Below are 57,671 nucleotides of genomic sequence, written 5' to 3' on the forward strand. Positions count from 1 at the left end.
GACTATGGCACGAAGGTTCCACCTCTTCCCATTCCGAACAGAGAAGTTAAGCTTCGTCACGCCGATGGTACTGCGTAAAAGTGGGAGAGTAGGTAGTCGCCGTCTTATCAAGGCCCCGAGGTCAGTCCGACTTCGGGGCTTTTTTTATGCCCGATATTCTGGGAAATCCGATGGGATTGTTAACTTTGCAATAGACATTAATTTATTTTTTATGGTCAAGATCCGCTGTGTGGTTGAACGTGTCACTTACCAGAATCCGGAAAACGGGTATTCTGTTCTGAAAGTCAACGTAAAGGGATATAAAGATTTGGTTACGTTGGTCGGGAATCTTCTGGATATACCGGTAGGAAGTGTGCTGCTTTGCGAAGGTAACTGGAAGGTCGACAAGAAATACGGTAGTCAGTTTGTTGCCGAGGCCTGGGAAGAAGTGCTTCCTGCTACCCTTTACGGAATTGAAAAGTATTTGGGTAGCGGGCTGGTGAAAGGGATCGGACCGGCTTATGCGAAGCTGATAGTCGGCAAGTTCGGCTTGGATACGGTTGATGTCATTGAAACCGATATAGAAAGGCTGTATGAGGTACCCGGGATAGGGAAAAAACGGGTAGAAAAGATACGTGAAAGCTGGGAGAAACAGAAAGAAATAAAGAATGTCATGTTGTTTCTGCAGGGATATGGAATAAGTACTGCCTTTGCTGCAAAGATTTTCCGTCAATATGGTAAGGATAGTATTGATAAAGTCAAGGAGAATCCATTTCGTCTGGCCGATGATATCTGGGGAATCGGATTCAAGACAGCCGATACCATAGCCGGTAAGATGGGATATGAAAAGAATGATATCCGTCGATGCCGGAGCGGGATTCTTTATACGTTGAACCGGCTTGCCGATGAAGGGCATGTCTATGCTGTGAGAGAGCAGTTGGTGCAGACTGCAGGTGAATTGTTGGGGGCCGATGAAGAATACATCTGCCGGGCTTTGGACGATATGATTGGGGGTAAGGATGTCATTCTGGATGAAGATGCCATTTATCTGCCTCCTTTCTATTATTCCGAATGTGGCACGGCAGCCCGTCTGCTTGCTTTATCGGATACGTCTGGAAATACATTGTTCCAGATCCGTACCGATCTTTCTGAAATTTCACGGAAAACAGGGGTAGAATATGATGATATACAGGCCGCTGCCATCAAAAAGGCCGCAACCTCGAAAGTAATGGTGCTTACAGGTGGTCCGGGTACAGGAAAGACTACTACAACGCAAGGGATCATTGCAGCCTTGCAGACAGCGGGCCTGCGTATCTTGCTTGCTGCTCCTACCGGTAGGGCGGCCAAACGGATGAGTGAGGCTACCGGGATGGAAGCGAAGACGATACATCGGTTGCTTGAGTTTAATCCGTCCGACGGTTATAAGCGTAATGAAGAGAATCCTCTGGATGGCGATGTGTTGATAATAGACGAATGTTCCATGATTGATATCATTTTGATGTATAACCTGCTTAAGGCGGTCCCCGACCGTATGCGTCTGGTATTGGTGGGGGATGTAGACCAGCTTCCGAGTGTGGGAGCCGGGAATGTGTTACGTGATATCATTGAATCGGAAAGGATTCCGGTTGTGAAGCTTACGCGGATTTTCCGTCAGGCGCAGTCCAGCCGTATTGTCATGAGTGCACATGCCGTCAATCGGGGACTCTATCCCGATACCAGTAACGGAAAAGGCACAGACTTTTTTTTCATGAAGCAAGAAGATCCTGTGATGGTGGCAGACACTATCGTTGACCTGGTCAGAAACCGGCTGCCGAAAGCTTATCGGATAGATGCGGGGAAAATTCAGGTACTTACACCTATGCAACGGGGAGTTGTAGGGGCTACCGGTCTTAATATCGCTTTGCAGGATGCCGTGAATCCGGGTAAGGCCGGACTGAACAGAGGTGGTTTCTTTTTCCGCGAGGGCGACCGGGTTATGCAGATCCGGAATAATTATGACAAGGATGTGTTTAACGGAGATCTGGGTTATGTTAGCAAGGTAGACCTGGAAGACCGTATGTTACTGGCCGATTTTGACGGGAAGTCAGTGGAATATGATGTGTCTGAACTCGATGAGTTGTCGCTTGCATATGCTACAACTATTCATAAGTCGCAGGGGTCGGAATATCCGGTTGTAATCATACCTGTACTGATGACCCATTATGTGATGCTCCAGCGCAACCTTATTTATACAGGAATTACACGTGCCAAGAAGATCTGTATCCTTATCGGTTCTCCGAAAGCGTTGGCTTATGCCATCCGTAACATGACGGTACTGAAGCGGAATACTCGTCTGAAGGAACGTCTGAATATAAATTGAATACTATGTTAGCATACACTTACATTGAGAAAGGAAATTTCCGTTTGGTAGAAAAACCGGAACCGGGACTGCTGGATTCCCGCGACGCCATTGTGCGGGTTACACTTGGAAGTATCTGTACCAGTGACCTGCATATCAAGCATGGGAGTGTACCTCGTGCTGTTCCAGGCATTACAGTCGGACATGAAATGGTGGGAATCGTGGAGCAGGTAGGTACAGAAGTCAGAAATGTAAAACCGGGCGACCGGGTTACAGTGAATGTAGAGACCTTTTGTGGAGAATGTTTTTTCTGCCGTCACGGTTATGTCAACAATTGTACGGACAAGAATGGCGGATGGGCCTTGGGTTGTCGTATTGACGGTGGTCAGGCCGAGTATGTACGGGTGCCGTATGCTGACTGCGGGCTGAATCCTATCCCAGACAATGTAACCGACGAACAGGCGCTGTTTGTAGGAGATATTCTGGCTACGGGTTTCTGGGCAGCGCGTATTTCGGAAATCACTCCCGATGATACAGTATTGATTATCGGTGCGGGGCCTACCGGTATCTGTACGCTGCTTTGTGTTATGTTGAAGCATCCGAAGCAGATTATCGTATGCGAGAAATCGGTGGAACGACGGAATTTCGTACATGAACATTACCCCGACGTTTACGTGACAGAACCGGAGAACTGTAAAAGGACAGTTCTGGAGTACAGTGAACATGGTGGGGCCGATGTTGTGCTTGAGGTGGCCGGTACGGAAGAGACATTCCGTATGGCATGGGACTGTGCCCGTCCGAATGCAGTAGTTACCATAGTGGCTCTGTACGACCGTCCTCAGATTCTTCCTCTACCCGATATGTACGGTAAGAATCTGACTTTCAAGACAGGGGGAGTGGACGGATGTGACTGCGCGGAAATTCTACGTCTGATATCTGAAGGTAAGATCGATACTACCCCGCTGATTACTCATCGTTTCCCTTTGGATGAGATAGAAGAGGCGTACCGTATTTTCGAGAACCGTATGGATGGAGTGATCAAGATTGCCATCGAAGGGAAAAAATGAAGTTCATCATGTTAAATAAAGACATCACTAAATAAAAACAGAAGAATATGAGAAAAAATTTTGGAGTCAAGACCTGGTTATATCCGATGCCGGTATTTATTGTTGCTGCTTATGATGAAAACGGAAATCCTAATGTCATGAATGCAGCCTGGGGAGGTGTATACACCGACGATATGGTAGGAATTTGTCTGGCTGAGGGACATAAAACTACCCGGAATATCCTTGCAACCGGGGCGTTTACAGTAAGCATGGGTACGGCTGATACTGTTGTAGCCTGTGATTATGTAGGTATAGTATCTGGCAATAAGGAAGCGGACAAATTCTCGAAAGCCGGATTTCATGCTGTCAGATCGGAGTTTGTCAATGCTCCGGTGATTGAAGAACTTCCTATGACCCTTGAATGTGAACTTGTTTCATATGATAAGGAGACTAACCATATGGTAGGACGTATAGTCAATGTTTCTGCGTCTGAAGACATTCTGGATGAAGACGGAAAAATCTGTCCTTCCAAACTCAGACCCATTACGTTTGATCCGGTAAATCACGAATACCTGGTTGTAGGGGAGAAGGTGGGCAATGCGTTTTCGGACGGTAAGGTATTGAAATGATCTTATCTTATCGGCAGGGAAAGACATACCTGAATTTTCAAGACTGAATTTCAGGTATGTCTTTGTTTTTTATCTCCTCAAAATATGTTATTGGATATATTTTGAATAAAATTTCAGTCTGAAAGTTGGATATTATCGGAAACGTTTTTACATTTGCCCCTGTCGAATATGACAAAAATGGTTTTATGAGTTCAAATTGGAGAACAGACGTAATGAAATGTATGATGTGATGTATCCTGGCGTATAGGGTATGTTGCATGCATTTGTACGTGTGTTCTTTGTTTGTTGGACACCCGTCCGGCGGTTCATCATAACGTGTGTGTGGTGAATTGATGGGGCCGGAGTATAATAGCTTGGCAAGTTCTTGTCGGGCTAGTTTTGTTTTTTCAATTTTTATTTTGTCTGATATTAAAACTCATGAAACTATGAAAAATGATTATGAAAATTTACTGGGTGATTGGATAGAATCATCCTTATCTGATAATTCTGGAAATGTTCGGGGAGAAGTTACCGGATCCCTGAAATTCAGAGAATATGCCTCGAACGGTATTGTCTATCATGTACCTGTGGGTGTCCGTAACCCTCAATATTATTTTATTTCATTAAAGCTTTCTTATAACTGGAATGAGATTGAATCTGATTCGGAAGGGAATGTATTGGTTGAACCGGAATCGGCCGACTGCTATACCCTTGAACTGGAATTTGACAGTCTTTATCAGAAAAATCCGCATCGGAAGAACCGGAAGGTAGTGACGGCGCTTTACAGGGAAGGATGCAAAGAACCGGTCTCGGTCGTTACAATGGATTGTGACACGTGCCGGTGCGTTCTGTGGAATGACGGGTATCTGCCCTTGGATCCGGGGAACTATTTTCTTCTGATATCGAATGCCGAAGTGATTGATGAAGGGGATACCCGTTTCGATACCATCGGTAACTGCCACCGTTTCTTTTTCTGTATCCTACCTCATGGGAGCAGGCTGGAACATCCGGAGTTGAAGTCTGTATCCTTTTCATCCGACAGGCTGCTGACCGTACAGATGGACCGGCCGGTAAGTGCCGGGAGAGACTGTTTCGGAGTGTGTGTCTATAACGGGACAGGAAGGGTAATGGTTGCCCAGCGATGCGTTCCGTATGAATCCGACAGTCTGGATGAGATAAAGATGAGGATAGATTCAGGGGAATGGTGGCTGGACGGAAGCTATACTTTTGTGTTGTTACATAATGATGAGCCTTTCGCTTCGTTTGGTTTCGGGTGGAAGCACGGTGAAGTGACGGATGGCATTGCGTGTAAGGTATTGGAACGTAACACTCGTCTTTATATGATGGTCCAAAGGACCTTGTCGGATCCTTATTGGGACAAGCTGGCTGGAACAGGAGGATATTCGGCCATAGCAGCCGGCATATTGGATATGTTCTGTCGGAACAAACAGGAACGTTCACCTCATTGTGCAATCGGTACCGGATTGCCTTATCTGTATGAGCGGATATGGCCGGTTGTGTCTGTACTGACATCCGGAGCTCCTTTCGACAGTTGTCATTGCGGTACTTTGCTGTATGGCGTAGAAGAAGGGGACGGATATCTGGATTGCATTGAAGAGCAGACAGTCTGCCTGCATCATTTGTCGTTCCTTTTTACTCCTGAAGGAGCCGGTCTGCTTTCTGAAGTGGAAAGGAAGTTGCAGGAGGATTCCGGTTTCCGTCTGGTGTTATACGGAACTTCCGAGGAACTGGACCGGCTGTTCATGCAGTCGTCTGTACTGGCGGCCTACATACCGGTGGAAAACCGGTGGAAGATACAGCCTTACACCTGGCAGGAACAGGTGTATGAATTCAAGAGGCAGATAGAGGATGTAGATCTGGTATTTTCGGATCATGCACGGGAGACTTTACTTTCCTTACTTACCGGAAAAAGGGAAGAAATAAAGACCTGGGGAAATCTGGAAATCGCCGCTTGGATAGAAAACATTGTCATACCCGGTTTCCGCAGGCGGGTCTTGTATTCACGGTATTGGGCTGCAAGTCAGTCTTTCTTTACAACTTTAGAGGGAGAAGATATCCGGCTGGATATAACGGATCTTGATGCCGGTGCGTTCACTTCCAGCCTGACAGAGCTGAATGCCATGGTAGGACTCACAGAACTGAAGAAGAGCCTCGTCACTGTTTTTAACCGTACCCGTTTTGAGGAAAGGCGTAGGTTGCTGGGACTTCCGGTTCAGGAGAAGGGGGGATATCATATGATATTTACCGGTAATCCGGGAACAGGAAAGACTACGGTAGCCAAACTGATAGGACGTGTATTTCATTCTATGGGGCTGCTTTCCAAAGGGGAGGTGATAGAGGCCGAACGTTCCAGTATGATAGGGCGTTATATAGGTGATACCGAACTGAAAATGAAAGAATTGCTGGAGAGGGCAGAAGGGAATGTCCTTTTCATTGATGAAGCCTATAGTTTATGCGACAACAACGAAGGCGACCGTAAGGATTACGGATGCCGTGTGCTGGAGTGCCTGCTGACTGTGCTTACGAAGAAGAATCCGGATATGATTGTCATCATGGCAGGATATGAAAAGGAGATGGACCGGATGCTGGAATTGAATCCGGGTATGAAGGGACGTTTCCCGTATAGATTCCGTTTTGATGACTATAATGCGGATGAGTTATACCGTATTGCCTGTAGTCTGTTGGCACGTGCCGATTATGTGTTGTCGCCGGAGGCAGATGACTTACTGCGGTCTACCATACAGGATGCAGTGGTCCATAAGGATGAATTTTTTCATAATGCACGGTGGGTGGAGCAGTATGTACTGGATGGAGTAATCTCTGCCATGTCGGACCGTGTGATGTCTTTACCTTTCAGGGTAGAAAACCGGGAACTGTACCAGACTATTGAAGCGCAGGATGTAAGGGAATCTTACCTGAAAATGCGGCCACAGTCGGTCCCGGTCATGACTTCAAGGAAACGGATCGGGTTTGTAGCCTGAACATACGGATTTCTGTCCAGTACCAAGGAACCTGTTTTTCTGATAAATTAGGTTCCTTTTTCTTTTTTATGTGGCTTTTGATGCTATATTTGCGGAATATGAAGAACGAGAAGAATGAAACATTATTGGTTATTATTGTCGGTATCGGGCTTATGTGCCTGTACCGGAACAGGAAAGAAGAATCTGGCTGGAGATGTGCATAAAACAGACTCTGTACAATTGGAGCAGAAGATGCCGTTGCAGCCGGCCTTTGAGGGATTTGAGTGGACGGAACTTTCAGGATCGGGCCTCCGGCTCATGGCTCAACGGAGTGAGGAGATCCGGTTGTTGGTGGATCCTTCCTTACCGGGTATTGTTATGGTCAGGAAAGGAGATGCGGTACCGCATAGGGTAATACAGGTTTTCTCTTTGAAGAATCAGGATATTAATGATGTAATCGGTTTGCTCGAAGATTCCGGAGGATGGGATAAAAATCAGACCTGCAGGTTCAGGGAAGTAGAATCGGGACGTACCGGTGTGCGTCGGTACATGCTGGTTCCCGACGGCGAGTATGCTAAAAAGATTGATAGTCTGATGCGGAGGGGACCCGTATCGGAGACTTGTAACGGTTGGGGATCCGGTAATGTCGGAAGCAGGTATTTTGAAGTCTATGACAGTCATCCGGATAAGGCTGTCTTTGTAGAGATAGGTAAGGAATCTCCATTGTTTGATGCAGGGAGCATTACACTTACGGATAAATCGGATAACGGTACTCCCTTATCGTCCGACATACTTTACACGTTGCATGGCGTTTTACGTATCGGGCATGAATTCTTTTCTTTTGTGCCGGAAGGAAGTGATGAGGAGTTCTGGATTATAGACAAGACCGGATTGTTGGACAGTCAGTACGACAGACTTACCCGAGGTATGAAGAACGGTAAGCCGGTTGATGCAACTCTCCGAGTGGAATATAACGGTAAATGGGATGAAGGTTTTGCCGCAGAGTATGCCGGTGTCTATTTTGTGAGAGAGGTGCTTGGATTGGAAAGCTGTCATTGAGCCGATGGGTAGGTAGAAAATACAATAATTCTTTGTCGTTTTGCAATAAGAGTTGCTTTTATTTGCTGATTGTATACTTTGAATATAGTTAGGCTAAATAAAAGCAACTCTTTGATTTTCTTAGAAATAAACTTTACCACTACAGCAGGTACAGGTTCCGAAACAGACAATTCGGGTGTCATTACTAACTGTTTCCCGTTCTCTCTATTGTCGATCCGAAACTGATGGCAAGTGTACCATCCACCTTCACGGCGTATCAAGGTTTCGATGCCCTGTTCCATAGTACGGAAGGTTACATTGCTAAAGGTGCAAACCTGATGAGCGACATGTATGCCCTGACAGCTATCGAAAACCTGGCGGAATACCTGCCGCGTGCCGTGAAAGACGGTAAGGATATGGAAGCCCGCACCCATGTGGCCTGGGGAAATACTCTCTCTGGCGTAGTTATGTGTCTTACGCTCATTACCAGCGAACACGCCCTGGAACATGCGCTTTCCGCCTATCACCCGGCATTACCTCACGGGGCAGGTCTGATTATGATCAGTAAGGCATACTACAAATACTTCATTGATCACCATGCTTGTGACGACCGTTTCGTCCGCATGGCACAGGCAATGGGAATGCCCGAAGCTACGAAGCCTGAAGATTTTCTTAACGCCCTCACCCGTCTGCAGGAAGCTTGCGGTGTAGCCGATCTCAAGATGTCTGATTATGGTATTACTCCGAACGAGTTTGAGACACTGATGCGCAACACCCGAGAGGTGATGGGTGTGATGTTTACCAGTGACCGTGTACAGATGACGGATGCAGACATTGTGAACGTCTATAGGGAATCCTATAAATAGCAGGTTCTTTATCAGAAAATTTTAAGGACAGTATTTATCGGTTATGAGGGTACTGTCCTTTTTTGTAGGTTCATTTTCAGTGAATTTGGTATAAAAACAGGGAATATATCTACCCGGCATCGATTTGTATTGTTGTATTTTTACAACATTGAAAGAATCAATAAAAAGTAGAAAAGAATATGAAAAAGTTATTTTTAATTCCATTGATGCTGTTGACGGCACTTATAATGACAACAGCGTGCAGCGAAGAAGAACCATTGCCTGACGGACAGGAACAGACAACTCCTGAAGGAAACGGGAATGATGGAGAAGACGGAAATGAAGGAGAGATAGAAGGAGGTAATGTGGATGGAGCAAACGGCAACTACCTTATTCTCTACTGCTCTCGTACAGGCAATACGGAACGGATGGCACGGACTATTCAATCTATATTGGATTGCGATATGATAGCGGTAGAGCCAGAAACGCCTTACGAAGAAGACTACAATACGATGCTCGACCGTGCGCAGGCGGAATTGGATGCCATCGCACAAGGTAATTATCCGGCCATTACTACATCTGTAGAAAGTTTTGACGATTATGACATCGTATTTATCGGCTATCCGATATGGTTCGGACATATGGCTACCCCGATGCAGACATTCTTGCACAATCATTCCGATTTATTGGCCGGGAAACATATAGCTCTTTTTGCCAGTAGCGGAAGCAGTGGTATAGGTACTTCTGAGAGAGATGCTGCTTCGCTTGTTTCCGATATCATATTTGAAGAATCTTTGTTGCTTACATCCAGTTCTTTAGGGAGTATGGATACCCGCATATCGGCATGGTTGGAAGAGTTGGGATTAAATTAATAAAATAAGATTGATATGAATATGATGAAACTATCAATTGTAGTTGCTTTTATTTCCATGTCAGAGCACTCTGAAAGTACCCATGTGGTTTGGCTGGATAAAGTGAGCGATGAAGAATACAACCGTTGATATAAGAGATTTTTTGATACAAAATAATAATATGGAAGATATTTTCAAGAAAGACTTGTCGGGAGAAATGGTTTCTCCCAGCGAACCGGGATATGACAAATTAATCGATGCAATCTGGGATACCATGAAGTTGGCGAACGAGTTGAACACCGGCTGGCATACGCCCGAAGCAGTACGTGATTACCTCTCTCGAATTACAGGCCGTAAGATTGATCCGTCGGTCACGCTGTTACCTCCGTTTTATGTAGATTACGGAAAGAACATCCGCATAGGGAAAGGTTGCTGGATACAGCAGGGATGCACTTTCTTTGACCGGGGTGGCATCACGTTGGGTAATGATGTGTTCATCGCCCCGAAAGTGAATCTTATCACTATCAATCATGACCCCAATCCTGACAATCGCAGTGCAACTTACGGACGCCCCATTGTTATTGAAGACAAAGTATGGGTAGGCATCAATTCTACCATCCTGCCCGGTGTGACTATTGGTTATGGTGCCATTGTCGGGGCAAATAGTGTAGTGACACACGATGTCCCGCCTATGACGGTAGTAGGTGGCAATCCTGCGAAAGTAATCAAGGAAATAAAACGCTAAGAAGAAAGGATATGGAAGACAACAAACAAAGAAATATCAGTTGCAGGGGATTTCTGAAGGCGGTGACATTGATTGGGGCTGCCTTTTTGAGGTTTCGGTATTAGGCTTGGGGGTAATTCGACCGTAACTGAGAAAAATAGACAGATATGAATAAATTTCTTTTTACAGGAGTATTATGTGTGACATTTGCCACGGCATCTGCACAGACGGTGGATGTCCATACCCACATCATCATTCCTGAATACATGGAAGTACTGAAGGCTCATGGGGCGGAATTGGAAGAGACGTTTCCGCTGCCTGAGTGGAATGTACAGCGTCACATTGCTTTCATGGACAATGCCGGTATCCGTACTGCTGTGCTGACTATGCCTGCCCCACAACCGTATTATGACGATGTAGAGGAAAGTGCTGAATGTATCCGCAGAGTGAACGAGGTTTCTGCTGAAATAAAACAGCGATACCCGAAAAGGTTCAAGTTCTGTGCCGCATTGCCGTTGCCCGATGTGGATGCCGCCATACGGGAAGCAGTGTATGCACTTGACACACTAGGAGCGGATGGCGTGAAACTGGCAACGAATAGTCGTGGACAGTATTTGGGAGATGAAGCATTAGATCCGCTGATGGAGGTCCTGAACGAACGTCACGCTGTCATTATCATCCATCCGCACCGCCCTACACCTTATCCGGAGAAAATCATAACCACTGTACCGCTGGCGATGTACGAATATCCGGCGGAGACTACCCGTGCCGTGGTGAATATGTTGGCGCGAAATGTATTGGTGCGTTATCCAAATCTGAAAGTGGTCGTACCTCATTGCGGGGCGTTCCTTCCGTTGGCTTTACCTCGCATGAAATCCATTCTCCCGGCCATGGTCGGTCAGGGTTATATGCAGCCGATAGATTGGGATGGTAACCTCTCACACCTCTACTTCGATCTGGCGGGTAGTCCGACCATAGAAGTCTTGCGTTCGTTGCTCACTATTACCACGCCTGATCACATTTTTTACGGTTCAGACTATCCTTATCTGCCAGACGCCGTACTCAAAGCCAACCTGCAAAGGCTGAAACAGACACTCGCTTCGGACGATGAACTTGCCGGATATGCCGACCTGATTCTGTGGAAGAATGCAGAAAGCCTGTTTGTCAAGAATGTAGTTTCTGGCAGTATTCCGACGGAGTAATACCCTCCTGTTTCTTGAACATGCGGCTGAAGTGTTGAGGATATTCAAAGCCGAGCCTGTCAGATACCTGTGATACGTTTTCTCCGGTAGCCAGCCCGTTTTTGGCAAGCTGGATGACGAACCGACGGATGTGATTGCTGGCCGTGTCGCCAGTGGTCTTCTTGATGACATCGCCGAAATAATTGGGTGACAGGCACAACTTGTCAGCACAATATTGTACGGTAGGTAGGCCGAGAGTAAGCTGTAGCTTGTCTTCAAAATAATCATGAAGCAGATGGTTGAAGCGGACGAGAATGTCAGAGTTCTCAATCTTACGGGTCAAGAACTGACGATTGTAAAACCGTTGGCAGAAGTTGAGCATCAGTTCGATGTAACCTACAAGAATGGCATTCTGGAGTTCGTCCGTTTTCTTGCATAGTTCGTCTTGTATCTGGCACATGAGAGAGACAAGCATGTCATGCTCTTCATCCGTCATGTGCAGGGCTTCATTGACACGGTAGTCGAAAAAGGAATACTCTCTGATGCGTCTTTCAAGAGGAAAGCCGTGTAGCAGGTCTGGGTGGAAAAGTAAGGCCCAACCTGTAATTGATACACGTTCGCCGTTGTCTTCCTTGCCTCCTACCTGTCCGGGAGCTACGCACAGCAGCGTGCCCTTGTTGTAGTCATACTTACCACATCCATAATCCAAGTCTACATCCGCATCGTCTCTGAGAAATAGTCCGTATACGTTATAATTGTTCAGGCTGTGACGTATGGGGGACACCTTGGCGTAGTCTACTATGCAGACCAACGGATGTCTCACTTCGCATCCAAGATAACTTCCGTAGTCATTTACATTCTTTACTTTTAATATTTTGCTCATATTTTTCTCATTCATATCCGTACAAAAATAAATTGTTTAATTGATAATATTTTACTTAGATTGTAAATTCTGTAAAAATGGTACAGTTTACCAACTTATGGTTACAGAATCCTTGCATTATCCTATGTAATTTTGTATCAGATAAAAATAGAAATTAGGATGAAACAGCAGACAGATTTTTCTGAATTGTTGTGTGGGGATGAGGCCGTGTGTTTCATAGCAGAGCGTCATCATGTCACACCACAACAACTTTTACATAGTTTCCTTTTCGGCGAAGTTTCCGCCGAAGTTGATGTTCCGGCGGAAACGGCCATATCTTTAGAGCCAAATGAAATAGAAATCCTGAAAGGATTGTCCAAAGCAATTACTTGCAGTGGCCGTAGATACGGGAGTGAACAGAAAAGTAAATGGGCTGCTCGTAGCTCACGTAGAAATTATCGTGCACAATCAGATTATGCTGGAACGGGTCGATTATATGGGTCGCACAGGTGAAGCCGGAACACCTGTCATTGACGAAACCATCGGCAAATGTACCAGTTCCGGTAGAGAATACAGAAAGGAGGAGCTACAATGAAAACAAGAACATTAGGAAAAGGCGGACTGCAAGTATCTGCAGTAGGGTTGGGCTGTATGGGCTTTACGCAAAGCTATCCGCCCTATCCCGACCGTAAGGATGCGATAGAAACAATACGCAAGGCAGTGGATTTGGGCGTAACTTTTTTTGATACAGCTGAAGTGTATAGCTATGGTAAGAATGAGGACATTGTAGGGGAGGCATTGCAGCCCGTTCGCAACAAGGTCATCATCGCTACCAAGTTTGGTTATGACCTGTCCGAGACACCGGATTTGAATACATCTGCACGTCCCATTAGTCTGTCCAGTCGCCCCGAAACTATCCGCAAAGCTGTGGAAGGTTCTTTGCGCCGCTTGCGCACGGATCATATTGATCTTTATTACCAGCATCGGGTTGATCCGAATGTGCCTATCGAAACGGTAGCTGAAACTGTAGGTGAACTGATAAAAGAAGGTAAGGTTTTGTATTGGGGATTGTCGGAAGCCGCTTCCTCTACGGTACGCCGTGCCCATGCCGTCTGTCCGCTGACTGCCGTGCAGAGCGAGTATTCCCTATGGTATAGGAAACCTGAAGTGGAATTGTTGCCTACGTTGGAAGAACTTGGTATCGGTTTCGTACCGTTCAGTCCGCTGGGTAAAGCTATGCTGACCGGGCGTTTCAATAAGAATACTACGTTTGACAAGGCTGATTTCCGTTCCTCCATTCCTCGTTTTCAAGATGAGAATCTGAAACATAACATGGAATTGGTGGAATATATGGAAGATTTGGCGAAAATGAAAGAAACGACTCTTGCACGTATCGCCATTGGCTGGTTGTTGGCGCAGAAGCCATGGATAGTTCCTATTCCTGGAACGAAACGTATTGAACGTATACAGGAAAACATCGGTGGGGCAGAAATAGAGTTTACACCTGAAGAATTGGCAGACATCCGTCGGCATTTGGACAGCATAGAGATTGTCGGTGAACGTTATCCTGAAGATCAGGAGAAGATGACCGGACTTTAATCCTTAGTATGTACGGAACGGCGTGAATTTTTGAAGAAATACATCTGTTTCGACTGTGCTTTCAAGCAGGTAGAGCCGTGCCGAGCCTGCAATAGTTGTGGCATGAACGGACCTTGCATCTTTAACGATGACTTTCAGGAACTCCGGCCTCGCCTGATTGAGGCGGATATGGTGTATTTGCTACGCCGACACCTCCAAGAAAGAAGCAGAACCGATGTTGGTGCATTACCATATGCTGATGGATTATTTCGGATGGACAAGCGTGGGTGAAGTGGTGGCATCGGGAGTCTGGACGGCAGGCAGTGTCCAGCATACAGTCTATCCTCAGCAAGCCTATCAGTTAGGCAAGAGTCTATAACCTTTTGATTATTGAAATATGAGAAAAGTAATAAGTATAATTGCCCTCGTGTTGGCAGGTAGCCTGTCCATGATGGCACAGACAGTAAACAACAGTATGAATAGGGTAGAAGTATGCAAGCAGAATTATCACACGTTATTTGGCGGTGAAGCCTTGACCGGGCATGGTACTGATCCGGAAATGATGGACATTCTGCAGAAGTTTATCTTCGGTGAAGTGTTCCAAACGGGTAACCTTACCTTGAAACAACGCGAGATGATTACCTGTATCACCCTTGCTACCATGCAGACGCTCCCTCAGCTGAAGGCTCATGCGGGAGCGGCACTCAATGTGGGAGTAACCTCTGAAGAGCTGCGTGAAGTGATGTATCTCACTGCACCTTTCATAGGTTTTCCTAAAATGTTGAATGCCGTGGCCACGGTGAATGAAGTGTTTAAAGAGCGGGGTATCTCCCTGCCGTTGGAAAAGCAAGGTACGGTGACGGAGGAAACACGTCATGCAACAGGCAAAGCCATTCAGGACAAGCTTTATCCCGGTGGTATCGCTTCGGTGATGGAAGGATTGCCCAATGAAATGGGACGGAATGTGGCACAATTCCTTACGGATTATTTCTTTGGTGAGATATATAGCCGAGGCGCAATCGATTTACAGACACGAGAATTGCTTGGATACTGTGTGTTAGCTACCTTGGAAGCTGAAAGCCAGCTCCGTTCGCACTATCACGGAAATATCAATGTGGGCAATACGCCTGAAACATTGACTGCTGCTGTCATCCAGTGCTTACCTTATATCGGTTTTCCGGCTGCCATCAAAGCATTGCGCATTATTAAGGAAGAATATACCAAGCCGGTTTCTGCCGAAAATAACCTGGTGCGCCTGTCAAAGATTACCGTTGATCCGACCCGGTTGGATGCCTACAATGCTTTCCTGAAAGAGGAGATTGAAGCCTCGATGCGGTCGGAGTCGGGTGTATTGACACTCTATGCCACTGCTGAGAAGGAGATGCCCTATAAAATAACTATCCTTGAAATCTATGCCGACCGTGCTGCCTACGAGAGTCATCTGAAAACACCGCATTTCCAGAAGTATAAACAGGGTACACTTTCAATGGTGAAGGAATTGGAACTTGTGGACGTGAAGCCACTGATACCGGGATTGAAAATCAAATGACATGATTAGAATAATATATTTATGAACAAAATTATTATGACATTAGCGGCAGTAATGACCATGAGTCTTGCTGCCTGCGCACAAAACAAAGGAGAAAATCGTATGCAAAACGAACATAAATCATTGGTTGTATATTTTTCTGCTACCGGTACAACAGCCCGGGTAGCCAGGATGATAGCGGATGTTACTGACGGTGCCTTGTATGAAATTGTGCCACAGCAACCCTATACGTCCGATGACCTGGATTGGAACGACAGACAGTCGCGGAGTTCGGTGGAAATGAACAATCCTCAGGTACGTCCGGAAGTAAAGGAAACAAATATAGATGTCGGTGATTATGATGTGGTTTTCATTGGCTATCCTATCTGGTGGGATCGGGCTCCGCGAATAGTCAATACATTCATTGAGAGCCATGACCTGAAAAATAAAATGCTCATCCCTTTTGCTACATCTGGAGGAAGCGGAATAAATAATAGCGTAAAAGAATTAAAGAATACATATCCGAACTTGAAATGGCAGGACGGTAAATTGTTGAACGGTAGTAGCCGGAATAGTATCCAGAATTGGACTAACGACGTAATGGTAAGCATACTATTTCCCGCCACGACAATTTTATCGGCTGTTTTTCAGCCGATAAAATAAAAATGTCCGCGAGAAAATATTTTTGTTTTAACATTCCGGTTTATAAAAACATGGCAGAAGAGTCTTCTTGTCGCAGACCTTACCATGAAGAATACATTCAAACAAGTGCTTCAGGTAATCTTGAGGGTCTATATCGTTCAACTTACAGCTTTCTATCAGCGAGAAGATGAATGCCGAGTTTTCTGCCGCATCCTCACTGCCGATATTCATACAGTTTTTGAGCAGCAGCTTTACAGGTTTCATCCTTTGCTCACAGAGGTTGTTCGATATTTCCGCTGCACCGTCCTTGAGGATATTTTTCAGGGATTTCCACTGGTTTAACGTATAGTTCACAGCCTTTCTCATCAGTTCGTTTGCCATGAGTTTGGTATCCTGCATCATCATGACCACCTTATGATGGATACGTTCAAGAATCGGTCCTGTAAGTTTAAGTCTTTTTTCCTTAATCTGCTCACCGCTGAGTTTCATTGTGCGGAACAAGTCTTCATTTCTGAACATATCACCGATAGGGTCTATTATATCCATCGCAGTTCTGTCTGAAGGCAAGGCATCAACCCACAACCTCCTGCAGTGCGTCCAGCATCCTATGTGAAGCACCTTTGAGGCTTCTCCGTCAAACATCCTGTAAACCGTATATCCGTCAGTGGATATGGTTCCCATAAAATATTCCAGGAACGACTTTGCCGTATCGGAAGACCTGCTGCCGTTGTTATAGTGATAATAGACCATCTTTATATGCTTTGCAAAGAAAGCCCATAAGTACTTTCTCCTGTAAGCCTTACCTTCCGGTGTTTCAACTCCAACGAGTTCGGTAGTCTCATCAACCATAAGGTATTTTGCCCTCTGTACAAACTCCTTGAATGCATCTCCGATAAATTCCTTTAGTTTGGCGATTCCGTTATGGATATAGCTGTTCAGCGTGGTGTTGCTTATATGGATACCTTCTCTTGCAAGCAGCCTTATCTGTCTATTTTCAGGCATGCTGAAGTCATATTTCAGACAAAGCAGACGGGCAAGCAAATCAGGGGAGAAGATTCCTCCAAGGTTTTTCAAGGGATGCTCCATGGTGCTTGTGAAAGTGCCGTCTGCAAGCTTTACCCTTGCCACCTTGTACACATGCTCCACGTTATGAGCCCTTACATGTTCTACAACCCTGTATTCCCACACATCAGGCATACCGTTGCGGTTCATAAACCTTGCACCTTCAGGAAGCTGATAATAGTCTTCTATTTCATGAACAACTACCTTATCCACCTTCAGCCTGGTCTTTTCTGCACGGGGAGCTGTTTCCTTTTTCCTTGAAGGCCTGCAGTTCTGTGCAGGTACGTTACCGGAAGAGGTATTGCTGCCAGTACCGTTACCATCTGCCTTATTATTATCATCTTTCTTATCAGAGCCGTCATACTCGGACTTCTCCATCGCAGACTTGTCAATGTTACGGTTGTTCAGCAGCCTTCTTTGCTCGGAGGTACGGCCGAAACGATGTTTCCTGCTATCCTCAAGCTGAAGCCTGAGATTGGATATCTCATTTGCCAGCATCATGTTCACCTCGTCTTTTGCCTCAAGCTGCTTTCTCATAAGTTCTATTTCTTTCCTGTAATGTTCAACCGTGGTTGATTGCTTTTCGAGGGAATCTTTGAGATCATTGATTGTATCAATCAGAGCCTTTGAGTTCTCCCTGTTGGATTTTTCAATAGACTCAAGCCTCGCAATCAGTTCTTTATTCTGTTTGCGGAGCCCTGCCTTTTCTTCATTCGCCAGACCCAGCTGGCAGCAAAGTAACTCGTATGCTCTTTCATCAATCATGATATAAAGGTACGAAAAATCAAGCAGTTACGCAAACTTTTTATCAATTATTTTTGCATTATTTTATTGATAATCAATGCATTAATATTACTCTTTAGGACTGACATACATCTTGTCGACTACAATACTCTCCGTAAGATAGGCCATGTCCGACCATTGTATCCGGTAGCATTTGGAGACCTCATCAAACACCGGTTTCTTGAATCTCCCCATGATAGGACGTTTCTCGTAAAGCACATAAAAACCACGTTCGTAATGAAGTATCTTCACGACCTTGCGGTTACGGGACATGAACATATATACATTGGATGCATCACTCGGGTCAAGTGACATATCTTCCCTTATACTCTCACACAGACGGAAGATTCCTTTCCGCAAATCCACATTACCGTTGAACAGGTAATAGTTCAGGTTAGCACTCAGTCCAAGCATATCATCCTATCATTTTATTAAGCAACAGACTCAAATCAAGAACTGTGGTGTTTCTCAGAAACAGTGTCGCTCCGGATGTCAATTGCAGTTTTACCCACTTAATCGGAGATTCACCTTCAGGCTGTTTCACTTCCAACTTTACAGTTGGACTGTTGCAAGGCTTGCCGGTTATCTGGACTTTGGCAACCTTAGGTTGTTCTACATGAACAGTCTTGCCTAACTTCTCGCTCCACAGTTGATGACGCTGCCAGTTCATGAACTTGTCGTAGTTTACTCCATAATCAGCACAGAACTCCCGAAGATCCTTGGTCTCGCTGCATAACTGATAGAGGTCATATACCTCCTGATAGTTTACTTTTTCTTTCGCCATAATCATTGTTGTTATTTGGTTATGGCGCAAAGGTAGGTTTGTGAATAATGTGCGTCAAGGCGGAAAATAGTATGGTTACGACGTAATGAAGCAATTATAAAATATAAGAATGACGTTTGGAATAGGGACTCAAGAGATAATCTTTATTGTATTGATTGTCTTGCTGCTTTTCAGTGGCAGGGTACTGTTCTTGGGGCATTGCTCGGTTCATTATAAACGGGAGCATTGTTCGGCCGTTGAAATGAGACGATTCAGTTCCAATAGTTTTTCTATCAGCGGTGCGTAATATTTCTGAACTTCCTCTGCCGTGGGTGTATGACCTCCGGGAAAATGGAAGGCATGTGTGTAGTGTTCCAGAAAAAGAGGCTCGTAATGGGCCAGATGGTCGTTCTCTCCAAAGATCCCCCATATCAGCTCACGACACTCAGGTCGGCAATATTCCCATTGACGCTTCTGTATTTCGGTGAATTCGTCAATCAGAGCTTGGTCTATGACAAGAGTCTGGTTCCCATCGGCCCTAAGCGACTTATATTCGTGGGTACCGACGCGTTCGTTTAGGAATCGGGTCATTTCGAAATATGGGTTTCCCAACAGGGCCGGCAGCCTGTTTTGGCATGCTATCATCTGTGCCAGAAAAGAGCCGTTACTGTTGCCTACCAGTATATCCGGCTTTTCCTGTTTGCATAGCGTATCGATAAATGCCAGTGCTTCATGCGGATGTAATGGCAGGTCTGGGGTAAGGACATGTGCTTTACCTTCGAAATATTTTTTCAATGCCTGGGCGGGAATACAGGCGCCCGAAGCAAAGAAACCATGGAGGAAGAGAATTTTCGGTGTCATGTTTGAGAACTTAAGGAATCAGCAGCCGCTTCCGTCAATGTTACATGTACTGCCTTCAGAAAGAGGTCGTGAACGTAATCCGGCATCTTCGGGTGTAAGTGTTACTGTACCGTCTTCCAGTACGAAACAGGGGATGCCTATTGCTCCGTATTTTTTTGCTTCATCAAAGACTGGGTTGCGGTCACGAAGTTTCAGGAAGGTCTTGAGATTTCTTACATGCTGTCCGATATCAATGATTTCATAACGGCTGTTTCCTTTTACCTGATCTTCGACGTAAGTACAGTCGGGGCAGGTATTCATTCCATAAATCTTAATCATACTCTTTTTGTGGTTGGTTAATATGCGAAGTTACTAAAAAATATACTAAAAACAGAAATTGTGGTAGATAGAAAAAATGATAGCATTTCCATTAATCACTCAATCTGTCGGTACGTACGTATACGCTATATGATTCGTCTGTGATGGCAAATAAGGGTCTCAGTTGATAGGTCGTACCGTAATCGTCGAGTGAAAAGACAAGATTTTGTACATCGGTTACTTTCAGGCCTGAGGCTATATCGGAAGATGAACTTTTCAGCCAGATTTCGTCGGGCGACTGGAATGCTAGCAGCATGGGGCCGTAGAAAATGGCTATTGTCTGTTCGTCATCGGGCATATGTTCGATACGGAAGCTGAAGTCAAAACAGATTTCAATGCGGTCGCTGTCATTCCATTGACGGTTGAGGGTGAAAAATGAGCCACCTTCACCTGTTCCTACCTGTTTGCCGTTGATAAAAATGCCTGCCTGTTTGCTCCAGGAAGGGATGAACAGATGGACTGGTAGTGTATGGGGTGTCTGCATGGATAGCGTGATACCTATATGGTGGTCACGGACCAGATCTCCGGTTTGTGTCAATGTGATATGCCGGTCTTTCCAGTCAAGCACGGTCGGTATATATTGGTTGATCCAGAGTTCATTTCCTTGGTGAAAGTAAATATTGTTGTTCAGTAATGAGAAGGCTTCGATGCTGGATCCGTTGCAGCATTTGAAATCGGTCTGCCCGTCAAGGTATTTTTTTTGTCGTGGAGAGCCTAAAGGCAAATGGTAGACACAGTCTCCGGTTTCATGGTTCTGGAGAGCCATTACGGCATTATAGAAAGTATTCATGTAGACGTCGGCATATTTGGGAGCACAGGTCCAGGTAAACAGATGTGCTGTCAGTTTCTGGGTGTTGTGTGAGACACAGCTTTCGGCTATTTCACGAGTGAGTGTATTGCCCAAATGCCCCGGAATACTCCAATGTTCGGATGTAAGTGAGGTTGGAGTGGTGGCATTGGGCCGGGGGCCGCTACTTGAGCCGTTTACATAAGTGTGGGCAGACTGAAGCATGTTCCAGAAATTGGATACAGCATCATAGTACAACGGGTTACCAGTTTGGTCATAACCTTCTGCAAAACCGTTTACCAGTACGAGGTGAGTATTGGAGTGCAGACCGGAGAGGATATCTTTATTGGCTGCGAGAGGCTGGAGAAACCAGTTACGGTCAAAAATCCGGGCGAGTTGCAGATGTTTCTTGTCGTGTGAAATGCCATATAGTTCGTAGAGAACTTCGTTCATGGCTCCCGCTTCGTTGGCCGGATTGGCCTGAGGGGTATATAGCATTTTTGAAATGGTGGATTCGTCGAGCCGGCTCATACGCCGGGCTACATAATCGGCCATCCCAAGCAATATGTTGTAGGCTTTCCGGTTTCCTGTATTGCGGTAGACGTCAAGCAATCCCTGCATGATCTTGTGATAAGTGTAATAAGGAGCCCAGACACCGCCAAAGACAGATTCGAGTGTATCGAAGTCAGTTTCGGGGAAAGCGGACAAGTATCCGTTACCTAATACCGACTGGCATTTGCCCAGTTCGTCTATCATATAATTGAGTCGCTTGGCTAAGACCGGGTCTCCATATTTCTTTACAATAGAAGAAGCAGCCGACAGATAGTGCCCGACAAAATGTCCGCGCAGTCCGATACCCGGTGACTCCCAACCGGTAAGTGGCGTAGCCGATGAAGGTAGTCCGGCATTGACCTTGAAATTGTGAAGCAGCCGGTCAGCATCAAGTGACTTCAGCCAATTGATGTTCAATGATTCACGTTGTTTCACCCAAGAAGGTTGTAAGACTACATCTTCAATAGGAAAAGGAACGGCATGGATCTTGCCGTCCTCTTCACTTTTTGCACTGTTGCCTGCTAACAGCCCTATTAGCAACAATGACAGAATTTTCTTATTTGGTCTCATTTCATATTCATACCGGGTTTGACACTAACTCCTTCGGTTGTCAGTCTAATAGGCTTTATGGTACCGTCAGGATTGAAGTAAAGATATTCTACACATACGTGACGGCGGCAATCACCACCAGGTGTACCGTCCAGCGGATAGGAACCGTCATGGTAGAAGAAATACCATTGTCCCTTGAATTCAACTACAGAAGGGTGGATGGTAAATCCATGATTGGCTGCTCCCGTTATGTATCCGCGGAAAGTCCAGGGACCTTCGGCATAGTTCCGGAAAGGAACTTTTTTGACAGGTCCGTCGAGTTCAATCATATTCTTTTTCAGTTTTACCATATAGCAGTCGCCATTACCCCATGCCATCCAGGGAGTTCCGTCATTATCAATGAATACTGTTGGGTCAATATCAGCGTTCGGACGGTGTGAATCGGGTGTCATGGCATCGGTAATTAAAGGAGTCCCGTCTTTTCGGGCTGGCTTGAATGGCCCTGTAGGTGAATCGCTTACAGCTACTGAAATCATGTGCTCACCATTGTCTTTCCGGTCTAGGGTAACGTAATAATAATATTTACCGTCCTTTTCAACCACTTGTGCGGCCCATGCTCCATAAGGACTTGCACCGGGAAAATCGGCTGCACGCAGCACTGTTCCGTGTGCTGTCCAGTTTTTCATGTCGGATGAAGAGTAACAAAGCCATTCGGGCATATTGAACCACCCGCCCACACCGGCTCTGTCGGCTCCTACGTAAGCATAGGCTTTATCGCCGATAACAGTAATTGCCGGATCGCCAGTAAACGAATCGCGGAACAAAGGATTTTGTCCAGGTTTGTAAGGTTTCTCTTCTCCACGGATGGAAACTTCATCGATGGCGCCGTCCAGGACAGCCAGGCTGTTAGGGAAACCACCCGGATAACCACGGCCGATGATCCACATACCGGCATTATGCCTTACAGCCAGTCCTTTGTATGTGAGGGCAGAGATATCGTACTTTTGTTCTCCCGAAGGTCGGACGCCAAATTCCAATATAGTTTCATTCTTTTCTTCATTGTACCGGGCACGTGCATAGGCATCGTACCAACGTCCGCCTTCTATCTTATTGCCTGTAGCGAGGCGTTGGGGAGTACCGTTGACATCGGCTACCTGGACAAAAAAACGTTGTTCCATCGGATCAAAACCGATGGATATGTCGGCGTAAATGGATCCTTTAACTCCTTCTTTGCATAAAAAGACCTGTTCGGTTCCCAAGTGATTGCACTTCATACTGAGACTGATTTCCCATGCCTGCTGTATGTCGTAGAATGGCAATGGGCGGTTGAACGGTACTACATATTCGTGCCTTTTCAGTAGCAGCGAGCGAGTGTTGGGATGTCCGTTTACAGAAGCTGCCGGTACGTCATCAGAAAAAAGATTGGTTGAAGGTGTGTAGTCATTACATTGGATCAAGTTTCCGTTTCCGCTTTCATCGTAGACATATGGCTGAGGTTCGGCCGGCTTCCCTTTATCCGATGTAAGCGGCTGTCCGATGATGGAAGCCGAAATTGAATCACCCGACAGATGTTGTATTTTCTCAAAACTCCAATAGGCCAATAGCTTGGTTGTATCTGTGGTGCCGGCATTTACAGACCCGGCAAAGAGGAATAACAATGAAATGTTACTTGCTAAAAATAATTTTCTGTTCATTACAGAGAGATTTTAAAGGAAAAAGGTGTTATAATGTTAATGAAAAATTCAGGTTGACTATTGCTGGGAGATCAGGAATGTGGTGTATACTATGTAACATAGTATCATTAATATACCTTCTATGCGTGTGATAGTCCGTTTTTTGAAGAACCATCCTACAAGCCAGAACAATACAGAAGATCCTATCAGTACAGCCATATCGATGTTATTTATATTTCCCATAGGAAGGGGTGAAATACTGGCACTGCATCCCAATACAAAGAAGATGTTGAACAGGTTACTGCCAATGACATTTCCGATGGCTATTCCGGGATTCCTTTTTAAGGCGGCGGTTACGGAAGTTGCCAGTTCCGGTAAGGAAGTTCCTCCGGCTACTAAAGTAAGTCCGATGACCGATTCACTTACTCCCAGGGAACGTGCAATGCCACTGGCTCCGTCTACAAAGAGCTGGCCGCCGAAAATAAGACCAGCAAGTCCGCCAATGATGTATAGTGATGATTTCCATATTGGTAATACTTTGACCTTTTCCCCCTCGCCTCCATTTTCATTTCCATTGTGTGCAATAGCAAACGTATAGCGCATGAAGATCAGGAAGAAACATAGTAATACAAGTCCGTCAATACGGCTGATGACATTTATATTCTCCCCGTCCAGAAAGCGGTCGTTGGCAAAAAATGTAAGTGTCAGTGCCGATAGGATAACTAAAGGGATTTCCTTACTCATGGTACCTTGTCCTACTTGTATGGGGCGTACAAGGGCTGTGCATCCTATAATCATCAGTACGTTGAAGATATTACTTCCCACTACATTTCCGATAGCCATTTCTGCACTGCCCTGAATAGCCGAAAGAACACTGATAACCAGTTCTGGAGCAGAGGTTCCGAATGCGACAATGGTCAGTCCGATAACCAGATCGGATATATGGAAACGTTTGGCTACCGAAGCAGCTCCATCTGTCAGTCCGCTGGCTCCCAATAGGATCAGGACCAGCCCACCAATTAAAATGAATATATCAGTCCACATAAAATGAGCGGTTTTAATTATGTTAATGCAATGCTTTTAACCTAATATAGAAACAAAGTTAAAACTTTTGTTCAGGAAAGAAAATAGAATAAGTGAAAAAGTACTACTCTTGTTATATTTAATTTATATTTTTGTTGCCATTAGTGTCCACTAAAAAATCATAGAAGTTCCTTGAAATTATTGAAATTCAATTTGTTATAGGGGATTTTGGAGAGAACGGATTTGAATTTACTTTTGTGGTAATTTTCAGACCGTTATGCATAAAGACCCATATATTTTTGCCCAATTAGTTAAGTTCCTTGACCGAAGTAAATTCAATCGTATCGTTACAAAGTATGAAGGCGATAAATATATCAAAAGCTATACCTGTTGGAATCAACTACTTACGATGATGTTCGGTCAGCTATCTAATCGAGAGAGTCTCAGAGATTTGATTGTGGCTATGGAAGCTCATGCTGGAAAACTTTACCATCTAGGAATCGGGAAGTCTGTAACTCGGAGCAATCTTAGTAAGGCTAATGAGCAACGTAACTACCGCATCTTCGAAGAGTACGCAACATTCATGATTGCCGAGGCTCGCAAGCGTAGAATCAATAAAATATTCGAACTTGACGGTCATGTTTATGCATTTGACTCTACAACGATTGATCTGTGCCTGTCAGTGTTTGAGTGGGCTAAATTTCGCAAACATAAAGGCGGAATAAAGTTGCATACGCTCTACGATATTGAAGCGGAAGTACCTGCATTTGTGCATATTACATCTGCCAATATTCACGATTCAAAGGCTATGTCTGAGATTCCATACGAATCAGGAGCGCATTACATATTCGACCGAGGGTATAACGATTTCAGCAACCTTAATACAATAAATCGTATAGGCGCTTTCTTCGTTGTACGAGCCAAAACAAATGTACGGATCAAGCCTAAAACCTGGAAACGAAGATTGCCGGAAGGTGTAGTTTCGGATGTAATCGGCTGCTTTACGGTTTATAAAAGTTCTAAGGATTACCCCGAAGAACTTAGAAAACTCATCGTTGAGAATCCTGAAGACGGTACACGATACATCTTTCTGACGAATAATCTTAATGCATCTGCGGAGTTAATATCATCGCTTTATCGAAACAGATGGAGTGTTGAACTGTTCTTCAAATGGATAAAACAACACCTCAGAATTAAGAAGTTTTGGGGAACATCGGAAAACGCTGTACGCATACAAATCTATTGTGCGATAATCACTTACTGCCTAGTAGCAATAGTCCAACACGATATGAAATTAGAACGCAGCATCTATGAAGTTCTCCAAATTCTCGGAATTTCTCTAACTGACAAAACACATCTCAGTGACTTGTTTGACAAATCGAATTTCAAAAATGTCAAAGACCGATATGATTCAAGTGAATCGAATTTATTTAATTTTTAACCTTGTCCATTTTTAGTGGACAGTAGTGTTTTGTTGCCACAAATTTATTTATGATGCCATTTTCATTTGAATAGAAGAATCATGACAAGCAAATTGATGAAACTTGTGACAGGCCGTCCATACATTACTGTGGGAACCGTTTATTCCATATTGTTTACCATTGGTACATGCCATTTGTTGAATGATATGATTCAGTCGGTTATTCCGGCTCTTTATCCGTTACTGAAGGAAAAATACAGTTTTACTTTTGCGCAAATCGGTATCATAACGCTGATTTTCCAGATTACTTCGTCTGTACTTCAACCATTTGTAGGGCGATATGCCGACCGTCATCCTCAGCCCTATTCGTTGGCACTGGGTATGGGTTTTACTCTTGTAGGACTTATTTCGCTCGCTTTTTCATCTGGATTTTTATCTATTCTGTTATCCGTGGCTTTGATCGGTTGCGGTACCGCAGTATTTCATCCGGAAGCATCGCGGGTAGCTCAAATGGCATCCGGGGGTAAGAAAAGTCTGGCGCAGTCTATTTTCCAGGTAGGCGGTAATGGAGGAAGTGCTGTTGGTCCGTTATTGACTGCTTTGATAGTAATGCCTTTCGGACAGCATGCGGTAGGATGGTTTGCTTTGGCTGCACTGCTCGCTTCTTTACTGCTGATGCGCGTCGGGAGTTGGTATAGTTTCCTTTTGTCCGAAGTCAGGTCCCGGCATGGAAAAGTAGCGGCAACGGTATGTAACCTGCCAGGAAAGACGGTACGTATAGCTTTATGGATACTGGTATTGATGATATTCTCCAAATATTTTTTTAATGCTTGTATGACAAGCTATTTCACTTTTTACCTGATGGATAAATTCGGTGTAAGTATGCAGCAGTCGCAGTATTGTCTGTTTGCTTATCTGGCTGCTTTTGCTATAGGTACATTACTCGGCGGATTCATGGGAGACCGTTACGGACGCAAGTATGTCATCTTGTTTTCTATACTTGGAGCTGCTCCTTTCACACTTGCTATGCCGTATCTCAATCTAGGTTGGACTATTGTCATGGCCATTATGTCGGGACTGATCATTGCTTCGGCTTTCGCTGCTATAGTAGTTTATGCTACCGATCTGATGCCTGATAGAGTAGGAATGATTGCGGGTATCTTTTTCGGATTGATGTTCGGGTTAGGAGGAATAGGTTCGGCATTTTTCGGTTGGCTGGCCGATGTAACCAGCATAAATTATATATTCAAGGTAAGTACGTGGTTGCCTTTACTCGGTTTTATAGCCATATTTCTTCCGGATTTACGGAAAAAATAATCACTTTCCTTTGAGTAGAGAATCATATACCTGTTCAGAGGTGTCCGGCAGAATCTTACGGAACTTTCTGAGCATCCGTTCATATGATTCCTCCGGGGTACGTTTGGGGTGACAGGTTTCTCTACCGAAGAGTGTTTCTGGTGTGGTGAGCAGGGACCATCCCCATCCATATTCCCGTCCGTGGCGGTCGTGAGGATAAATGAAGTTTTCCGTTATGATATATCCGCCCATTTCCAGGCGGGTCAGATAAGAATCAAACCGACTGCGCATTTTGGGACCCGTAAAACCACATGCCGCACGCAGCTCACGGGTAATCAGGCTGCCTTCGCTTTTTAGGGTAGAGAGAATACTTTCTTCAATACTTCCTTCTTCCGGATATGGATAGATGCTTCGGCGGTAATTGCAGAATTCCGGCCACCATTCACGGCTGATGAATGTAGCCTTACTATTTAAGAACTTGCCGTAGGCACAACCGCTTTCCTGTAGAATGGAACCTTTCCATTCCCAAAGCGGCCATTCCCAACCTCCTTCTGGTAATTGGTTATATTGGCAATCTTCATCTACTGTTTCTTCTGCCGACCACCCCGGAATTCCTATGTGCAGCAAAGGGAGAAAGCCTATTTCATTGATATAGTCGATTAATTCGGGGCAGGAATGTAATACTTCTTTTTTCATGTTTCCAGTCTTTTATTCCTTTTTACAATAGAATATTTCTTAATTACTTTATCCCAAAATTATGAGTTTTATACTGACTCTTTATTATAGGGTAAAAATCAGTCCTCATCGTTTTGTCACGGTAATCATGAATGTTACGGCTATTATTGCAATGGAAATACCTGCTATGATGTTTGTTGTGAGCGGTTCTCCGAACACGAGTGTACCGACAAGGATTGCTGTTATCGGTTCGAATACACCGAGAACCGACGCTTTGGTTGCTCCGATATTCCGGGATGCGATGGCTAGGGTAGCAGTTGAAACGATGGTTGGCAACAAGGCCAGACCTACCAGGTTGATCCAGTTGGCAGGTTTTGAAATACAGGAGGTTATAGCTACGTCGGAAAAAATAGCTGATCCTAAAAATATGACTGATCCGACCACAAGGGTATAGCATGTCAGTAATGAATTGGATATGCTGGCAATTGTTTTACTGCGGTTAATGATGACAATGAAGAGGGCGTAAACCAATGCCGAACCTAATGACAGCATTACGCCTATCGGATCGATAGTCTGTGTTCCGTCATTTTGTGTCATGATCAGCACTCCTCCAAATGTTGCAGCGATGGCGAGCCATACCGGCCATGATGGAACAACCTTCAAGAATACCATTATGATGGCCACAAGGACAGGATATAGGAATACAAGGGTCGTTGCAAGTCCGGAGGCAATATAATTATATGCTTCAAAAAGAAACAGACTGCTTGCTGTATAAAGTAATCCGAGGACAAGCAGCACGCCTGCCTGTTTCCATGAAATCCTGAAACTTTGTTTGCGGAGTATCAGAAACAATCCCAATATCAGAACTGCAAAAAAGTAGCGGAAGAAAAGTATGGATTCAATTGCGGCGCCGTTTTTCATTAACGGTACAGCAAATAAAGGATTCAGACCGTAGGTTATGCCGGTGATAATTCCGGCCGGATAACCGATAATAGCATTCTTACTAAGTTTTTTCATATTTATTGTATAGGTTTACGGGGCACAAAATTAATCATTATCTGTCAATGATGGTCTTTCTTCCGGTAGATTCATCGGTTAAGCCACAGAAGTCTATACAGGAATTAAAAAAATATCCAACTGGTCTCAATTTCTTTGATGCAATTTACCCAAGAATACGTCAATACGTAAACTTGGGTAAAATTTGTGATTCTCAAGAATCTATAACGTTAAAAATATGGGGTCAGGCAAGCTGTTGCAGAATATCGTCTGCTATCTGTGAAGCTGTCAGATGGTTTTGTTTCAGGAATGTCTGTACGTCAAATCGGTCGACAAATTCTTTTCGGGCACCGAAATTGAGCACCTTCATCGGACTGCATCCGAAATAGCGGGCAATCTTTTCTCCGAACCCACCGTCAAGTACACCGTCTTCCAGAGTGACAACCAGTTCATGTCCGGCCTTCAGTTCTTCCATGAGGGTTTCATCAACACCTGTAATGTAGCGTGGGTTAATGAGGGTTACTTCCATGTCGTGTTGTTTCTTGAGTAAGGCTGCCGTTTCTTCGGCCAGTCCAAAGAAAGAACCTACTCCCAGAATGGCAACCCGACTTCCTTTCCTTATTGTCTGGTAGCGGTTTAATACGCTGTAATCCGTGTCGACGGGACGATGTCCGTAAGCCAATGGTATAGCTGGTACACGGATGGCCACCGGATATTCATTCTGCCGGATGCTCCATTCCAGCATAGCTATATACTCTTCCCGGCAGGTAGGAGCCAGGTAAACCAGGTTAGGAATATTACTAAGGAGTGGAATGTCAAAAAAGCAAAGGTGAGTCACGTCGTTCATGGCCGAAAGTGACCCCCAGAATACCAGCAGTACTGCCGGATTGCGGTTGATACACAAATCCTGCGAAAGCTGGTCGTATGCACGTTGGATAAATGTACTGTAGACTCCAAAAACCGGTTTCCCTCCATTTTTAGCTATACCGGAAGCTAAAGCTACGGCATGTTCTTCGGCTATACCTACATCTATAAATTGCTTGCCGGCTGCTTTCCGTCGGTCGGGGGTAAATCCCATTACGGCAGGTGTACCGGCTGAAATGGCCACAATACGACGGTCCTTCTGCATGTGTTGCAGCAGATAGTCTGCAGTCAGGTCGGCATAATCTTGAGGCTCTTCGCTCACTTGTTTGATGACGCCTGTCTCTGGATTGAAAGGCATGGTCCAATGATAAGTTTCCTTATCTTCTTCTGCCGGTTTATATCCTTTCCCTTTCAGCGTGTTGATATGCACCACAATCGGATGGTCTATATCCTTGACTTGTGAAAAGGCTTTGATTAGTGCTTCTATGTCATTTCCCTCATTTACATAGAGGTAGTCCAGTCCCATGGCCTGGAAAAGATTGCAAGGGCATAGGCCGTTACTTTCACGTAATTCCTGCAAATTACGGTACAGTCCTCCGTGGTTTTCGGCTATGGACATCTGATTGTCGTTGACAATAATAATGAAGTTTGTACCTAATTCAGCTGCATAGTCCAATCCTTCCAGGGCTTCGCCTCCACTGAGCGATCCGTCTCCGATAACGGCAATTACGTTACCAGTTTTTCCGGTCAGATCTCTTCCTTTCGCCAGTCCTCCAGCCAGACTGACAGAAGTGGATGTATGGCCGATAACAAAATGGTCATGCTCACTTTCTGTCGGCTCGGAATAGCCCGAAACTTCGTCGTATTGTTCCGGATGAAGAAAAGCATTCTTCCGTCCTGTCAGCATCTTGTGGGTATAACTTTGGTGGGATACGTCGAATACAATCTTGTCTTCCGGAGAATGAAACACGTAGTGCAAGGCAATGGTAGCTTCTACCATTCCGAAGTTAGGACCGAAATGTCCTCCGTGAGCACTTAATTTCTGAAGCAGTATCTGGCGTATTTCGTTACTTAATTCATTCATTTCTGCTACCGATAATTTTTTGATGTCGGCCGGTGAATCAATCTGTTCTAGATACATAAAAATGATATTTTGACGAGTTAGTTAGAAAATTGTTTCTGCAAAAGTAGCATTAATCCTGATGAGCGTATGTAGACAAATTATGTTTTTTTGTACCCGGATTATTTTTTGTACCCGGATTACATGATAGTAGTAATCTTAGTGAGGTCATAACTTTGATTTATTTCTGATGGTATAATTTATGTTATTTTTTCTGGATTCATGTAATTGAGGTTATAATATCTGTAATTTATTTACATTTTATTTTCAGACATATATTTAACTTTGTATCGTTTCAGTTTGGATTTTTAAAGAATTGAATAAGCTTATTGAATTAAGTATGGAAGTTATCATGATAGAAAAATATGTAAATGGATAAACTATGTTGAAAAATATTTTAGTTAGTACCCATTATAGCGTTGAACCCGTCAAAGAAGGGAATGGATGATGGCGCGGGCTGATAAGACAAACGCCCTGCTTGTGTCAATCCGTAACGGTAAACCTATGACATTGGGACAACAGTTGCATTTAGCCGTACAACTTAGTGTGCCCGCTATCATTGCACAACTGTCTTCCATTATCATGCAGTATATCGATGCGGCTATGGTAGGGCATCTTGGAGCTGAAGCATCGGCTTCAATCGGGCTGGTATCAACGACCACATGGCTTTTCTGGGGGTTATGTGTAGCGGCTGCTACAGGATTTTCTGTGCAGGTGGCACATAAAATCGGTGAAGGTGATATGCCAGGTGCGCGTCTTGTGTTGCGACAGTCGATTACGGCTACACTTGTTTTCAGTCTGTTACTGGCTGTGTCGGGTACGGCAATCAGTGGTATGCTTCCTGATTGGTTAGGAGGTGATGTATCTATCCGTCGTGATGCATCGCTTTATTTTTTCATTTTTTCTCTTTTCCTGCCAGCCTTACAGATGAATTTCCTTGCGGGCGGTATGTTGCGGTGTAGCGGTAATATGCATGTACCGAGTCTGTTGGGGGTAACAATGTGCATTTTGGATGTTGTATTCAATTTTTTTCTGATTTTCCCTTCACGTGAATGGAGTGTGGCGGGATTTTCTTTTGTGATGCCTGGTGCCGGATTGGGGGTGAGTGGTGCGGCATTAGGTACGGTGGCTGCTGAAACGGTTGTGGCCGGAATATTGTTATGGTATCTTTGGACCCGTTCCGATGAATTGAAGCTAACAGGAGAACAAGGGAATTTCCGGCCTAAAGCAACAATCTTGAAAAAGGCAATCCGTATTGGTCTTCCGATGGGTATAGAACATATTGTTATCTGTGGGGCGCAAATCATGACAACGGTAATTGTGGCACCGCTGGGGGTTTTTGCTATTGCTGCTAATTCATTTGCTATTACGGCAGAAAGTCTTTGCTATATGCCCGGTTATGGGATTGCTGATGCTGCTACTACACTGGTCGGACAGAGTATCGGCGCCGGACGTTGGAGGTTGACTCGCAGTTTTGCTAATATCACTGTCTTGATGGGGATGGTTATTATGGGGTTGATGGGGGTATTAATGTATTTGTTTGCGCCTCAGATAATTGGTCTGATGACTCCTGTTGAAAATATACGGGAATTAGGTGTGACGGTCTTGCGTATAGAGGCATTTGCCGAGCCGATGTTTGCTGCCTCGATTGTTGCTTACGGAGTGTTTGTAGGAGCGGCCGATACGCTTGTTCCGTGTCTGATGAATTTTTTCAGCATATGGGCGGTACGTCTGTCATTGGCAGCCTTACTTGCCCCGTCGTTGGGACTGAAAGGTGTATGGATTGCCATGTGTATCGAATTATGTTTCCGAGGTGTGATTTTCCTTATCCGTCTGAAGCGGGAACGTTGGCTGAAGAGAAATTGAGGTTGTGTCTGTAATTGTGGTTATATAATCCGTAATTTATCTACTGCATGATTTGTTGTTTAAGTTTAATTTTGCAATAGTTAGATATCCTTTAAGGAAATAATATATGAATAAATGTATTTTTGTCATTGCCCTGCTGTTTATGATAGCCTTATCCGTATTGACTGCATGCGGTACAGACGACGAACTTATGACGGAGACTTCCGTTATGCCTGTTCCGGATTCTGAAGAACCGGAAAACAGTGGCAATATCGGGGATGAAAGTGGAAATAATAATGGAGAGGAAAATAAAGTGAACAGGAATATTATAATTCGTGTGAGTGGTCATCATTTTGCTGCAACACTTGAGGACAATGCTACGGCACGTGCCTTTTCTGCTTTGCTTCCAATGACGGTAACGATGAATGAGATGAACGGTAACGAAAAATATTGTTATTTGTCGGATAACATGCCTACAGACAGTTATCGTCCCGGTACAATTCAGAGTGGAGATTTGATGTTGTATGGCTCTGATTGCGTTGTTCTTTTCTATGAAACCTTCTCATCATTTTACAGCTATACACGTATCGGACGATTAGACAATCCGTCGGGGTTAGCTGCGGCTCTTGGAGGGGGTAATGTGGTTGTAACTTTTGAAATGAATAATGATTGATAACTAAAACAATATTATAATGAAACTTATTAAGAATACTGAATTTGGGGGTGAACGTCCTTTGTTCGAGTCTCATAACCTCCGTCTGGAGAATGTGATTATTCGTGCCGGGGAATCTGCCATCAAAGAGTGTAGCAATATTGAGGCATTTCAGTGTCGTTTCGAAGGTAACTATCCTTTCTGGCACGTCCATGGTTTCAAGATCGATCATTGCTATTTCGATGTTGGAGGTCGGTCTGCTCTGTGGTATTCTGATCATCTGAAAATGACGGATACCATTATCGATGCGCCTAAGATGTTCCGTGAAATGAACGAAATAGACATAGAGAACGTAACAATGAATGATGCAGACGAGGTTTTCTGGCGCTGCAACGGCATCCGTGTCAAGAATCTTGTCCTACACGGAGGCACCTATCCGTTCATGTTCAGTAGTGATATTTATGTGGATGGTCTGGAAAGTGACAGCAAGTATGTGTTCCAATATGTGAAAAACGTAGAGATTCATAATGCCAGAATTACCACTAAAGATGCCTTCTGGGAGGTAGAAAACGTAACTGTTTACGACTCGGAGCTTAACGGAGAATATCTCGGTTGGCATTCGAAAAACCTCCGTCTTGTGAATTGTCATATTACCGGAGAACAGCCTCTCTGCTATGCACATGACCTTGTGCTGGAAAACTGTACGTTCGGGCCGGATTGCGACCGGGCTTTCGAATACAGCACGTTGCAGGCCGATATCCGTGGAGCTATTACAAATATTAAGAATCCGACATCAGGCAGTATAGTAGCTGATGAGTTCGGTTCCATAACCATTGATGAGAACATTAAGGCTCCAGCCGATTGTAAGATAAGACTTAGAGATGGACGCACTTGTTTTACCGATTAAAGATAAGCGGACGATGAAATATGATTTTGATAAGATTATTCCCCGTCGGGGAACCAATTCCTATAAATGGGATAGTATGTCTACGGATAAGGACATCCTTCCTCTTTGGGTAGCCGATATGGATTTCCGTACGGCACCAGCCATTATTGAAGTATTGGACAAGCGGGTCAAACATGGTATTTTCGGCTATGTACATGTTCCAGATGAATACTATGAGGCTGTAATCCGATGGTTTGAACGGCGTCATAACTGGTCTGTCAAGAAAGACTGGTTTATCTATACTTCTGGGGTTGTACCGGCTCTTTCGGCCATTATCAAGGCGTTGACAGAACCGGGTGATGGCGTGGTTATACAGACTCCGGTGTACAATTGTTTCTTTTCATCCATACGGAATAATGGATGCCGGGTTGTGACTAATCCGCTGAAATACGGGAATAGAACCTATCATATTGATTTTGAAGACTTGGAGCGCAAGACGGCCGATCCGGGTGTCAAACTTCTGTTGCTTTGTAATCCCCACAATCCGGCGGGTCGCGTATGGACCCGTGAAGAATTGTGTCGTATAGGGGCAATCTGTGAAAAGAACAATGTGAAGGTTATTGCTGATGAAATCCATTGTGAACTGGTCTTTCCGGGGCATGTCTATACTCCATTCGCTTCCATCAGTGAAAACCATTTATGGAATTCTGTGACATGTGTGTCACCGAGCAAGTCATTCAATCTTGCTGGATTGCAAATAGCCAATATCATAACTTGTGACCAGGCTGTACGGAATCGGATAGACCGTGCCATCAACATCAATGAAGTATGTGACGTCAATCCTTTTGGTGTTGAGGCTACCATTGCCGCCTATAACGAAGGAGAGGACTGGCTAATGCAGTTGCTGGACTATTTGAAGGCAAACTACGATTTTTTGTGCAATTTCTTTCATGAACACCTGCCGCAAATCCCGGTTATCCAACTGGAAGGGACCTATCTGGTATGGACCGATTGTAGGATATTCTCTCTTTCGTCCGACATGCTGCAGGCACGCTTGCTTGAAAAAACAGGTTTGTGGTTAAACAGCGGTACGATGTATGGAGTAGAGGGGGAGGGATTTCTGCGTTGGAATATAGCTTGTCCGCGTACTGTATTGGAAGATGCCTTGGGACGTTTTCTGAAGTTTGCCCGGTCTCTGTCTCGTGGAGAATGATGAGAGTAAATTATACTTTTTTAAATATTAAAATATGATAATTTATTTGATTCATTAGAGCCTATTCGTATTTTTGCGAACATAATTTGAATGAGAGATGGAAACAGTTAAAAAGAAATATTCGGAAGAGCAGGAGAAGATAGCCCGCTTTGCAAAAGCGATGGGGCATCCGGCGCGTATAGCCATACTTCAGTTTCTGGTTTCACAGGAAAGTTGTTTTTTCGGTGATATTCATGAGGAACTGCCCATAGCAAAAGCTACAGTGTCACAACATCTGAAAGAATTGAAAGAGGCCGGACTTATTCAAGGAGAGATTGAGGCCCCGAAAGTAAAATATTGTATAAACAAGGAAAACTGGGAGATAGCAAAGAAAATGTTTGCAGATTTTTTTGGACAACCTATATGTAAAAAAGAGAGCTGCTGTAAGTAGGCTCTTTTTATCGATATTATGTTCGTAATTTTGCGAATTACTAATAATAAAAAGATAAGATAAAAAATTTTATTCTTGATTGCTATATGTTTCGTTTGTATTTCATTCAACATGATTGTCAAGAATGAAACTTCATAATTATTGATGTAAAATAAAATTAATAATAAACAAAAATTTTACTGATATGGAAATTAAAGTATTGGGCCCTGGTTGTGCCAGATGTAAGTCAACTTATAACGTAATTGAAAAAGTACTGAAAGAAAACGGTATTGAAGCCAAACTGACCAAAGTAGACGATATCATAGAGATGATGAATTATAACATCATGACTACACCGGCCGTTGTCATTGATGGAGTGGTGAAAATGAAAGGACAGGTCCCGACGGAAAGTGATGTAAAGAGATTTTTAGGAATCGGATAAATAAGACAGGTTAATATAAGTGGTAGAGATAATCTTTATTGGATCTGCCGCTTTTTTATATGAAAGTTGTTTGTGTTTATACGAATTGAAATGATATGATACAGAATTTTGCAGACTGGCTTGTTTATGGATTGTTCGGATTGAATGCCGATACGCCGATAGGAGTTGCCGTAAACTTTTTCTTTTATGATACGATAAAGATTCTTATTCTTTTATTTATTATCAGCGTACTGATGGGAATCATCAATGCCTATTTTCCTATAGAACGTTTGAGAAACTATCTGGTTACACACAAGATGTACGGATTGCAGTATTTGCTGGCTTCCATATTCGGAGCTGTCACCCCTTTCTGTTCATGTTCTTCTATACCTTTATTTATCGGATTTGTGAAAGGTGGCATCCCTCTGGGAGTAACCTTTGCCTTCCTTATTACATCGCCATTGGTAAATGAGGTGGCTGTAGCTATGTTTCTCGGCTCTTTCGGTCTGAAGGTGACACTGATTTATGTTATCAGCGGTATTTTGTTGGGAGTAATAGGAGGTGTTGTATTGGGACGTATGCACCTAACTTCTTATCTGAGTGACTGGGTAAAACATATTCAGGCCGATTCATCTGCCCAAACGGGAGAATGGGAAAAAGATCATACTACCTTTATCAATCGACTTCCGACAATTATCCGTGATGCCTGGAAAATTGTCAGTGGTGTACTTGTCTATATCCTGATAGGTATTGGTATCGGTGCCTTCATGCATGGTTTTGTGCCGGAGGGATTCTTTGAACAGTATATGTCGAAAAACAATTGGTATGCTGTACCGTTGTCTGTTATACTTGCTGTGCCGATGTACGCCAATGCCGCAGGTGTTGTACCTGTAATCGAGGTATTTGTAGCAAAAGGGATTCCTGTCGGAACTGCTATAGCCTTTATGATGGCTGTTGTTGGGCTGTCTTTGCCGGAAGCGACCTTGTTAAAGAAAGTGATGACGTGGAGACTGATCGGTATATTTTTTGGAACGGTTGCTTTCTTTATTATTTTGTCGGGCTATCTGTTTAATTATATATTGTGATAGCCTTGAAACCCAGTTAAATGAATTTCATATTAAATCAAAAGGACGGAAAATGAAAATATTGATTCTTTGTACAGGAAACAGTTGCCGTAGCCAGATGGCTCATGGTTTTTTGCAGTCATTCGATAAGAACATTGAGGTATATTCAGGTGGTACAGAACCTGCCACACAGGTGAATGTAAAGGCGCTGGAAGTGATGAAGGAGGTCGGAATAGACATCAGTTCGCATGTCCCGACACATGTAAATACTTTTCTCGGGCAGGATTGGGATTACGTGATTACGGTGTGTGGGGGTGCGAATGAAAGTTGTCCGGCATTTATCGGTAAGGTTGGAAAACGTCTACATATCGGTTTTGATGATCCGTCACATGCAACGGGTACATCTGCTTTCATCGATTCTGAGTTTCGTCGTGTACGTGACGAGATCAGAGATGCCTTTGCCCGTTTTTATATCACGGAAATCAGAAAGGAGGATTACCCGGATTGACAAAGATCTCCGGATTTGCCTTGAAAGATTTCCTTGCAAAAATTATTTTCTATAGAATAAATTCCTGTAACTTTAACCTCTATTCTGACAGTAACAGACAATAACGGGAATTTTAAGATAAGAATTTTATGAATAGAATTTGTTTCAACAAGGAAAATCCAATCTGTTTATGGTATATAGTGGCTTTTTCACTATGTATGATAGTTTCTGGATGTAGCAAGGCTGAGTCGGAAGTATATATTCCTCAAGCGCCTGATTATTCTGATCCGACTTTCTGGTACACAGAAGAGAATGATAAGACCGGAAAGAATGCCGACGTGTTTTATATTGTTTCTACGTGGGAAACCGACTGGAAGACAGACAGTGGAGTGACTGTTCATTATGCGGATGTCTACAACAAGAAACACCGTGACGACATGACCAAAGAGATTTCGGGGGTAGCTGCCTATATGGGTAAGGACAATAACTTCTATGCTCCTTTTTACCGGCATATCACGATTGAAGGATGGGCTACCCGCAATGAGGAAATCATCAATAGCCGTTTTGAGACTGCTTTTGCAGATGTCCGTAACGCTTTTGAAACATTCTTGAAGAACCGCCCGAAAAACCGTCCGTTTGTATTGGCCGGGTTCAGCCAGGGGGGTAAGGCTGTCGTGGAACTGTTGAAGATAATGCCCGAAGAGGTATACCGTCGGTTGGTGGCTGCTTATGTGTTGGGTTATAAAGTTACTCCAGCCGATACGTTGGTTTCTGCCAATATCAAGGCTGCCCAAGGACCCGATGACATCGGCGTGACAATATGTTATAATTCGGTGAGCGATGTGAAATACATCCAGCCTGTCGTAGCTGCCCCTTGTGCTTTCTGTATCAACCCTGTCAACTGGCGTACGGATGACGTTCCTGCTATTTTGCACGATACGATTACAGTGAGCGTGGCGCAAAAAGAAAAGGTGTTGGTACTGAAAGGTTACAGTGGCAGTGAATATGCACCGATAATGGGTTTTCTCAATGTCGGCGATTTTCATAGTTGCGAACCATGGTTGTATAAGGAATGTCTTGAAAAGAATATCAAGAACCGTATCAGAATTTTCCGGGAAAAGCGGTTTTGAAATGAGAAACACGGTTAGAAGTAATCTTTAGAAGTTCTTCTTTTTAGTGTTGGATCCATTTCCAGACTATCGTATACATACCCTGGTTTTTCCTCTAAATATCCACAAGACTCCCGAGGAAATAGCCCATGCCATAGCCAGCAAGACAAAAAGAAACTCCATGAAGGAATTCCATCCATAATGTGATAGTACGATTCCGGACAAAGAGCCTATCAGACTGGAACCGGCATAATAGAACAACCAGTAAATGCTGGTGGCACTACTCTTCATTTGTCCGGCATGTACCGACACTATACGGCTTGCCAGTGTATGTGTTCCGAAAAAGGCAAAAGTCATCAGTCCCAGTCCCGGAACGATAGACCAGAGCTGCATCCATAACAGCATACCCATTCCTGTTCCCATCAAGCCTAACATTCCCAGTAAAAGTATTTCTGGGTTGTATTTGTCCGATAGGCTACCGGCTACCACCGAACCGATGATTCCTGCCACGTACATGGTAAAAATCAATGCTACCCAATGATGTGGCAGCGAAAAGGGAGGGTTTTCCAGAAGGAAAGAAAGATAGTTGTAGATGCTGACAAAGATTCCCATGGAAAGGGCAGCTATAAGATACATGGAAATGAAAGTGCTTCGTGACAGTAGAAAACGTATCTGATGCAATTTTTCCTTCAATGGCACAGATATGGCAGAAAAGTTTTTCCCGGCAGGGATTTTCCAACAGAACAATCCGCCCAATAGCAGGCTGACAATGCCGATAAGCCACACTGCCGACTGCCATCCGCCCCATCCGGAAATTAAAGTGGCAGCCACCCGTCCCGACATACCTCCCAGTGTATTGCCACTTAAATACAGACTGATAGCCAGTCCTATCATGGCTTTATCCACTTCTTCCGAGAGGTAAGCCAATGCTACCGATGATATACCGGCCAATACCATTCCTTTCAGCAGATTCAAGGTCAGCAGGATCCAATAAGTATCGGTAAAGGCAGAGATAATAGTCAAAAGAGAAGAAAGTAACAACGAAGTGCCCATTAGGCGTTCACGAGACACGGAATCGGCTTTGAAGGTCATGACAATCAATCCCAATACCATACCGGCAGTAGAAGCTGATACAGACAGACTGCTTTCAGCCGGACTGATACCAAAGCTTCGGCACACTTCTGAAAGCATGGGCTGGAACAGATACAGTTGGGCAAAAACCGACAATCCGGACAAGAACATACAATTACGTATCAAGCGAAACCGTACAGCCGCTTTGCGTGAATGATTTGTCTTTTCATTTTCCATATTTCTTTTGCTATCAGTTGTGGTGCAAAAATAGAATGTCAGCGGATAGGGTTATCTATCGGAAAAATTCTTTTTTCCGATAACATTTATAGATAATATCAATAAGGATGTTTGTTTTGATTTCAATTTTGACCGTTAAGGCATAATGAAAATGGAGACGCAGTACGCTGCGTCTCCATTTTCATTATAATTTTCAACTTTTAATTCTCAATTCTCTTCATAGACCCCTTCCCGTGGCAGAGGCTTGTCGAGGTTGGCTACACCTAAAACGGTGATGGCAGTGACGGTTGCCGTATGCTCCAGATATTCCGGGATGTTCTTGGTAAACAGGTCACGTTCGGTATGCCAGATTTCTCCATAATTGAAATTATATCCTTTGACATCTTTTGTGGTAAATCCGTATGTCGGGACGCCATACGTGGCAAACACTTCCGAATCGGTACCACCCGCTACTTTCGGTAGTTTACGTGGCGGCCGTACGGTCACTTCAAACGGAATGTCTGCCCGGATCTTTTGGATAGGTTGGGTTATCTTGACGAAATCATCATACATCGCCTGTGAGACAGCTATTCCGACGGGAGGTTCCGGTCCGCCGTCACGGTTGAATACGTTGACAATCTTAGGCAATTCCTGTTGATGTTTCTTGCAATAGGCTTTCGACCCTAACAGTCCGAATTCTTCTCCGGCAAAGGCAATGAAGAGAATTGTTCTCTTGGGTTTCGCTCCCGACAACGCCAGCATACGGGCCGCTTCCATCATTGGGGCAATCCCTGTGCCACAGTCGATGCCGCCTGTGCCGGTATCATAAGCATCCAAGTGTCCGCAGACGATGACTTGCTCGTCCGGGTACTTGCTGCCCCGTATCGATGCTACCACATTGTGGTATTTGATCGGTCCAAGCTTGAAATGATTGCGGATATCGAACTCCAGCAGGAAGTCTTCCCGCCGTTCTTTTACCATCTGGGCGATGATGTCGAACTGATGCTTGTCGAGTTTGATGTCAGGAACTTCGGGCAGGTTGTCGAACGTCATGCTGTCAATCATCTTCCGGTCATAGAGCGCGCGGATAGGTACCTCTGATGACTGGATGAATCCCAGGACACCGGCTTCGATCATTTCGTGGTAGTAAAGAGCCGGGAATTCCTTATAAGGAAGCATCTCATTGTTTTCTTTTTTCTCCCTGTTTCTTTTCCTGAGTTCGGCATTCTTCTGGTCGATTTCCTTATTTTCCTGTTTGATAGCCTGACGGATGGAATCCGCATGTGCCGTCCGGTCAATCGGCCATCCGTTGTTTGTGCCGGAAATCAGAACCCAGGCTCCTTTCAACTTAAGTTTGATGCGTTCGAATTCCTGGTCGGTACGGGGTTCCATCAAGACATGACCTCGCTGCACCCCTTTCGTCCCGGAAGTATACGAAGGAGTAGCGAAATGGAGAGTCATTCCATGGTCATGGCTCAACAGCTTTCCAAACCAAGGTCCACGGTTAAAACCGACAGGGAGTTCGCCGGCTTCTTCCAGATGAACATCCAGTCCCCACTTCTTGTATTCGCGTACCATCCATTCGGCAGCATTTTCATACGCATCCGATCCGATGGGGCGTCCGCCAAAACGGTTCGTCAGTATATCCAGCTGGTGTGCGGCCTGATTATCCTGGTGTCCGATTTCAATGATTTTATCAACGGCGGCTTTTTGAGCGAAGAAAGGCTGTACCCATAATGACAAAAATGCAGTACAGCATAAGAATAATTTTTTCATGTGTCAACGAATTGAATGTTTTCGGTTGCAAAAGAAATGATAAAGTGGGTAAAATCAAAATAAAAAGTAAGTTTTTCTTCGGAGGGACTTTCTTTTTTATGGCTTCGGCATTTTCTGTTCTATAAATATAGGCCTGTATTTTTCTTTGAGGTATTCAAAATACAGGCCTGTAGAGAGGGGAAAATATTACTCGTTATATCTTAGTACTTACCGAAGGTTATTCGCAATGAATAATCAGCAGCGGTATCTAAGGAAAGTTTGGATTTGATTTCAACTGTTTCTTTCTGATACGGTTTTATGGCAGCCAATTTTGTTTGTCCGAGTAATTTTTCTTTTCCCTTGATATTTCCATAAATATACAGATCCGTAGGTGTAGAAGCGATCTGACCAAAGTTCTCGACCATCACTTTTATCATAGACTTTCCGTCGGAAGTTACGACGGACGGTTTGCGGGCAGACAGGATCGGCTCGATATATTTTACCCAGGGTAGGCGGGTATAACCGAACAGCATGCTGCCATCCTTTTTCTTTCCGATGAGTTTAGGGGCAAATTCCTCTTCCGTAATACCGTTTCCGTGTCCGTCGAAGATGACAACCAGGTCTTTCCCTGATTTCTCTGTCCGGATCGGTTTACAGCCTCTACCAAAATTGACTTCTGTGGAAGCTCCGAAACGCAGGGAGGAAATATCTATATCTGTTTGTGGGTCAAATTCTGGTTCTGCTTTGATCAGCAGGCGAATTTCTTTTGTCTGAGGAGTAATGGGCTTTTTGTCCAGTAATGTCATCAGGACTCCCGGATTCAACGGGAGGCAGATGTTCTTGGAACTATGCCGGTCATTGGGCTTGTCTTCATTCTTTAAGGTGTCAATAACGGCAAAATTTGCCTGGATTGCCCGTCCCTGTTCATCCTGAAAGATTTTAAGCCGTTCATACTTGAACCAGTCTTCTTTGGTCCCGTCTTTATGAACGGCAATTCCCGGCATATAGGCTTCACCCGGATCGGTTACCCATTTGACACCATCTTTAGAACGGAGGTAAAAGGCGACACGTCCTAACCAGTCGTTGACAATTGCGTTATATTGTACCGAGTCTCTCCATACAACCGGATCTTCAAATTCACCTTCGACCGGAGGGTAAATGCGTTGGTCGCTGATTTGGTTATAGGTAGATAATCCGGTTTGGCTGATCCATACACCACCTCCGCGACAAATCATCAGATAGGACCCGTCTTCACGTTGGGTAAAAGTAAGGTTAGACAAGCCTTCAATGATTTTCCGGTCTCTTGGATCAAAGTCAAAAATCTGTCTGGTCCAGGGGCCGTTAATGTTGTCTGCCAGGTAATAATGGTCAATTACATATATGACATATTTCCCCGACCGTGTTTTAAAAGCTTCCGGGTTATGGCCCGGGCCGATGGTATCTTGGATGAGATATGGTCCGAACCGATTGTCAGAAACCGTATGGTAAACGATGGAGTTAGGCCATTCATGATGTCCTTTGGGAGAGTCTTCCCGCCAGCCACAGACAAAAAGATGGTATTTCCCGTCATCTCCTTTTAATATGTTGCCTCCCCAATAAGAACGGACCTGATCTTCTATGCCATTGTCTATAAAGCGGGGGATAACTTGCTGCGCCCCCCAGGTATCAGAGCTCAATTTGCCGTCTGGCATAGGAAGAAAACGGTCGGCAAAACGTCCGCCTTCCACCAACTGGTCCCAGGAGGCCGGTCTTTCACGTTCAGTAACCTGTGCCGACATTAAGGAGCCTATACAGAGAAAGGTCAGCATACTATACATTCTTTTTTTCATACGCGCACACTTTTCAGATGAATATAAAATAAAAAGAAGTCATAACTCAGAACAAAGATAGTTGATTATTCCTTTTTGTGCAATTCAATGGGCATTGATTCAAGCAAAAGTGTGAGTTTGAGAAATTATCCATTTTTTTGATGCAGAAAGCTATTTTGCATTTATCCGTAAGAATCCTTTTTGTTTATCGGATGTCATTGATATCTGTAGATTCTTTCCAGCAGTTTATTACCTAATAAAGGGCGATAGTGTCCTGATTCATAATAGTTATGGTAATCTTCTGTAAATTCGTTAATACCACTGAAATCATATACATTTTCTTTTCCGAAAATGCTTTGCAAGAATTTTCTGTCGTCCGGATGCAGTTCTTTCTGGTTATAATCCGGACTGATTATGACACGTACTGAGGTGTTATGACGACGCAGGACTTTCCTGATTTCCTTCAACAGCACACGCTGCCGCTGAAACAGGACAGGCTCTTCTACCACAGCAATACCCTTCCGTTCGGGAAACTCCTGTTTACGGTTTCTCCAGTACGCCTCACCTTCCTGCTCAATCATCTTCTCACGTGGATTGAATGAATCATTGTTCCGTGAGTCGCGTATCCTTCCATAAGGATTCATCCGCTTCATGTCTGGTTCCACACGTCCTGTGATTCTATATTTCAGATAAGGGAACAGAAAGTCCGGCATTGTGAAAGCCTGCATGAATTCCATCTGTACAGCAAACGGATTACGGCCCGATATAGCAGTCGGGAGTATATGGCTGGGACCTGTCAGGAGTTCGGAACGTGAAAGCGAAGTCCGGTCAAGAACCAGCAGTACATTTTTTATTTCTGCCCCTTCCTTTTCAAGGGCATGAAGCTTGAGACTTATCGCCTTCAAACTCTCTCCATTCCCGAAAAGACGGATGGCACGGTCGCCGGGGGAAAGGTATTTTTCCCACTCCGCACAACGGAAGGCCATGGTAGATGAATTACCCAAGATAAAAGAATTGAAATGCACGCTGTCCTTATGGTTCCGGTATATTTGCCAACCCACATGATGCTCGTTCAGCATGACATCCGAATCATACACGTCGTATTTGCGAAGGACCATGAAAGGATCGTCATACACGTAAAGGGCCATCAAAGCCCAGAATGGGAGGGCAAACCACAGCGACTTTCGGACAAGTCGCAGGAAAGCAGCACGTTTACGGATGGGTGCGTCCGTAATAGTTTCCGGTATTTTTTCCATCAGAATTGCAGATATATGAAGTTTTCCGTGCCGAACTTCCCATAAGCGAACACGGCAAACACAATTAAATAATACACGGTCCAACGGACGAAGGCAGGCTGGTTCTCTAAACGCAGGTGCAAGTCGCCTTTGGACATAAAAAAGTCATAAAGCAGTATCAGCAACCAGGCACTGCCAGCTACGATGCAGATATGGTCGGACATGCCGATATTGATTTCTTTCCAGCTCGCACGAGGCTGAAAAGAGATGTTCCGCAGGAAATAGAACGCGTCTGAAACAGACTGTGCCTTGAAGAACACCAGCGATACGGCAAAAATGAGATAGGTGCGGACAACCGAAAACGTGGCGAACAGCCGTTCTCCAATCTGTTTCCTTATCTTGTTCCGTATTTTCTCCGTCCTCAGTTCCCACACAATCACAAGCCCCTGAATGAATCCATAGACGGCAAATGTCCATCCCGCACCGTGCCATATACCCAACGCAATGAAGGTCACCATGAGGCTTGCCGCCACACCTCCTTGTCCCCAACGGCGAGTGAATGATGACAAAGGAAGAAAAAGGTAATCCCGCACCCAGGAGGAAAGAGAGATATGCCAGCGGCGCCAGAACTCAGCCGTGGTCTGGGCGGCAAAGGGATGCGCGAAGTTGGGTGACAGTTTCAATCCAAACAACATGCCTGTTCCAATCGCCATGTCCGTGTAGCCGGAGAAGTCGGCATACAGTTCGATGGGATAGAGCAGGCAAGCCATAAGCAGTTGTACACCTGAGGCGGTGTGCATCGAATCGAACACACCGTCAATGTAGGGCGCTATATGGTCGGCAAGCACCAGCTTCTTCACCAATCCCACCACAATCAGCTTCAGGCCGTAGGTCATCATGGAATAGGAGGCAGGAGAGAGTCTTCGGACTTGCGGGAGCAAATCGGCGGACCGTTCAATGGGGCCCGACAGGAACTTCATGAACAGGAGCATATAAAGCAGGAAATCCATCAGATTCCGCTCCGCCTTTTCTTCCTCCCAATAGACTTCCGTCAAGTAGCCGATGGCCTGAAAGGTGTAGAACGACATGCCCAACGGGAAAACAATGCCGGAGTTTCCGGTCAACTGGTGGGCATAACGGAAACCAATCCAGCAGAGGACGAGAGAGAAGATACTGCTCCAGTAAATCAAGCGGGAGCCTTTTCCTTTTTCACAGGCCCGCTCAATCCGTATCGCCGCACCGTAGGTGAAAAGACTTACGACCAGTGCCGTGACAAGAAATACGAGATTGAAGTAGCCGATGAAAACACTACTTGCCGTAAGCAGAATCCGCTTCCGCCCTTTCTCTCCGACAAAATGGTATAAGGTGAAACAGAACAGGAGCAGCAGGACAAATTCAAGGGAAATGAATGGCATTGCTTTTCCCTCCTTATTTGGCCTTATTCAGGATAGTCTGGCAAAGATCGCCCACATTTTTCAGTTTCACTATCTCACGAAACGTGAAACGCACCCCGAACTTCTTCTCAATCTCGGTGAGCAGTACCATATTGGTCAGCGAATCCCATCCCTCCACCTCGTGGGCCGTAGTGCTTTCGGTCAATGTGATGTTGTCTCTCTTCAATATTTTTCTGAATATTCCGTTCAGGATTTCCAATAATTCTTTCGTTTCCATATACTTGATTGTTTTTGATTTATTGAGTGATGAATTTTAATAATTGCTTCCGGTCAGTTTTGTTGCTGTTGTTTTGTGGAAAACAAGGGATGAAATGAATGTGCCGGGGGCACATGTAAGACGGCAGATGGCTTTGCATGTACTGTTCCAGGTGTGCCGTATCTTCCGCCTCCCTCTCTACGGCCAGGTGCAGCTCACAACTTCCGTCAGGGGTATAAACCGGCAGCACCACCGCGTTACAACTATGTCGGTAAAACGCCATGACGTGATATTCAATCTCGCCCAATTCTATTCTGAAACCTTGTATCTTTACCTGTGTGTCTTTGCGGCCGCAATAAACGATGTCTCCGTCCGTATCTGCCAGACAGAGATCGCCGGTACGGTAATAGAGTTTTCCGGAGGAATCCGTCACAAAACACTCGGCCGTCTTTTCGGGAGCACCCCAATATCCGCTCATGAGTTGAGGTCCGGAAATCCACAGTTCACCCGTCTCTCCGGCCGGAAGTGGCTTGCCCGAAGGGGATGCAATCAGATAGTCCATTCCCTGAAAAGGTTTCCCGATTGCCGCCATGCCGTTATGGTGTTTGGCCCCTTCAGCCGGGATGACATACGAAGTGCAGTAGATGGTCGCTTCGGTCGGTCCGTACAGATTGACGACCGTGGCATTGGGTATGCAAGGGCGAAATTCGTGGAGCAGATTCACGTCGGTGGCCTCAGCGGTGACGACGAGATAGCGTAAGTCCGGGAAACAGATTTCCCCGAAATAAGGACGTGACAACCGAAGCACGGAAGGAGCTACAGCCGCAAACGTAAGTCGATGACGTTCCATTATATCCAGCACGTTCAAGTATTTCATTCCTTTCTGCGGCACAGCATAAACACACGCGCCGAGGGTGAGGGGATAGAGAAACGACACGACAGAGACATCGAATGTCAGTTCGAACATCTGAAGCATACGGTCGTTTTCATCCAGTTGCCATCCTAAAGCCCGATAAGCCTGATAGAACGCATTCAGGTTCTTCCGGGAGATGGGGACACCCTTGGGTTCGCCTGTACTTCCGGACGTGAAGATGATGTAGGCGGGCACATCGGAATCAACCTCATCAACGCCGGACGGCAAAGCAAGCCGATGGGAGGGGAGAGACACCCGTATGGCCTTGATGTCAGCGGAAAGCATGTGGCTATTTTTCCCACTGTAAAGCAACAGGCCGATGCCGGATTGCCGGGCTATCCGAGCGTTGCGCTCTGCCGGATAATCGGGATGTAACATGACGTATGTTTTCCCGGAAAGTAGCACACCCAAAATGGATGCGTAGGTTTCCATACGGTTTTCAGCCGTGATGCCAACCATGTCTCCGTGGAGATTTCTCAGTGTTTCACAAATACTTCCTGCCAGTCCGAATAATTCCTGATAGGTATAGGTCCGGTCGTCAAGGACCAGTGCCGGACGCATGGCATAACGGTTCGCAGTCAGGACCATGGCTGCCAGCATATTTGCGTCATTTTTCTTTTCCATATCCTCTGCTTATATTTTCTTGTTGTGCTTTCGGTTCATACAGTACTCTGTTTTTCCTTTGGTGGCACCGGAGTTAATCCCAAGCATCCACAAAAAATGAGGGAAGGGCAATACCCATTGCTCGGTATTTCCATTTTTATTGTTTTCATCTTTTTTTTATAGAACTGAAATTGACACAAAAACCACTATTCCATAACTGTGAATATTGGTTAAATATAAGAATGTAAACTTTGTGGACACCATCACGTATTAATCTTGAAGTTTTACTTATATGGTGATCTGCTAGAAACGAGGTTATATTAAGTATTGAAGCTGCTAGAAGTAAGGATATGGAATCATACCATGTTGTTGATTTTGGTACTGGCGTGAGATTATTGAAAGTGGCTGTAATTTATGGAGCAAATGCTTCGGGTAAGAGTAATATTATCAAGGTTTGTGATTTTATCAAGTCATTCATTACTTATACTCCACTTAATAAGGCAGAACAAATTCAATAGTTCCGTTTCTCCTGAATAAAATAAGTGTTCAAGACAGTTGTCTGAATATTCAATTTTTTTACTATTTAAAGAATGAAGAGAAAGCCATTCGTTATGTCTATTCAATAGCTTTAGACAGATGGCTCGTAGTAAAAGAAAGTTTAATTGACGATACAGTATGTGTACATCGTTGATTATCAATAGTATAGCGCTCTAAAAGGTACAACCAGCAGGTTGGCAAGTATCTGATAATGTGTAAGTTAGTGATTTTTAGCACCATTCTCTGCTTGTACCTCCATTTTGGAAAGTAAAAGTAAGTGTAATTTCTTGAATATCAAAATGTGCGGTACAAAAACTTGTGAAAAATGGCGTTTTTTGATGAGAAAAGGTACAAAAATGGCTCTGAAACCGAAGGGGAGCATTATGATTATTTTGCGAAGGACTCAGTCTTCAACAAATAGGCATAAATCGGGGCCTATAATGAGATTTCAGCAGCCATAAGAGCCTTGAGATAGTTCAGTTGCTGTGTGGTCAGTACCTTGGTGATTGTTATAAACAACAGACTTATGTGACAGCGGTCGCTATTTTTTTAAGATAGCCTTAACAGTAATAATTTGAACAGAAAAGGAAGTATTATTTCTTTTTCTGTTCAAATTATTGCTTTCTTTCTATAAATAATATATTGTTTGTTATCTGTAAAATATCAGCCTTATGAATAATATAATAGCATTTAATATCTCCAACGCCCAATAATATGACCAAAGCAGATTTCAACAGGAATAAATTTAAAAATTTATCTCTGTAACACATCATAAAATAAGGTAAAACTGCTATATTTGCATATTATATGATATGTTGAGCTATGACAAAAAGTACAATGGGTACCAAGTTGCCAAGAAAATTGGAGCAGAAGATGCTGATAGTAGGTGAGCAGATCAGGCTGGCCAGATTACGCAGAAATCTCAGTATTGCCCAAGTTGCCGAACGTGCCACCTGTTCACCTCTTACGGTTTCGCGCATAGAAAAAGGTGTACCAACTGTTGCAATTGGCATTTATCTAAGGGTGCTCTATGCGCTTCAACTGGATGATGATATTCTTCTGCTTGCAAAAGAAGATGCAATGGGAAAAGCATTACAAGATTTAAGTTTGAAAAAGCGAGAGAGAGCATCTAAAAAAGAATAAGCTAGTATGAAACGACTACTCTAATTTGCCGAATACCTAGTTATACTAAAATTATTAATGCTGTGCGAATGTAACCAAGATTGACGATTACGGAGAAGAAAAAAGAAACCAGCATTAGCGTAATTACTATTCAAAAGTTATCGGATCAGTTGACCTAGAAATAGTATGTGAAGGAGGAAGAGAAAGAAAAGTCTTTGATAGTGTTTTTAATCTGATGACATATCATTAATAAGTTATATGTAGTCATTGATTTCTAAATAATAAAATGCAATAATGGCAAACTTGATTTCATATTTTACTAAAAACAGCATTTTGAGTGCGAGCGCGGGGCTTGAGATATATGATTTTACAGGTGATTCTATAGCTTTTGTACAGGATTGTGTACGGCGTTTTCGGGAAGCATATATCAGCGAAGAAAAACTTGAAAGAATTGTAGCTGAGTCCAAAACAGCTACAAGAAAAGATGCTATAGAACGACGACTGCCTCAAAAGGCATCAAATAAAGCAGGTGATTTTGGTGAGATTCTATCATATTATCTCTGGACAGAGACGTTTGCTAGTGATGCAAATATACGCCCAATGAAAATCAGGTGGAAAGAACACCCTGACATGCCTAGTCATTTGGTAGATGTTATCCTCCTCAGACGTGTAGATGAAGACAGTGCCTGCCCTGATGATAAGATGTACACGATTGAATCTAAAGTGTGGACCTCGCCAATGAAAGAAGGTCATAGTTCTTTGACGGATGCCTTAAGCGATGCTATTAAAGACAAAACAGAACGTGCCGCAAAAACAATACCTTATCTTGTGTCACAATATGAGCGAGATGATGAATACGCTTTGGCAGATCAAGTTCGACGGTTTGGTGATCCCGTAAACTATCCTTATATTAAAAAGCATTTTGCGATAGCAATAGTTGAGTCAACCCAAGCGAATGACCATATTGCAAACTTTAATAAAGTATTGCAGGCAGCAAACACTAATATCCCTGTGTATTTGCTTCCTATTGCTGATTTGAAGAACATATATAATCAACTTTACCTTGATATTCCGAATAACTGATGGCAGACATATTAGAAGAGTGGATTAATGATGCAAATGCGTACGAATTACTCAATACTTACAGGATTGAGCAACAAGTTTTATACCCATTTGTAAATAAAAGTGAAGATTTCTATATCTCATTGTTGAACAGGATGTTCTTTACCATGAGGAATAGGAAACAGACGTCGGAAGATAAGAAAGAACGTCTTTTGCGGATAGTAACAGGTTTATTGGTTTATTCTGAAGAAACAACAGCAAGCAATTTTAATGGTGTAAACCGAAATAACAATCTTCTTTATATTGCAGCGATTTACTATCTATGTGAGTATAATGCACTGTCGCAATTGTTTATGTGGAGAGCGAAGGGGTATGAATTTGAAAATGAATCTGCTCAATTGCTTTACAGCATAATGGCTGGGTCTGAGAAGTATGCAAATAAAGAGAATAAACTCTGTTTGCTATTGAAAAAATATATGTTGACGGGGAATGAAGATGCACTAAATGCTATAGATGATAGGTTGCGAGAGAAGATAGAACAAAATGCTTATCTGAGTTTGGATGATTTCTTTGATACACATGTGGCTGCGTGGGTGATAGAACGGTTTCGTGAGAGTAACCTATGGAAGGTCTTAATTCCTCATGGTGGTAAAGAAATTTGGGGCGAATATATAGCTTATTCTGCCAAGCATCATATCTATGCATTGCTACCATCACAAGAAGATGCTATCTGCAATGGGCTTTTAGACTATACACGTTCGTTTAGCTTGAAGATGCCAACTAGTGCAGGTAAGACTTTTCTTACTGAGTTATTGGTATTTCAAGAATTAAGGAATAATCCAAATGCAAAAATATTATACTTAGCTCCATTGCGGTCGTTAAGTCGTGAGTTGAAAGAACGCTATGGCAGGCTTTCACACGAATTTGGTTTTGATTTTCGTGCCGCTTATGGTGGTTGTACGGCATCTGCTGAAGAGGAAACTATTGAGAATGCTAAATTACTAATAGCTACGCCTGAGACTTTTACTACTTTGGAAGGAACAATAGATGACCTTACGGAAGGATATACCTTGGTGATATGTGATGAAGGACAGCTGTTAGAAGATAGGAACAGAGGGGTCAACTACGAGTTGTTGTTGACTCGTTTGAAGAGAAATGAGCATACTAGGTTCCTTTTTATCTCTGCAATTATACCTAATATATCGGATGTAAATCAATGGCTTGGCGGGGCAGTTGGCGAAGTGGGGGACAGTACATATAGACCGTGCAAAATACGATTTGCACTGGCGATGAAGGAAAATGGTAATATCGCAGTGCAATATGCAAATGATGCAATAGACGGCTGGTCGGTAGAAGTTAATAACTTTTTAAATGATAGGCAGGCAAAACAGGTTGGTGCTACCCAAAAATCATTAAGTTGTGCATTATCCCTAAAGGCAATGGAGGCAGGACCGGTAATGCTTTATTGCTCTATGAAGGATGGCGCACGTGGTTGTATAAAACATGCGGAGGAAGTTCTTAATATACTAAGTAATAAAGCTTTCAAGAAACCATCTTCTTTCGTTCAGAATGTGGATTGGTTATCAAAAGTTATTGAATACTGTACATTTCAATTTGGTGATAATTACCGTCTTACTCAATGCGTGAAAGAAGGCTTTGCATACCATCATGGACAAATACCTCAGGACATTAGAGAATTAATAGAGATATCTATCGCAAAGAAATCTCTACAACTTATTATATGTACAAAGACACTTTCTGAGGGTATCAATATGCCCATTAAGACTGCTGTGCTTGCAAATATAACGAATCCTGCTGACGGAACCTTCAAGAATATTCTTGAATTGAGAGACTTAAGGAATATTGTAGGAAGGGTCGGCAGAGCTGGTAAGGAGCCATATGGTCTTGTACTTGTACCTATTAACGGCGATAATATAGTACCTGCCAAGAAGGTAATACAAGTGATTCATAATGAAATAAATGTGGAGCGAGCAAATGGGGCACTTTATTATATAGTACAGCAAATACGTAATAAGGGATTAGTAACCGATGAAGAAATCAATGCCTTTTTAGAGTCGGAGGGAGTAGCAGAACAAATAGATAAATTGATCAATCTCAATGAAGATGATACTGAGCTTATTGAGATTAATTTGGATAATATAATAGAAGATTCTCTTGCATATTATTTAGGGGATGAAGGGACAAAGAAAGAGGTTAAAAAGATTTTCACTATTCGTTATGAGCATCTACGAAATACTTTACCTAATGATGAGTATGACAAGTATTTGCATGTCGGGATGCCCCTTGCTGACTATAATGTGTTGAAACGCTTATTTTCCGACAAGACGGCTGAAGATTTTGAAATACACAATCCTATGGATGCAGGATGGATTCACCTGATAATAGAAACAATCTATGCTTTGGAATCAGTGAAACATGATTTAACTTATGTTTCGAAATCGAAGCCATTGTTCGGAATACATAAAGATTTAACATTAGCTGAGAGAATTCTTACGTGCTGGATATGTGGAAAACAATATGTGGAGATTGCTGTTGAGTGCGGATGCTCGATTGAACAAGCAGCACTCTATGTTGACTTTATTCAAAGAATTATAGCTGTGAAGGCGCAAGCTGTCGTGTCGTACATCGAAGAGACCTATCAGATTGAATCTACTTTGATGCAACTTTGGCCAGATATGGTTAAACGAGGTGTTTCTGATAAAAAGGCTCTCTGGCTAATTGATTCTGGCTTGGGTGACCGTGTTGTGGTTAATATGCTGGCATCTTACTTTGATGGTTATAACCTCTATGAGGATGATAAAGCCACGTTTTTACATGTTATTACTCATAATGCAGCTATAGACAAATATGTGATGGAAAGTCCTATTCCAGTACTGCTAAAAGAACGGTGGAAGCAGTATATGAGTGCTAACAGCTAGATGTAAAATTACTATGGCAGCTTTAGCGTAAGCATCCGATAAAATACACATTGTAAGGCCATCCACTCTTCCGTTACTTTGCCAATAAAAAAGCCATGAAACGAATAATGAGTAAAGAAGAGTTCCTGTCTGTTTATGAAAGACAACAGGCCAGTGGCCTGACCATAAAAGATTTCTGTGAGAATGAGGCCTATTCATCCTCCTGTTTCCATTATTGGAAGAAGAAATTCGGCCTGGGCCGTACTTACACCAACCATCCGGACAAGCTTCCCGATGATACGTTCATTCCATTGGATCTGTGTCGCAGGGGCAATCTCCCGTCAGGGTCGGGTGGCGACGTAACAATAGAGCTTCCTTCCGGAATCAGGATCCACCTTGACAGCCATGGAAACCCTGAACTGACATTTGGATTGATACACAAATTATGCGGCCATGTTCTGTCTGAATGATACCATGCGCTATTTCCTGTGTCCCGGAAAGACGGACATGCGCAAGGGAATCAATTCTCTGTGCGGAGTGGTTCACGACCGGATGGGACATGACGTCCGTCTGGGCGATGTCTTCATCTTCATAAACAGAAGCAGGACCACCATGAAGCTCCTCCATGCTGAAGACGGCGGCATGGTATTGTATGTGAAACGTCTGGAAGAGGGCACATTCCGGCTGCCGGCCTATGACAGCCGGAGCAGGTCTTATCCGATGGAGTGGCGCGACCTGGTCATGATGGTGGAAGGAATCAGTGACAATCCGAACGAGAGGCTGAAAAGGTTGAAAGCCAGTAGAAAGGATGGCTTCTATTGAAAGTTTTTTCATGTATCCGGTTGCGTATCTGCCGAAAAATCAGTATCTTTACATTATATAAAGAGATAGAAACGGATGATTCAGCAGGATACAATGGAACAGATAATCAGGAGTCAGCAGGAGCAGATAGCCGGTCTCCTGGAGGCCAACCGTTCCCTTGTCGAATCCAACGGAAAACTGCTGGAACAGACGGATGCGCTGCAACGGAAGATACAGGAACTGCTCTCACAGATAGCATGGCTGAACCGTCAGCTTTTCGGGCGGAGGAGTGAGAAGCTGGCAGCCCTGGATCCCAACCAGCTCTCCCTGTTTGATCCCATTCCTGCAACCGGACAGAGTGAAGACATCCGGGAAGAGGACAGCAGCGCAGCGGCTCCTTCAAAAGCAAAGCCTGATGGAAAGAAGAAGGAATCCCGGCGTAACCGCGAACTCCTGGAGGGACTGCCGGTAGTTGAAGTGGTAATTGAACCCGACCGGGTGGATTTGGACCGTTACAGACGGATCGGCGAGGAACGTACCCGTACGCTGGAATTTGAACCGGGCAGGCTGTATGTAAAGGAGACTGTCCGTCCCAAATATGGACTGAAAGACAACCTGAGTCTTCCCAAGGAAGGTGAAAGCGGCGTAATCATTGCTCCGCTTCCACCTTCTCCTGTTTACAAATGTCTGGCCGGTTCCACCATGCTGGCCGAAATGCTCCTGCAGAAATACGAATATCACGTTCCATTCTACAGGCAGGTCAAGGAGTTCCGCCATCTGGGGGTCCGTCTTTCCGAAAGCACACTGAGCGGCTGGTTCAAGCCCGTGTGTGAACTGCTGAGACCACTTTATGACGAGCTGGTCCGGCTGGTTGTCGGCTGCGGATATGTTCAGGCGGACGAGACCACTGTAAGGGTAATCAGCAAGGGAAAGGGGAAGGCCGACAAGGAGTATCTGTGGATGGTCAGGGCGGTCATGGAAAAGCTGGTCATCTTCCATTACGATGACGGCTCCCGTTCGGGCCAGACGATAAGGAAACTGCTGAAGGACTTCAAGGGATATCTGCAGAGTGACGGTTACAGTGCCTACAATGTATTTGAAGGTACTGAAGGAGTGTGCCTCATAGCCTGCCTGGCCCATATCAGACGTCATTTTGAGATGGCTCTGGAGGAAAACAGAAGTCTGGCGGAGCATGCCTTGAAAATAATACAGGAGATTTATCGGACAGAGCACTTTGCCGACTCCCGGGAATATACGCCGGAAGAACGGCGTGAACTGCGGAACCGTCAGTCCGCCCCCCCTGCTGGATTCCTTTGAAAAGTGGATGGAAAGCACATATATCAAGGTCCCACCCAAAAGCCGGATGGGACAGGCTATCTCCTATGCGTATCCGTTATGGTCCAGAATGAAGGCCTGTCTTAAAGACGGCAATATAAAGATAGACAATAATCTGGCCGAAAATGCGATACGTCCTCTGACGCTCTCAAGAAAGAACTTCCTCTTCTGCGGGAATCATGAAGCCGCGGAAAATACAGCGGTCATCTGTTCACTGCTTGCCACCTGCAAGGCACAGGAAGTCAATCCAAGAGAATGGCTGAATGATGTCATTGCCAGGCTTCCATATTATCAGGAAAAAGACTCCGGCAAAGATATCCGGGAACTGCTTCCGGATGTCTGGAATATATGTACTTGTGTCACCGATTATGGTATTGACGCATTATATTATAAGCTAGAGGAGTATATAAAAGAATATATTGAACATCCAAACCATGATCATAGTATCGCTGCTTCCAAAGCATTAAGTATTATATCGGAAGGCGACTATGGCTGGGATATAGACAAATATAAGGAGTTGTTTAATTCAATTCAAGATGATAGTATTACAAGTATAAAAATGCAGTGTAATGCCATAATGATTAAAAAGTTTCAAGATCCTGATGCAATAAAGTGGAGAATTGAGTATTTAAAAAACAATATAGTAAAAACTTCCCATAATCATACTGGACATGTGCGTGCAGTTTCACATGAAGAATCTGAGATACTTAGCACAAATCCACATATGTTTAGATGTTTCATGGAAATAAAAGATAGAGAAATGTTGGCCACACAAATGCTGGACTTATTCGATTTCGGGCTAACATTATGTACAAATCCAGAAACACAGGAATACGCACGTTATCTTCTTACTCAGATATACTTTTTCTTCGTAAATATGCGGAATAGAGATTATATCTCAATATTAAGAGAAAAGGTAGAGGCCTTTAATGCGACAAATGTAAGTTATCTGGCCACTAATATCATGAATAATGCAGAAATGCTGTTCCTAAAAAACGAAAAGTCAAACATCGGTAAGGCTATTAAACTATATAACAAATGTATTGAAGGTTCACATTTAAGTATTCGGAATGATGGTGATTTAAGACGTTATTTTACCCAAATCTATTGCGAAGTCCAAAAGGAAATACAAGACCAAGGTATATATGCATTGGTTCGCCAAGATGCTTTAAATGAGGATTTTATTCAAAGAGAGTTGAAAAACACAATTATCAACAAATGTTGTCAAATGGGGCTAGAAACTATTCGAGTAGACAGAGAAGTTACTCTTCAAGATAATAAACGTACAGATCTTCTCATTCGATATGGTTTATGCAAACCGATTATGGTAGAACTTAAATTACTTCATAATAAAGAAATTCAAAATAAAAGAGAACGATTGGAATATAAGAAAAAGTTTATCCAATATAAAAAGGCAACAGATGCTTGCCTATCTGTATTTTGGGTATTTGATGTTCATAGAAAAGGTAGTAAGTATTCTAATTTCAAAGTTTTGGAAGCAGAGTATAAAGATTTATCCCATACTATAGTCTTGCTGACAGACTGTAAATGTAGTAGTGGTACTGAAACAGGTATGC

Annotated in this window: 49 protein-coding genes, 1 rRNA gene and 2 pseudogenes; 33 read left to right on the forward strand and 19 right to left on the reverse strand. The window is 43.9% G+C overall.

Translation table 11 applies throughout. The features are described from left to right. From rrf to BQ7489_RS16570, 10 genes are all read left to right on the forward strand, one after another. Nucleotides 1–105 (forward strand): 5S ribosomal RNA (gene rrf, locus BQ7489_RS16525); the annotation flags it as partial. Between the two features lie 106 nt (nt 106–211). Next, nucleotides 212–2,338, forward strand: a complete 2,127-nt coding sequence (gene recD2 / locus BQ7489_RS16530) for an SF1B family DNA helicase RecD2 (RefSeq protein WP_072532273.1) — start codon at nt 212–214, stop codon at nt 2,336–2,338. 5 nt (nt 2,339–2,343) lie between these two features. Then, the gene (locus BQ7489_RS16535; RefSeq protein ID WP_072532274.1) at nt 2,344–3,384 is read left to right on the forward strand and encodes an alcohol dehydrogenase; all 1,041 of its coding nucleotides are present in this window, start codon (nt 2,344–2,346) and stop codon (nt 3,382–3,384) included. 47 nt (nt 3,385–3,431) lie between these two features. Next, on the forward strand, nt 3,432–3,992 hold the full coding sequence (locus BQ7489_RS16540; protein ID WP_072532275.1) for a flavin reductase family protein: 561 nt from the start codon (nt 3,432–3,434) through the stop codon (nt 3,990–3,992). A gap of 425 nt (nt 3,993–4,417) precedes the next feature. Then, the gene (locus BQ7489_RS16545) at nt 4,418–6,973 is read left to right on the forward strand and encodes an AAA family ATPase (RefSeq protein ID WP_072532276.1); all 2,556 of its coding nucleotides are present in this window, start codon (nt 4,418–4,420) and stop codon (nt 6,971–6,973) included. A 114-nt stretch (nt 6,974–7,087) separates the two neighbouring features. Beyond that, nucleotides 7,088–8,011 (forward strand): hypothetical protein, encoded by a 924-nt coding sequence (locus BQ7489_RS16550; RefSeq protein ID WP_072532277.1) that lies wholly within the window; start codon nt 7,088–7,090, stop codon nt 8,009–8,011. Nucleotides 8,012–8,235: 224 nt separating this feature from the next. Next, nucleotides 8,236–8,856 (forward strand): dehydroquinate synthase/iron-containing alcohol dehydrogenase family protein, encoded by a 621-nt coding sequence (locus BQ7489_RS16555; RefSeq protein ID WP_317042558.1) that lies wholly within the window; start codon nt 8,236–8,238, stop codon nt 8,854–8,856. 179 nt (nt 8,857–9,035) lie between these two features. Next, nucleotides 9,036–9,707 carry a flavodoxin gene (locus BQ7489_RS16560; RefSeq protein WP_083580739.1) on the forward strand — a complete coding sequence of 224 codons (672 nt, stop codon included), beginning with the start codon at nt 9,036–9,038 and terminating at the stop codon, nt 9,705–9,707. A 160-nt stretch (nt 9,708–9,867) separates the two neighbouring features. Next, nucleotides 9,868–10,431 carry a DapH/DapD/GlmU-related protein gene (locus tag BQ7489_RS16565; protein WP_072532346.1) on the forward strand — a complete coding sequence of 188 codons (564 nt, stop codon included), beginning with the start codon at nt 9,868–9,870 and terminating at the stop codon, nt 10,429–10,431. Between the two features lie 146 nt (nt 10,432–10,577). Next, nucleotides 10,578–11,612 carry an amidohydrolase family protein gene (locus BQ7489_RS16570; RefSeq protein WP_072532279.1) on the forward strand — a complete coding sequence of 345 codons (1,035 nt, stop codon included), beginning with the start codon at nt 10,578–10,580 and terminating at the stop codon, nt 11,610–11,612. On the opposite strand, the gene BQ7489_RS16575 is transcribed toward BQ7489_RS16570, so the two are convergent. Beyond that, nucleotides 11,575–12,474, reverse strand: coding sequence for a helix-turn-helix domain-containing protein (locus BQ7489_RS16575; RefSeq protein ID WP_072532280.1), 900 nt, complete (start codon nt 12,472–12,474; stop codon nt 11,575–11,577). The two genes, BQ7489_RS16570 and BQ7489_RS16575, sit on opposite strands and share 38 nt — an antisense overlap. Before the next feature lie 373 nt (nt 12,475–12,847). Here BQ7489_RS16575 and BQ7489_RS16580 point away from each other — a divergent pair, with 373 nt between their 5' ends. The 5 genes from BQ7489_RS16580 to BQ7489_RS16595 all read left to right on the forward strand — a co-directional run bounded on the left by BQ7489_RS16580 (nt 12,848) and on the right by BQ7489_RS16595 (nt 16,222). Further along, nucleotides 12,848–13,048 (forward strand): hypothetical protein, encoded by a 201-nt coding sequence (locus BQ7489_RS16580; protein ID WP_072532281.1) that lies wholly within the window; start codon nt 12,848–12,850, stop codon nt 13,046–13,048. Further along, nucleotides 13,045–14,052, forward strand: coding sequence for an aldo/keto reductase (locus BQ7489_RS16585; RefSeq protein WP_072532282.1), 1,008 nt, complete (start codon nt 13,045–13,047; stop codon nt 14,050–14,052). The genes BQ7489_RS16580 and BQ7489_RS16585 overlap by 4 nt, the downstream gene beginning before the upstream one ends. 157 nt (nt 14,053–14,209) lie before the next feature. Further along, a complete protein-coding gene (locus BQ7489_RS17610) occupies nt 14,210–14,410 on the forward strand; it encodes a hypothetical protein (protein WP_162617835.1) in 201 nt (66 codons plus the stop codon). A gap of 18 nt (nt 14,411–14,428) precedes the next feature. Further along, nucleotides 14,429–15,580: a carboxymuconolactone decarboxylase family protein gene (locus BQ7489_RS16590; protein WP_072532283.1), complete on the forward strand. Its 1,152-nt coding sequence runs from the start codon at nt 14,429–14,431 to the stop codon at nt 15,578–15,580. 21 nt (nt 15,581–15,601) lie between these two features. Further along, entirely contained in the window at nt 15,602–16,222 is a 621-nt protein-coding gene (locus tag BQ7489_RS16595) for a flavodoxin (RefSeq protein WP_072532284.1), read from the forward strand. A 27-nt stretch (nt 16,223–16,249) separates the two neighbouring features. Here the strand turns inward: BQ7489_RS16595 and tnpC (BQ7489_RS16600) are convergent, their stop codons facing one another. From tnpC (BQ7489_RS16600) to BQ7489_RS16635, 8 genes are all read right to left on the reverse strand, one after another. Next, entirely contained in the window at nt 16,250–18,028 is a 1,779-nt protein-coding gene (tnpC, locus tag BQ7489_RS16600; RefSeq protein WP_072529584.1) for an IS66 family transposase, read from the reverse strand. Nucleotides 18,029–18,115: 87 nt separating this feature from the next. Continuing rightward, the gene (gene tnpB, locus BQ7489_RS16605) at nt 18,116–18,460 is read right to left on the reverse strand and encodes an IS66 family insertion sequence element accessory protein TnpB (protein ID WP_072529583.1); all 345 of its coding nucleotides are present in this window, start codon (nt 18,458–18,460) and stop codon (nt 18,116–18,118) included. A gap of 1 nt (nt 18,461) precedes the next feature. Continuing rightward, entirely contained in the window at nt 18,462–18,830 is a 369-nt protein-coding gene (locus tag BQ7489_RS16610) for a hypothetical protein (RefSeq protein ID WP_204352735.1), read from the reverse strand. A 210-nt stretch (nt 18,831–19,040) separates the two neighbouring features. After that, the gene (locus tag BQ7489_RS16615) at nt 19,041–19,670 is read right to left on the reverse strand and encodes a YqiA/YcfP family alpha/beta fold hydrolase (protein WP_072532285.1); all 630 of its coding nucleotides are present in this window, start codon (nt 19,668–19,670) and stop codon (nt 19,041–19,043) included. 18 nt (nt 19,671–19,688) lie between these two features. Further along, the gene (locus BQ7489_RS16620) at nt 19,689–19,988 is read right to left on the reverse strand and encodes a glutaredoxin-related protein (RefSeq protein ID WP_072532286.1); all 300 of its coding nucleotides are present in this window, start codon (nt 19,986–19,988) and stop codon (nt 19,689–19,691) included. Nucleotides 19,989–20,079: 91 nt separating this feature from the next. Beyond that, nucleotides 20,080–21,936, reverse strand: a complete 1,857-nt coding sequence (locus BQ7489_RS16625; protein ID WP_072532287.1) for a beta-L-arabinofuranosidase domain-containing protein — start codon at nt 21,934–21,936, stop codon at nt 20,080–20,082. After that, nucleotides 21,933–23,609 (reverse strand): family 43 glycosylhydrolase, encoded by a 1,677-nt coding sequence (locus BQ7489_RS17520; RefSeq protein WP_113745306.1) that lies wholly within the window; start codon nt 23,607–23,609, stop codon nt 21,933–21,935. The genes BQ7489_RS16625 and BQ7489_RS17520 overlap by 4 nt, the downstream gene beginning before the upstream one ends. A 57-nt stretch (nt 23,610–23,666) precedes the next feature. Further along, on the reverse strand, nt 23,667–24,632 hold the full coding sequence (locus BQ7489_RS16635; protein WP_072532289.1) for a calcium/sodium antiporter: 966 nt from the start codon (nt 24,630–24,632) through the stop codon (nt 23,667–23,669). A 256-nt stretch (nt 24,633–24,888) separates the two neighbouring features. On the opposite strand from BQ7489_RS16635, the gene BQ7489_RS16640 reads away from it, so the two are divergent. Both BQ7489_RS16640 and BQ7489_RS16645 read left to right on the forward strand, forming a co-directional pair. Next, nucleotides 24,889–26,052, forward strand: a complete 1,164-nt coding sequence (locus tag BQ7489_RS16640) for an IS4 family transposase (RefSeq protein WP_072529683.1) — start codon at nt 24,889–24,891, stop codon at nt 26,050–26,052. An 81-nt stretch (nt 26,053–26,133) separates the two neighbouring features. Further along, the gene (locus tag BQ7489_RS16645; protein WP_072532290.1) at nt 26,134–27,348 is read left to right on the forward strand and encodes an MFS transporter; all 1,215 of its coding nucleotides are present in this window, start codon (nt 26,134–26,136) and stop codon (nt 27,346–27,348) included. On the opposite strand, the gene BQ7489_RS16650 is transcribed toward BQ7489_RS16645, so the two are convergent. The 3 genes from BQ7489_RS16650 to BQ7489_RS16660 all read right to left on the reverse strand — a co-directional run bounded on the left by BQ7489_RS16650 (nt 27,349) and on the right by BQ7489_RS16660 (nt 31,003). After that, complete coding sequence (locus BQ7489_RS16650; RefSeq protein WP_072532291.1) at nt 27,349–28,023, reverse strand: AlkZ-related protein; 675 nt, start codon at nt 28,021–28,023, stop codon at nt 27,349–27,351. Nucleotides 28,024–28,128: 105 nt separating this feature from the next. Beyond that, on the reverse strand, nt 28,129–29,019 hold the full coding sequence (locus tag BQ7489_RS16655; protein WP_072532292.1) for an EamA family transporter: 891 nt from the start codon (nt 29,017–29,019) through the stop codon (nt 28,129–28,131). A 223-nt stretch (nt 29,020–29,242) separates the two neighbouring features. Further along, on the reverse strand, nt 29,243–31,003 hold the full coding sequence (locus tag BQ7489_RS16660; RefSeq protein ID WP_072532293.1) for a 1-deoxy-D-xylulose-5-phosphate synthase: 1,761 nt from the start codon (nt 31,001–31,003) through the stop codon (nt 29,243–29,245). A 423-nt stretch (nt 31,004–31,426) separates the two neighbouring features. Here BQ7489_RS16660 and BQ7489_RS16665 point away from each other — a divergent pair, with 423 nt between their 5' ends. The 9 genes from BQ7489_RS16665 to BQ7489_RS16705 all read left to right on the forward strand — a co-directional run bounded on the left by BQ7489_RS16665 (nt 31,427) and on the right by BQ7489_RS16705 (nt 39,089). Further along, complete coding sequence (locus BQ7489_RS16665) at nt 31,427–32,848, forward strand: MATE family efflux transporter (protein WP_072532294.1); 1,422 nt, start codon at nt 31,427–31,429, stop codon at nt 32,846–32,848. Between the two features lie 106 nt (nt 32,849–32,954). Next, a complete protein-coding gene (locus BQ7489_RS16670) occupies nt 32,955–33,500 on the forward strand; it encodes a cyclophilin-like fold protein (protein WP_239496997.1) in 546 nt (181 codons plus the stop codon). A gap of 19 nt (nt 33,501–33,519) precedes the next feature. After that, nucleotides 33,520–34,386, forward strand: a complete 867-nt coding sequence (locus BQ7489_RS16675) for a DUF3737 family protein (protein ID WP_072532295.1) — start codon at nt 33,520–33,522, stop codon at nt 34,384–34,386. A 13-nt stretch (nt 34,387–34,399) separates the two neighbouring features. Further along, on the forward strand, nt 34,400–35,578 hold the full coding sequence (locus tag BQ7489_RS16680; protein WP_072532296.1) for a MalY/PatB family protein: 1,179 nt from the start codon (nt 34,400–34,402) through the stop codon (nt 35,576–35,578). Nucleotides 35,579–35,675: 97 nt separating this feature from the next. Further along, the gene (locus tag BQ7489_RS16685; RefSeq protein ID WP_072532297.1) at nt 35,676–36,008 is read left to right on the forward strand and encodes an ArsR/SmtB family transcription factor; all 333 of its coding nucleotides are present in this window, start codon (nt 35,676–35,678) and stop codon (nt 36,006–36,008) included. 184 nt (nt 36,009–36,192) lie between these two features. Then, nucleotides 36,193–36,429: a thioredoxin family protein gene (locus tag BQ7489_RS16690; RefSeq protein ID WP_072532298.1), complete on the forward strand. Its 237-nt coding sequence runs from the start codon at nt 36,193–36,195 to the stop codon at nt 36,427–36,429. A 95-nt stretch (nt 36,430–36,524) separates the two neighbouring features. Then, nucleotides 36,525–37,493, forward strand: a complete 969-nt coding sequence (locus BQ7489_RS16695; RefSeq protein WP_072532299.1) for a permease — start codon at nt 36,525–36,527, stop codon at nt 37,491–37,493. Between the two features lie 52 nt (nt 37,494–37,545). Beyond that, on the forward strand, nt 37,546–37,980 hold the full coding sequence (locus BQ7489_RS16700; protein ID WP_072532300.1) for an arsenate reductase ArsC: 435 nt from the start codon (nt 37,546–37,548) through the stop codon (nt 37,978–37,980). Between the two features lie 128 nt (nt 37,981–38,108). After that, entirely contained in the window at nt 38,109–39,089 is a 981-nt protein-coding gene (locus BQ7489_RS16705) for a DUF3089 domain-containing protein (protein WP_072532301.1), read from the forward strand. Between the two features lie 66 nt (nt 39,090–39,155). Here BQ7489_RS16705 and BQ7489_RS16710 read toward each other — a convergent pair whose 3' ends face one another. From BQ7489_RS16710 to BQ7489_RS16740, 7 genes are all read right to left on the reverse strand, one after another. Next, nucleotides 39,156–40,376 (reverse strand): MFS transporter, encoded by a 1,221-nt coding sequence (locus BQ7489_RS16710; RefSeq protein WP_072532302.1) that lies wholly within the window; start codon nt 40,374–40,376, stop codon nt 39,156–39,158. Nucleotides 40,377–40,583: 207 nt separating this feature from the next. After that, nucleotides 40,584–42,131, reverse strand: coding sequence for a M20/M25/M40 family metallo-hydrolase (locus BQ7489_RS16715; protein WP_072532303.1), 1,548 nt, complete (start codon nt 42,129–42,131; stop codon nt 40,584–40,586). Between the two features lie 200 nt (nt 42,132–42,331). Further along, nucleotides 42,332–43,939 carry a glycoside hydrolase family protein gene (locus BQ7489_RS16720; protein ID WP_072532304.1) on the reverse strand — a complete coding sequence of 536 codons (1,608 nt, stop codon included), beginning with the start codon at nt 43,937–43,939 and terminating at the stop codon, nt 42,332–42,334. Between the two features lie 194 nt (nt 43,940–44,133). Beyond that, a complete protein-coding gene (locus tag BQ7489_RS16725) occupies nt 44,134–45,174 on the reverse strand; it encodes a histidine kinase (protein ID WP_072532305.1) in 1,041 nt (346 codons plus the stop codon). Further along, nucleotides 45,174–46,568, reverse strand: coding sequence for an MBOAT family O-acyltransferase (locus BQ7489_RS16730; RefSeq protein ID WP_072532306.1), 1,395 nt, complete (start codon nt 46,566–46,568; stop codon nt 45,174–45,176). Before BQ7489_RS16730 ends, BQ7489_RS16725 begins: the two co-directional genes overlap by 1 nt. Nucleotides 46,569–46,581: 13 nt before the next feature. Beyond that, complete coding sequence (locus BQ7489_RS16735; protein ID WP_072532307.1) at nt 46,582–46,824, reverse strand: acyl carrier protein; 243 nt, start codon at nt 46,822–46,824, stop codon at nt 46,582–46,584. Nucleotides 46,825–46,843: 19 nt separating this feature from the next. Further along, nucleotides 46,844–48,340, reverse strand: coding sequence for an amino acid adenylation domain-containing protein (locus BQ7489_RS16740; protein WP_072532308.1), 1,497 nt, complete (start codon nt 48,338–48,340; stop codon nt 46,844–46,846). 296 nt (nt 48,341–48,636) lie between these two features. On the opposite strand from BQ7489_RS16740, the pseudogene BQ7489_RS16745 reads away from it, so the two are divergent. The 7 genes and pseudogenes from BQ7489_RS16745 to tnpC (BQ7489_RS16775) form a co-directional block, all read left to right on the forward strand. Continuing rightward, nucleotides 48,637–48,983, forward strand: a pseudogene (locus tag BQ7489_RS16745) (AAA family ATPase); the annotation flags it as partial. A gap of 695 nt (nt 48,984–49,678) precedes the next feature. Further along, nucleotides 49,679–49,999, forward strand: coding sequence for a helix-turn-helix domain-containing protein (locus BQ7489_RS16750; RefSeq protein ID WP_008151786.1), 321 nt, complete (start codon nt 49,679–49,681; stop codon nt 49,997–49,999). 273 nt (nt 50,000–50,272) lie between these two features. Then, a complete protein-coding gene (locus BQ7489_RS16755; protein WP_072532309.1) occupies nt 50,273–51,061 on the forward strand; it encodes a Hachiman antiphage defense system protein HamA in 789 nt (262 codons plus the stop codon). Next, nucleotides 51,061–53,979 (forward strand): DEAD/DEAH box helicase, encoded by a 2,919-nt coding sequence (locus tag BQ7489_RS16760; protein ID WP_072532310.1) that lies wholly within the window; start codon nt 51,061–51,063, stop codon nt 53,977–53,979. Before BQ7489_RS16755 ends, BQ7489_RS16760 begins: the two co-directional genes overlap by 1 nt. A gap of 95 nt (nt 53,980–54,074) precedes the next feature. Continuing rightward, complete coding sequence (tnpA, locus tag BQ7489_RS16765; protein ID WP_072532311.1) at nt 54,075–54,428, forward strand: IS66 family insertion sequence element accessory protein TnpA; 354 nt, start codon at nt 54,075–54,077, stop codon at nt 54,426–54,428. Then, a complete protein-coding gene (gene tnpB, locus BQ7489_RS16770; protein WP_013617076.1) occupies nt 54,412–54,780 on the forward strand; it encodes an IS66 family insertion sequence element accessory protein TnpB in 369 nt (122 codons plus the stop codon). The genes tnpA and tnpB (BQ7489_RS16770) overlap by 17 nt, the downstream gene beginning before the upstream one ends. Nucleotides 54,781–54,855: 75 nt before the next feature. Continuing rightward, nucleotides 54,856–56,443, forward strand: a pseudogene (tnpC, locus tag BQ7489_RS16775) (IS66 family transposase); the annotation flags it as partial. Nucleotides 56,444–57,671 lie beyond the last annotated feature (1,228 nt).

Source organism: Bacteroides ilei, assembly GCF_900128495.1.
Classification (GTDB): Bacteria; Bacteroidota; Bacteroidia; order Bacteroidales; family Bacteroidaceae; genus Phocaeicola; species Phocaeicola ilei.

Excerpts from the sequence above, each read along its gene's own strand:
- recD2 (WP_072532273.1), top strand. The coding sequence starts at position 212 with ATGGTCAAGATCCGCTGTGTGGTTGAACGTGTCACTTACCAGAATCCG.
- BQ7489_RS16535 (WP_072532274.1), top strand. The coding sequence starts at position 2,344 with ATGTTAGCATACACTTACATTGAGAAAGGAAATTTCCGTTTGGTAGAA.
- BQ7489_RS16540 (WP_072532275.1), top strand. The coding sequence starts at position 3,432 with ATGAGAAAAAATTTTGGAGTCAAGACCTGGTTATATCCGATGCCGGTA.
- BQ7489_RS16545 (WP_072532276.1), top strand. The coding sequence starts at position 4,418 with ATGAAAAATGATTATGAAAATTTACTGGGTGATTGGATAGAATCATCC.
- BQ7489_RS16550 (WP_072532277.1), top strand. The coding sequence starts at position 7,088 with ATGAAACATTATTGGTTATTATTGTCGGTATCGGGCTTATGTGCCTGT.
- BQ7489_RS16555 (WP_317042558.1), top strand. The coding sequence starts at position 8,236 with ATGGCAAGTGTACCATCCACCTTCACGGCGTATCAAGGTTTCGATGCC.
- BQ7489_RS16560 (WP_083580739.1), top strand. The coding sequence starts at position 9,036 with ATGAAAAAGTTATTTTTAATTCCATTGATGCTGTTGACGGCACTTATA.
- BQ7489_RS16565 (WP_072532346.1), top strand. The coding sequence starts at position 9,868 with ATGGAAGATATTTTCAAGAAAGACTTGTCGGGAGAAATGGTTTCTCCC.
- BQ7489_RS16570 (WP_072532279.1), top strand. The coding sequence starts at position 10,578 with ATGAATAAATTTCTTTTTACAGGAGTATTATGTGTGACATTTGCCACG.
- BQ7489_RS16575 (WP_072532280.1), bottom strand. The coding sequence starts at position 12,474 with ATGAGCAAAATATTAAAAGTAAAGAATGTAAATGACTACGGAAGTTAT.
- BQ7489_RS16585 (WP_072532282.1), top strand. The coding sequence starts at position 13,045 with ATGAAAACAAGAACATTAGGAAAAGGCGGACTGCAAGTATCTGCAGTA.
- BQ7489_RS16590 (WP_072532283.1), top strand. The coding sequence starts at position 14,429 with ATGAGAAAAGTAATAAGTATAATTGCCCTCGTGTTGGCAGGTAGCCTG.
- BQ7489_RS16595 (WP_072532284.1), top strand. The coding sequence starts at position 15,602 with ATGAACAAAATTATTATGACATTAGCGGCAGTAATGACCATGAGTCTT.
- tnpC (WP_072529584.1), bottom strand. The coding sequence starts at position 18,028 with ATGATTGATGAAAGAGCATACGAGTTACTTTGCTGCCAGCTGGGTCTG.
- tnpB (WP_072529583.1), bottom strand. The coding sequence starts at position 18,460 with ATGCTTGGACTGAGTGCTAACCTGAACTATTACCTGTTCAACGGTAAT.
- BQ7489_RS16610 (WP_204352735.1), bottom strand. The coding sequence starts at position 18,830 with ATGGCGAAAGAAAAAGTAAACTATCAGGAGGTATATGACCTCTATCAG.
- BQ7489_RS16615 (WP_072532285.1), bottom strand. The coding sequence starts at position 19,670 with ATGACACCGAAAATTCTCTTCCTCCATGGTTTCTTTGCTTCGGGCGCC.
- BQ7489_RS16620 (WP_072532286.1), bottom strand. The coding sequence starts at position 19,988 with ATGATTAAGATTTATGGAATGAATACCTGCCCCGACTGTACTTACGTC.
- BQ7489_RS16625 (WP_072532287.1), bottom strand. The coding sequence starts at position 21,936 with ATGAGACCAAATAAGAAAATTCTGTCATTGTTGCTAATAGGGCTGTTA.
- BQ7489_RS17520 (WP_113745306.1), bottom strand. The coding sequence starts at position 23,609 with ATGAACAGAAAATTATTTTTAGCAAGTAACATTTCATTGTTATTCCTC.
- BQ7489_RS16635 (WP_072532289.1), bottom strand. The coding sequence starts at position 24,632 with ATGTGGACTGATATATTCATTTTAATTGGTGGGCTGGTCCTGATCCTA.
- BQ7489_RS16640 (WP_072529683.1), top strand. The coding sequence starts at position 24,889 with ATGCATAAAGACCCATATATTTTTGCCCAATTAGTTAAGTTCCTTGAC.
- BQ7489_RS16645 (WP_072532290.1), top strand. The coding sequence starts at position 26,134 with ATGACAAGCAAATTGATGAAACTTGTGACAGGCCGTCCATACATTACT.
- BQ7489_RS16650 (WP_072532291.1), bottom strand. The coding sequence starts at position 28,023 with ATGAAAAAAGAAGTATTACATTCCTGCCCCGAATTAATCGACTATATC.
- BQ7489_RS16655 (WP_072532292.1), bottom strand. The coding sequence starts at position 29,019 with ATGAAAAAACTTAGTAAGAATGCTATTATCGGTTATCCGGCCGGAATT.
- BQ7489_RS16660 (WP_072532293.1), bottom strand. The coding sequence starts at position 31,003 with ATGTATCTAGAACAGATTGATTCACCGGCCGACATCAAAAAATTATCG.
- BQ7489_RS16665 (WP_072532294.1), top strand. The coding sequence starts at position 31,427 with ATGATGGCGCGGGCTGATAAGACAAACGCCCTGCTTGTGTCAATCCGT.
- BQ7489_RS16670 (WP_239496997.1), top strand. The coding sequence starts at position 32,955 with ATGAATAAATGTATTTTTGTCATTGCCCTGCTGTTTATGATAGCCTTA.
- BQ7489_RS16675 (WP_072532295.1), top strand. The coding sequence starts at position 33,520 with ATGAAACTTATTAAGAATACTGAATTTGGGGGTGAACGTCCTTTGTTC.
- BQ7489_RS16680 (WP_072532296.1), top strand. The coding sequence starts at position 34,400 with ATGAAATATGATTTTGATAAGATTATTCCCCGTCGGGGAACCAATTCC.
- BQ7489_RS16685 (WP_072532297.1), top strand. The coding sequence starts at position 35,676 with ATGGAAACAGTTAAAAAGAAATATTCGGAAGAGCAGGAGAAGATAGCC.
- BQ7489_RS16690 (WP_072532298.1), top strand. The coding sequence starts at position 36,193 with ATGGAAATTAAAGTATTGGGCCCTGGTTGTGCCAGATGTAAGTCAACT.
- BQ7489_RS16695 (WP_072532299.1), top strand. The coding sequence starts at position 36,525 with ATGATACAGAATTTTGCAGACTGGCTTGTTTATGGATTGTTCGGATTG.
- BQ7489_RS16700 (WP_072532300.1), top strand. The coding sequence starts at position 37,546 with ATGAAAATATTGATTCTTTGTACAGGAAACAGTTGCCGTAGCCAGATG.
- BQ7489_RS16705 (WP_072532301.1), top strand. The coding sequence starts at position 38,109 with ATGAATAGAATTTGTTTCAACAAGGAAAATCCAATCTGTTTATGGTAT.
- BQ7489_RS16710 (WP_072532302.1), bottom strand. The coding sequence starts at position 40,376 with ATGGAAAATGAAAAGACAAATCATTCACGCAAAGCGGCTGTACGGTTT.
- BQ7489_RS16715 (WP_072532303.1), bottom strand. The coding sequence starts at position 42,131 with ATGAAAAAATTATTCTTATGCTGTACTGCATTTTTGTCATTATGGGTA.
- BQ7489_RS16720 (WP_072532304.1), bottom strand. The coding sequence starts at position 43,939 with ATGAAAAAAAGAATGTATAGTATGCTGACCTTTCTCTGTATAGGCTCC.
- BQ7489_RS16725 (WP_072532305.1), bottom strand. The coding sequence starts at position 45,174 with ATGGAAAAAATACCGGAAACTATTACGGACGCACCCATCCGTAAACGT.
- BQ7489_RS16730 (WP_072532306.1), bottom strand. The coding sequence starts at position 46,568 with ATGCCATTCATTTCCCTTGAATTTGTCCTGCTGCTCCTGTTCTGTTTC.
- BQ7489_RS16735 (WP_072532307.1), bottom strand. The coding sequence starts at position 46,824 with ATGGAAACGAAAGAATTATTGGAAATCCTGAACGGAATATTCAGAAAA.
- BQ7489_RS16740 (WP_072532308.1), bottom strand. The coding sequence starts at position 48,340 with ATGGAAAAGAAAAATGACGCAAATATGCTGGCAGCCATGGTCCTGACT.
- BQ7489_RS16750 (WP_008151786.1), top strand. The coding sequence starts at position 49,679 with ATGACAAAAAGTACAATGGGTACCAAGTTGCCAAGAAAATTGGAGCAG.
- BQ7489_RS16755 (WP_072532309.1), top strand. The coding sequence starts at position 50,273 with ATGGCAAACTTGATTTCATATTTTACTAAAAACAGCATTTTGAGTGCG.
- BQ7489_RS16760 (WP_072532310.1), top strand. The coding sequence starts at position 51,061 with ATGGCAGACATATTAGAAGAGTGGATTAATGATGCAAATGCGTACGAA.
- tnpA (WP_072532311.1), top strand. The coding sequence starts at position 54,075 with ATGAAACGAATAATGAGTAAAGAAGAGTTCCTGTCTGTTTATGAAAGA.
- tnpB (WP_013617076.1), top strand. The coding sequence starts at position 54,412 with ATGTTCTGTCTGAATGATACCATGCGCTATTTCCTGTGTCCCGGAAAG.